Below are 57671 nucleotides of genomic sequence, written 5' to 3' on the forward strand. Positions count from 1 at the left end.
ACCAGACAATTTGTTTCCGTGTTACTCGCTTGTGCCCACGTTTCGCGCTCGGCGGTAACACCATCCCCTCACTGTGCGCTACGAGCCTTGGCCACGCGCGAACCGGTTGGGCGACCCAGCACGGCACTGATCTGTTGGCCGGCAGCAATCAAGGCGTCGAGGTCGATACCGGTCTCGATGCCCAGGCCGTTGAGCAGGTACACCACGTCCTCAGTGGCGACGTTACCGCTGGCGCCTTTGGCGTACGGGCAGCCGCCGAGGCCGGCGATCGAGCTGTCGAACACCGTGATGCCTTCCAGCAGGCTGGCGTAGATATTGGCCATGGCCTGGCCATAGGTGTCGTGGAAGTGGCCGGCGAGTTTCTCGCGAGGCACATGCTTCGACACTACTTCGAACAGCCGGCGAGTTGCGCCCGCGGTGCCGGTGCCGATGGTGTCACCCAGCGACACTTCATAGCAGCCCATCGCGTACAGCTCGCGGGCTACCATGGCCACTTGCTCCGGGGCGACCTCGCCTTCATAAGGGCAGCCGAGCACGCAGGACACGTAACCGCGCACGGTAACGCCGTGCTGTTTCGCCGATTCCATGATCGGCGCGAACCGCGCCAGGCTTTCGCTGATCGAGCAATTGATGTTGCGTTGCGAAAATGCTTCGGACGCGGCGGCAAACACCGCGACTTCCTTGACCCCGGCAGCCAGCGCATCTTCAAAACCGCGCAGGTTTGGCGCCAGCGCGCCATAGGTCACGCCGGGCTTGCGCTGGATCTGCGCGAACACGTCGGCGGAACCGGCCATCTGCGGCACCCACTTGGGCGAGACGAAACTGCCGACTTCTATATAGCCAAGGCCGGCGGCGCTCAGCGCGTCGACCAGTTGCACCTTGTCGGCGACGCTGATGGGCTGGGCTTCGTTCTGCAGGCCGTCACGCGGGCCGACTTCGATCAGGCGTACTTGGGAGGGGAGGGACATGGGCTGAACCTGCTCATTATCTGACTGTATCGAGAACCCTGTGGGAGCGAGCTTGCTTGCGATGGCGTCGGGTCAGTCAACATCAATACTGGATGTTCCGGCCTCATCGCGAGCAAGCTCGCTCCCACAGGGGATTGGTGTTGGCTCACTGAACTGATTGCTGACTCTTGAGCGTCTGCTCCAGCGCCTGCACGCAGCGTTCTTCGGCAGTGTCGAGTTCCAGCTTCATCTGTTCGATGTCCAGCAGTTGCTGTTCAAGCTGTTCCCGGCGCTCGCTGATTTTCGCCAGCATGCTGTTGAGTTGTTTGGTGTTACCGCTGGAAGGGTCGTAGAGCTCGATCAGCTCGCGGCACTCGGCCAGCGAAAAACCGATGCGCTTGCCCCGCAGGATCAGCTTCAGGCTGACCTTGTCGCGCGGCGAGTAGATGCGTTCCTGGCCTCGGCGCTCGGGGCTGAGCAGGCCTTGTTCTTCATAGAAGCGGATCGCCCGGGTGGTGATGTCCAGCTCGCGGGCGAGGTCGGAAATGCTGTAGGTCTGGCTGCTCATGAAAGCGCTCGAAGAAGGATCTTGGCGCTAAGCTAATGGCAGGTTGACGTTTACGTCAAGTGGCGGGCGCCTGCAGCTTGTCGAGCTTCTTCTCGTGCGCTGTCACTTGCTGGCACAGCTCGATCATCTGCTCGCGCATCCAGCGGTTGGCCGGGTCCTGATCGGTGCTTTCGTGCCAGTACAAATGGGTTTCCACCGGCGGTACATCGTTGACCGGTAGATTGAACGCATGCAGGTCATGGCGACGGGCGAAACGCTCCGGCACGGTCATCACCATGTCGGTCTGCTGCAACACCTGGGACGCCATCAGATAGTGCTGCGAGCGCAGTGCGATCTTGCGCTGGATGCCCATTTTGCCCAGCGCCAGATCGACGTGGCCCAGACCACTGCGGCGGCTGGAAATATGAATGTGGGTCAGCGACAGGTAATCGTCGAGGGTGAATTTTTCCTTGTTCGCCAGCGGATGACCCTTGCGCATCGCGCAGACGTAACCGTCTTCCATCAGCTTGACGTGGCGCACCTGCGGGTCGGTGTTGAGCGGCGCGTCCACGGCGAAATCGAGACGCCCGGCGGCCAGTTCCTTGGTGGTTTCCCGGCGTTTGGACAGGAAGCTCTCGATGATCACTGTCGGCGCGAGGCGACGCAGGCGCTGGAACAGCGGCGGCAGAATCACCGCTTCAGTCAGGTCGGTCATGCTGATGCGGTAAGTCTTGACCGCTTGCGAAGGGTTGAAAATCCGGCTTTCCTGAACCGACACCCGCAGCAGCGACAATGCGTTGCGCACCGGGCCGATGATGTTCTGCGCCATGGGCGTCGGCACCATGCCCTGGGCGGTGCGTACGAAGAGCGGGTCGTTGAAGGTCTCGCGCAACCGCGCCAAGGCGTTGGACACCGCAGGCTGGGTAATGCCGACAATCTGCCCGGCACGGGTCAGGTTGGCTTCGGTGTAGATCGCGTCGAAGACGATGAAAAGGTTGAGGTCGACCTTGCTCAGATTCATTACGCGGCTCTCTTTTTATAGGTGGATGGCGCGGGTCAGGGCGGCCAGGAAAATCAACCAATCATATATCGGTGATGAATGTTTATACACGCCGAGAATAGGCTAGGTAAATTATCAACGCTGTTCTAGCATCGATTGCATGACTTAAACAACCTGCCGAAAAAAGGTAATTGCTCATGGATTTCGCTTATTCGCCCAAGGTGCAAGAACTGCGTGAGCGCGTGACCGCGTTCATGGACACTTACGTTTACCCGGCCGAAGCCGTGTTCGAACGGCAGGTTGCCGAGGGTGACCGCTGGCAGCCGACGGCGATCATGGAAGAACTCAAGGCCAAGGCAAAGGCTGAAGGTCTGTGGAATTTGTTTCTGCCTGAGTCGGAACTCGGCGCCGGCCTGACCAACCTCGAATACGCGCCATTGGCTGAAATCATGGGCCGTTCGCTGCTCGGTCCCGAGCCGTTCAACTGCTCGGCGCCGGACACCGGCAACATGGAAGTTCTGGTGCGTTACGCCAACGAAGAACAGAAACAGCGCTGGCTCGAACCGTTGTTGCGCGGCGAGATCCGCTCGGCGTTCGCCATGACCGAGCCGGACGTCGCGTCCTCCGACGCCACCAACATGGCCGCCCGTGCCGTGCGCGATGGCGACGAGTGGGTGATCAATGGCAAGAAATGGTGGACTTCCGGCGCCTGCGATCCGCGCTGCAAGATCCTGATCTTCATGGGCCTGAGCAACCCGGACGCCCCGCGCCACGCCCAGCACTCGATGATCCTGGTGCCGGTCGATACCCCCGGCGTGAAGATCGTCCGTCCGCTGCCGGTGTTCGGTTACGACGACGCACCCCACGGCCACGCCGAAGTGCTGTTCGACAACGTACGAGTGCCGTACGAAAACGTCCTGCTCGGTGAAGGACGCGGCTTCGAAATTGCTCAAGGTCGCCTTGGCCCAGGCCGGATTCACCACTGCATGCGTTCGATCGGCATGGCCGAGCGAGCACTGGAACTGATGTGCAAACGCTCCGTGAGCCGCACTGCATTCGGCAAACCGCTGGCACGTCTGGGCGGTAACGTCGACAAGATCGCCGACTCGCGGATGGAAATCGACATGGCGCGCCTGCTGACCCTGAAGGCGGCGTACATGATGGACACCGTGGGTAACAAGGTCGCCAAGAGCGAGATTGCGCAGATCAAGGTCGTCGCGCCGAACGTCGCGTTGCGGGTGATCGACCGGGCGATCCAGATCCATGGCGGGGCAGGGGTGTCGAATGATTTCCCGCTGGCCTACATGTACGCCATGCAACGCACCCTGCGCCTGGCCGACGGCCCGGACGAAGTGCACCGCGCGGCCATCGGCAAGTTCGAGATCGGCAAGTATGTGCCGAAGGAAATGCTGCGTAGCGAGCGCTGATTACAGACATTCCGCGTCAGCCCTGATCGTTCCCACGCTCTGCGTGGGAATGCATACCGTGACGCTCCGCGTCACAGTGGACGCGGAGCGTCCATGGCTGCGTTACCACGCAGAGCGTGGGAACGATCAGGACATCAAATTCAGTAAACCCAAACCTCAACCCGCCGATTCTTGATCCGGCCTTCATCCCCGCTGTTGGTCGCCACCGGCATCAGCGCGCCAAACCCGCGCACTTCGCGCAACACCACGCCGTTCTTCACCAGCTCCCGGCGTACCGCCATCGCCCGCAGCTTCGACAGCAAATCCGCCCGGGCCGGGTCGTCCTTGGCATCGCCGAATCCCACCAGTGTTACTGCGCGATCGGTCTTGTCGTGGTGCTTTATATAGTCGAACACCCGGGCCAGATCCTGGCGGGCCTTGTTGTCGAGGCTGGCGCTGCCTTCTTCGAAGCGGAAGTTCACGGTCAGACGCTGGGCGTGACGGCTGAGGGATTGATAACCCTCGGGCATCAGCGCATTCGGCGTGACGGCGATGGCCTGCACGGTCTGGGCGATAAAACCGTTGGCCGCGACAATCGCCTGGCCCCGACGGCTCTGCGCAAACTCCACCAAGGCCTTGGCCCACGGATTGTTGCTGTCGGGCGGCAGATAGAAGAACAACCGCCGTGACAGCGGATAGTCTTCAGTGGCGATCAGGCTGGCGAGCGGCAGCATCGCCTGGGATTGCCCGTCGACAATCGCCACGGCCTTGGCCTGACGCACATAGGGCAGACCGATGAAACCGATGGCTTGCGGATCGGCACTGACGGCGTCGGACAACTGCTCGCTGGATTCGAACCGTTTCGCGGCATTGCTCAGCGATTTCCCACGACGGCTGAGGACAAGTTCCTTGAAGGTGTCGTAGGTCCCGGACTGATCATCCCGCGCATATAAATGAATCGTCCCACCCTTGCCGCCGACGTCTTCCCACGTCTTCGCCTCGCCGCTGAAGATCCGCGCCAGTTGTTCGGTGTTCAGTTGATTCAGCGGATTGTCGGGATGGAGGATGATCGCCAGGCCATCGATGGCGATGACTTGCTCGGCGTCGGGGCTTTTCAGATCGCCCCGGGCTTGCAGGTTCAGCAGTTCGCTGTCCTTGATCGGGCGCGAGGAGGCGGCCAGATCGGCGCTGGCGTTCTTGAGTGCAGTGAAACCGGTGCTCGAACCGTGGGCGGCGATCTCCACCACGACTCTTTGGCCTTGGGCTGTCAGGCCGACGACCCGTTGTTCGTTGGCAGTGTCCGGGGTTTCGCTGTGGACTTTCAACAGTCCCTGGTCTTGCAACAGACCTTCCACCAACGCCGGACCGAGCGCCGCGCCAATGGTGTTGGAACCCTGGATGCGCAAGACCGGGCCGTTCTCGGGAATGGGCAATGCAGCGGCCGAAACCTGCAGCCAGGCACTCAGGAGAAAGACAAACAGAACGCGCAGGGTCATGCCGGCACCGAATGCAGCCAAGGGGATTGCCGGGGAGATTAAGTCAGGGACGTTTCTGAAAGATGACAGCGCTCAAGCTGTGGGAGCGAACTCCCACAGCAATTTGCAGTGATTGAGCTATCAGCTCAATTCAAGCCAGATCGGCGCGTGGTCCGAAGGCTTTTCCATCCCGCGCAGTTCATAGTCGACACCGGCAGCCTTCACCCGTGGCAGCAAGCCGTGGGACGCCAGAATCACATCGATGCGCAGGCCGCGCTTCGGCTCGTCTTCAAACCCGCGGCTGCGGTAGTCGAACCAGCTGAACATGTCGGTCACGTCCGGGTTCAGGTGACGGTAGCTGTCGGTCAGGCCCCAGTTTTTCAGGCGGGCCATCCACTCGCGCTCTTCCGGCAGGAAGCTGCATTTGCCGGTTTTCAGCCAGCGCTTCATGTTGTCCGGGCCGATGCCGATGTCGCTGTCTTCCGGGGAGATGTTGACGTCGCCCATCACCACCAGCGGTTGTTCATTGTGGAACTGGCTTTCCAGCAGCGCTTGCAGATCGCTGTAGAAACGCTGCTTGGCCGGGAACTTGGTCGGATGGTCGCGGCTTTCGCCCTGTGGGAAGTAGCCGTTCATGATCGTCACCGGTACGCCATTGGCGTCGGCGAATGTGCCCCAGATAAAGCGCCGCTGCGCGTCTTCTTCATCGGTGGCGAAGCCTTTGTGCACGGCAATCGGCTCCTGGCGCGAGAGCAGGGCGACACCGTAATGGCCTTTCTGGCCGTGGAAATACACGTGATAACCCAGGGCCCGCACTTCTTCCAGCGGGAACTGGTCGTCGTGGACCTTGGTTTCCTGCAGGCCGATGACGTCCGGCTGATGCTTTTCGATCAGCGCCGCCAGCTGATGCGGACGGGCCCGCAGTCCGTTGATGTTGAAGGAAACGATCTTCATGGTCGGCAGTCCTGGCAAAAGGGCGATGCTAGCTGACATGTAGGATCTGGGCCAGCGTGGCGGTAGTCCATATGCGCTGCTAATGTCTTTCGGGTGTGGGAACGATCCCTTCAGCCCAAGGCTCGTATAACAAGAACGGGGCCTCTTGAGTCCCGTCCAGGGAGAATCACCGTCATGCCTGAAACCCAAACCGCCATCGCCGACATCCACATGCTCGACCGCGGCTATTCTCGGGAAGCGCGATCCCTTCTTTATCAGGCTTACCGCCACGAGCCGACCTTCGCCTACCTGTTCGAAGCCGAGCGTCCGGGTTACGAACAACGGGTGCGTGCCACGGTGCGGGAACTGGTCAAACAGCATTTCCTGCAGGATCTGCCGGCCATCGGCCTGCTGGTCAACGACCGCTTGATCGGCATCGCCCTGATCGCGCCGCCGCAACGGCGCCTGGGCGTTACCGAAAGTTGGGCCTGGCGTCTGCGCATGGTGCTGAGCACCGGTTTCCGCTGCACCCGCCGTTATCTGGAGTATCACGCCGCCGTCGAGGCCTGCGTGCCGACCGACTCGGTGCACATGCTGCCGCTGCTCGGCGTGCATCCACAATTTCAGGGCAAGCATTTCGGCGAACAGCTGCTGCAAGCGGTGCACAACTGGTGCGCAGTGGACGAAAGCTCCCAAGGCGTGATCCTCGACACCGGTAACCCGCGCTATCTGGAGTTCTACAAGCGTCAGGGTTACGAGGAAATCGGCGAAGTCGCTGTCGGCCCGGTGCGCGAGCACGTGTTTTTCCACGCCAACCCGCAGGTGTTACAAACTGCAACGGGATGACCGTCGAACTTTTTGAGATGTTTCCTGTTCTATCACGCTCCCAAGCCCGTGATAGCATCCGCGCCTATGAAGTTTCCAGGAAGATTTACCAGTGGCGTGCTCATGCTGTTAACCAGCTGCGCGGCGCTGGCGCAAAGTGAATTGGATGTGCGGATCAAACCGTCCAACGATGAACTGAAAGCCAATATAGAAGGCTATATCGGCAGCCTCGGCGATCGTGACGAAGAAGCCTTGCAGCGCTTCAGTCGCGGCGCCGAAGAACAGGCGCGCAAGGCCGCCCAGGCCTTGGGTTATTACCAGCCGCAGATCGAAAGTGACGTCAAGGGCGGCGACAAACCGCGTCTGGTGCTGAACATCGATCCCGGCGAGCCGATCCGTCTGCGCAACGTGACCGTGCGCATCGACGGCCCGGCTGCCTCCCTCAAATCCTTTCGAGTCCCGAAAAGTGACGTGCTCAAGCCCGGCGCGGTGCTCAACCATGGGCGTTACGAAGACGCCAAGCGCTTGATCCAGAATCAGGCGTCGCGCTATGGCTTCTTCAGTGGACGTTTCACCAGTCAGAAATTGATGGTCGATCCCCGCGCCGGGGTCGCCGATGTCGAATTGATCTACGAAAGCGGCCCGCGTTATGCGCTGGGCAAAGTCAGTTTTGAAGGCGACACACCGTTCGACGAAGACCTGCTGCAACGCATGGTGCCGTTCAAGGCCGGCGAGCCGTATGACTCCGAACTGATCGCCGAACTCAACCGCGACCTGCAATCGAGCGGCTATTTCGAGGGCGTGCGAGTCGACGCCGCGCCGACCGCCGCGAAAAACGACGTGATCCCGGTGGACGTCAAACTCGACACCCGCAAGCCGCGCACCATGGGCCTGGGTCTCGGTTATTCCACCGACGTCGGCCCGCGAATCAAGGCCAACTGGACCCGCCATTGGGTCAACCCGCAGGGCGACAGTTATGGCTGGGAAGCGGAGTTGTCGGCACCACGGCAAAACGTCGGCCTGTTCTATGACATCCCGCTGGACCCGCCGCTGACCGACAAACTGCGCTGGGCTGGCGGTTATCAATATGAGGACATTGACGGTTCCGACACCTTGAGCAAGCTGCTGACCTTTGGCCCGGAATGGCACAGCAAATTACCCAGCGGCTGGCAGCGGGTGATCTCGCTGAAATGGCAGCGCGAGGAATACCAGCTCGGCGACGACTCCGGTCTGAGCACCTTGCTGATGCCCGGCGTCAGCTATTCCTACCTCAAGAGCGACAACCGCATCGATCCGCACAATGGCTATCGTCTGACCTTCGAAAGCAAGGTGGCGAAAGAAGGCCTGGGTTCGGACAACAATCTGGTTTACGGCACAGCGCTGGTCAAAGGCCTGACCACCGTGTTCGACAAGCACCGTCTGCTCGGTCGGGTACAGGTCGGCGGCAGCGCCACCAACGGCTACAAATCGGTGCCGCCGTCGCTGCGCTTTTTCGCCGGTGGCGATCAGAGCGTGCGCGGCTACGACTATCAGAGCCTGTCCCCGGAGAACTCCGAGGGCGACCGCATCGGTGGGCGCTACATGGTGGCCGGCAGCGTCGAGTACCAATACTCGATTGCCGAGAAGTGGCGCGTGGCGACCTTCGTCGATCAGGGCAACTCCTTCAACAAACTCGAACTGCCGAACCTCAAGACCGGGGTCGGTATCGGTGTGCGCTGGGTTTCGCCGGTGGGGCCGATCCGCCTCGACCTGGCCCATGCGCTGGACGACGATGGCGGCATCCGGCTGCACTTTTCCATGGGGCCTGAGCTGTGAAGCGTGGTTTGAAAATATCGGCGCTGGCGCTGTTGTCGCTGGTGCTGCTGATTGTATTGAGCATTACCGCTGTGCTCGGAACGCAGGCCGGCAGCCGTTGGGTGCTGGGTCTGGTGCCGGGCCTGAGCGTCGACAACTTCCAGGGTCGCCTCGGCGGGCAGTGGAGCGCCGATCACCTGTTGTGGCAGCAGGACACCAGCCGCGTCGAACTGAGCAAACCGATCGTCGAATGGTCGCCGCTGTGCCTGACGCGCATGACGTTGTGCATCCAACAGCTCAAGGCCGATACCGTCAGCCTGCAATTCCCGCCGAGCGAAGAAGTCACCGAAAGCGGTCCGATCAAGCTTCCTGATCTGCAATTGCCCGTGGCCATCGAGCTGGGCGATGTGCAGGTCGGCAGCCTGTTGTTCAACGGCAGCGAAGAGTTGAAAGGCCTGCAACTGGCGGCGCACTGGACCGCCAAGGGCATGCAGATCGACAGCGTGAAACTGCAACGCGACGAGTTGAGCCTGAACCTGTCCGGCCTGTTGCAACCGACCGGCAACTGGCCGCTGAACATCGCCGGTGATCTGACCTTGCCGTCGCCGGCTCCCGAACCGTGGACGCTGGCGCTGAAAATCGACGGTGACCTGCTGAAAACCCTCAACCTGCACGCCGACAGCCGTGGCTACCTCAACGGCCAGTTGAGCGGCGAGCTGCAACCGTTGGTGGAAAACCTGCCGGCCAAGGTGCGGATCACCTCGGAGGCGTTCAAGCCGAGCGCCGATCTGCCGGACACCCTGCAATTCAATCAACTGGTATTGACCGGCGAAGGCGACCTGAAAAACGGCTACCAACTCCTCGGCAATGCGACGCTGCCTGCCGAAAAAGGCCCGGTGGCGCTGTTGCTCAAAGGCAAGGTCGACGCCAAAGGTGCGCAGATTGCTGGCCTCGATCTGACGGCCAGCGACAAGCAAAGCCTCAAGCTGACCGGCAATGTCGACTGGAGCAAAGGCCTCAGCGCCCAGGCCAATATCAACTGGCTGGATTTCCCGTGGCACCGGCTCTATCCGGAGATCGACGAGCCGCAGGTCACGTTGCGTACCTTCACCGGCGAAGTCTCCTACACCGACGGTCAGTACATCGGTAACTTCGCCGCCGCCGCAGATGGGCCGGCGGGGGCGTTCAGCCTGAGCAGTCCGTTCAGCGGCAATCTCAAGCAGATCTTCCTGCCACAACTGAAACTCGAAGCCGGGCAGGGCAAGGCCGAAGGCCATGTGAACGTGCAGTTCGCCGATGGCATCGCCTGGGACACCGCGCTGGAATTGTCGGCGCTCAACCCGGCGTATTGGGTCGCGGAGTTGCCGGGCACCCTGGCCGGTCCGTTGAAGAGCAAAGGCGAAATGAAAAACGAGCGCCTGAGCCTGAATGCCGACCTCGATCTGAAAGGCAAACTGCGCGGGCAACCGGCGATCCTGCAAGCCAAGGCTGATGGCGCGGGCGAACAGTGGAATCTGAATGCCCTGCAAATCCGCCTCGGCGACAACAGCATCAACGGCAAGGGTAGCCTGCAACAGAAACTCACCGGGCAGATCGACATCAAACTGGCGCGACTGGCCCAGCTCTGGCCGCAACTGCGTGGGCAGATCAACGGTCGGGTCGATGTCGCCGGCACGCTCAAGGCGCCGCAGGGCAAGCTCGGCCTGCAAGGTTCGCAACTGGCGTTCCAGGACAATCGCCTGCAAAGCCTCAACCTCGACGCCACCCTCGACAGCGCGCAACGGGCGAAAATCGACCTCAAGGGCAGCGGCATCCAGGCCGGCGACACGTCGCTGGGCACCCTGACCGCCAGCGCTCAGGGCGATATCAAAAGCCAGAAACTCAACCTCGACCTGCTCGGGCCGAAGCTGAAACTGGCGCTGGGTCTGGACGGCAATCTGGACAAGGGCAACTGGCGCGGCCGTCTGGCCAGCGGTGACATTCAGGCCGGCGGCCAGGACTGGAAACTGCAAAACCCGGCCAAGATCGAACGACTGGCCGACGGCAAGATCAACTTCGGCGCCCACTGCTGGATGTCCGGCAATGCCAGCCTGTGCGGTGAAGACCAGCGCCTGATGCCGGAACCGAAGCTGCGTTACCACCTCAAGCAGTTCCCGATCGAAAGCCTGGCGCAGTGGCTGCCCAAGGATTTCGCCTGGCAGGGCAAGCTCAACGCCGACCTGCAACTGGACCTGCCGGCCAGCGGCCCGAACGGCCAGATCAGTGTCGATGCCAGCGGCGGCACTCTGCGCATGAAGGAAAAGGATCAGTGGCTGGACTTCCCGTACCAGACCCTCAAACTCACCAGCAAACTCACGCCCAAGCGCATCGACACCGACCTCAACTTCGTCGGCGGCAAACTTGGCGAACTGATGGTGCAGGCGCAGCTCAACCCGCTGCCGAAGAACAAACCGCTGAATGGCTCGTTCCGCCTCAGCGGGCTGGACCTGTCGGTCGCGCGGCCGTTTGTGCCGATGGTCGAGAAACTCACCGGGCGCCTGAACGGCAGCGGCACGATTTCCGGCGGGCTGCTCGCGCCGCTGGTCAACGGCACGGTGCAGCTCAGCGACGGCGAAGTGTCCGGGCCGGAATTGCCGATCGAACTGCAAGCGTTGCAACTGCAAGCGGTGATCGCCGGTGAAGCCGTGCAACTGAACGGCGGCTGGAAAAGCGGCAAGAGCGGGCAGGGCAGTCTGAACGGCAACATTGCCTGGGGTCAGGCGCTGGTGGTGGATCTGGCGCTCAAGGGCACGCAATTGCCGGTCACTGTCGAACCCTACGCCAAACTGGAAGTGGCGCCGGACCTGAAGATTTCCATGGCCGGCGATGAGCTGGCGATTGCCGGCAAGGTGCTGGTGCCCAGAGGTGAAATCACCGTGCGCGAACTGCCGCCATCGACGGTGAAAGTCTCCGATGACACGATCATCGTCGGCGCGCAGACCGAAGAGGGCAAACCGCCGATGGCCATGAAGATGGACATCGACGTGGTGGTTGGTGAGGACAAGCTGAGCTTCGCCGGATTCGGCCTGACCGCCAACCTGCAAGGCCACGTGCACATCGGCGACAACATGGACACCCGTGGCGAGCTGTGGCTCAACGACGGCAAATACCGCGCCTACGGTCAACGCCTGACGGTGCGTCGCGCGCGTCTGCTGTTTGCCGGGCCGATCGACCAGCCGTATCTGGACATCGAAGCGATTCGCCAGACCGATGATGTAATCGCCGGTATCCGCCTGAGCGGCAGCGCCGAGCAGCCGACCACGCAGATCTTCTCGGAACCGGCCATGAGCCAGGAACAGGCGCTGTCCTATCTGGTGCTGGGGCGTCCGCTGAGCACCACCGGCGAGGACAACAACATGCTTGCGCAAGCGGCGCTCGGTTTGGGTCTGATGGGCAGTTCCGGGGTCACCAGCAGTCTGGCCAGCGACCTGGGCATTCAGGACTTCCAGCTCGACACCCAGGGCAGCGGCAACACCACCAGCGTGGTGGCCAGCGGCAACATCTCCGAAAAACTCAGCCTGCGTTACGGCGTCGGCGTGTTCGAACCGGCCAACACCATCGCCTTGCGCTACAAGCTGAGCAAAAAGGTCTACCTCGAAGCCGCCAGCGGCGTGGCCAGTTCGCTGGACATCTTCTACAAGCGGGATTTCTAGCCCGCGTTCCCCCTCGCCGGGTCGTGTCACCACGATCCGGCTTTTTCTGGATGTATTAGACTGACCGCAGCTTGAAGGGCGCCGTTTGCGGCTGCCCGAAACGCCCCGGGGGCGCCAATGGTTCGTTTGAGTATGGTCTTGCTCGGTCAGGATTTTGTCCGGCGGCGCTGGTCAGCACTGGCATTGACCGGCGTTGTTTGGGGCGCGGCCGGAGTGGCCATCTTCATCGATGCGCTGGACGGCGTGCTGTATTTTCCGCTGCATGTGTTCGGCTATTTACTGTTGCTCGAAGCCCTGATCATTTTGCTGGTGCCGGCCCCGAAAACCGGCACGGCGGCGGCTTTGCGCAAAGCTCGCGGTCTGGCGTTTCTGCTGCTGGGGCTGCTGATCGTCGACCGACAGCATGCCGCCGGCGTGATTCTCGCGGTGCTGTTCGGTGCGGCTTTTCTGCTCGATGGCGGTTTTCGACTGGCGGCTGCGGTGGTGGTGCGCTTTGTCGGTTGGCGAATGTCACTGCTGGTGGCGCTGTTCGAGATCGGTTTTGGCGTGTTCATCCTCGAACCGTATCCGAGCCTCTACAAGGGGACGGTGCCGTTCTGCATCGGCATGAGCATCTTTCTTTCGGGCTGTGCCTTGTTGCAGCAGGCATTGCGGTTCAAGAACAGGCCGTCGCCGGTGACGCCTTCCCCGGTTCATGCCCCTGCGTGCAACGGCGCAATGGTGATCCATGTCTGGACACCGAGCGGCACCGTTGAAGACACCTTGGTGCGCAATCGGTTGCTCAATCGTTACATCGCGGCGGTCGATATCAACGGCGTCATTTCCGCCGGCCACGCGGCGCTGGAATGTGGACCGGACATCTACATCAGCCATTACCCGCTGGACGACATCGATCGCTCGGCGGGGGATTTCGTGCGCTTGCTACGGGCCACGCCGAACAACGATGTGGCTGGGCGGTTTCTGCCGGACTATGCGAGCGAAGTGGCCGACTGGTGCCCGTCGTCGGTTCAGGTCAGCTTCGCGCACTACGACGCCGCGCGGCTTCATGCGTTCTGGGCGGATTATCGGCAGAACACCACCTACAACCTCACCAGCCGCAATTGTTCGAGTGCCGTTGCGCACAGCCTTGAGGCAGCGCTTGAGGGCGCGATGAACCGGGGGCATTCGAGCATGCTGGATTTTGCCCGGGTCATCATCAGCCCGGAATTCTGGGTCGCAGCTCAAGTGCGCAAACGCGCCGAGGCCATGGCCTGGACGCCGGGTCTGGTGCTCGATTATGCGCGGGCGTTGCATGCCGCCATCGAGCCGGCACCGCCAGGCTGGCACGGTATTTACGCAGGAGCCAGGCGCGCCTGTGGTTATGTGGCGACTGCTTTGCGTGGGCGTGAAGTTCATCCCCTTCAGCCACCATCTATGAATCATCCCTCCGACAAATCCTGAACGGCTCTACACCGAGTCGCTGCCTTCGCGAGCAAGCGAGCTTGCTCGCGAAGGCGTCCGTCTGGGCGCCCGAAAACCCAGTCCACTGGTCAACTAATTACAAAGCAACCTAACTATTACGTTGACATTCGCTGCCTAGGCAGTAACATCTCGACATACATTCACTGCCTAGGCAGTTATTAGGTGAGCACATGAAGCATTTCACCCCCGACGAATTCAAGCATTGCCATCTCGGCCTGTTGCTCGGCCGTGCCGCGCTGCTCAAGGACAAGATCATCGACACCCACATGGAACCCCACGGCATTACCGCCGCGCAGTTCAAGGTGTTGATCATCATGGCCCAGTACGGCGTCGACACCCCGGCCGAGCTGTGCCGGCACCTGTCGCTGGACAGCGGTTCGATGACTCGCATGCTCGATCGTCTGGAGCAGAAAGGTTTCCTGGTTCGCCAACGCAGCGAAGGCGATCGCCGTCAGGTGCAACTCAAACTCACCGAGCAGGGCCAGCAACTGGCCGATCGCCTGCCGCACATCGGCGCCGATGCCATGAATGAACTGGCCGGCGCCGTGACCCCGGACGAGTTGAAAACCCTGGAATACATCCTCAAGAAAATTTTGCTGGCAGCCGGTGACCCCATCACCATCCAGCGGTTAGGTGAACACAATGAGCGGTAAAACCTTGCGCAGCAGCCTGACACTGGTGCTGTCGGCGATGATTCTCGCCGGTTGCGCCAACTACAGTGGCCTCGATACCCAGGGCGCCAGCCTCGATGCGAAAAACCTGCAAACCGGGCAATCGCTCAACGGCGTGACCCTGTCTCAGGCCGCGTGGCCGAAGAGCGACTGGTGGACCAGCCTCGGCGATCCGCAGCTCGACGGCCTGATCCGCGAAGCCCTGAAAGACAGCCCGGACATGCAGATCGCTGACGCCCGCGCCCATCAGGCCAGCGCCGCCGCATACGCCGCCGATGCCGAGCGTTATCCGACCCTCGACGCCAGCGCCGGCATCAGCCGTTCGCGTCTGGCCAAGGATCAGGACCCGCGAGGGCAGGGCGATGCCTACGCCACCGTGCGCAACATCAGCGCCGGCTTCAATTACAACTTCGACCTGTGGGGCGGCCAGCGTGATGCCTGGGAAGCCGCACTCGGTCAGGCCCGCGCCGCCGAAGTCGACCGTCAGGCCGCGCAACTGACCCTCGCCGCCGATGTGGCTCGGGCCTACAGCGATCTGGGTCAGGCGCACATCGTTTATGACCTGGCCAACGAAGACCTCAAACGCACCAAACAGATGCTCGACCTGAGCCAGCGTCGCCTGAGCTCCGGGATCGACAGCCAGTACCAGTTCCAGCAGACCCAAAGTCTGGAAGCCAGCTCCGAAGCTAGCCTGATCGACGCCGAAAAACGTCTGAACAGCGCGAAAATCGCTCTGGCCGTACTGCTCGGCAAAGGCCCGGATCGCGGCAACGAAATCGCTCGGCCGAAAGTCCTGCAAGCCAGCGCCGTGGCACTGCCATCGGTGCTGCCGGCCGAACTGCTGGGCCGTCGCCCGGATCTGGTCGCCGCGCGCTGGCGTGTCGAGGCGGCGAGCAAGGACATCGACTCGGCCAAGACCCGCTTCTATCCGAACTTGAACCTGTCGGCCTCCGCCGGTGCCGAATCCTTGTTGGGGGACGCGATGTTCGGTTCCGCCAGTCGCTTCTTCAATATTGCCCCGACGATTTCGGTGCCGATCTTCGATGGCGGACGCCTGCGCGCCAACCTCGATGCCCGCGACGCCGATTACGACCTCGCCGTGGCGCAGTACAACAAAAGCCTGGTGAAAGCCCTGGGCGATGTCAGCGACACGATCAACCAGTTGCGCGACATCGGCCGGCAGATCGGCGCCCAGCAGCACGCGACCGAGATTGCCCAGGACTCTTACAACACCGTCGTCCAGCGTTACGGTTCCGGCATCGGCAACTACCTGGACGTGCTCAGCATCGAGCAGCAATTGCTGCAGGCCCAGCGTCAGCTGGCCAACCTGAATGCCGAGCAGATCGACCTGTCGATTCAACTGATGCAAGCGCTGGGCGGCGGCTTCCAGGGGCAAACCCTGACCGCAGCCAACGCCACCCCAGCCACGCCGCACAACTAATTCAAGGTATTTGTCATGGCCACTGCCGAAAACACACAAGCTCAAGACAACGCCCAGGACACTGGCAATCCGCGCAAACGCAAAGTAATGCTGCTGGTGCTGGCCGTTGTGGTTGCCCTCGCCGGTGCCGGCGTCTGGGCGTATCACGAATTCATCGGGCGCTGGAGCGAAAGCACCGACGACGCCTACGTCAACGGTAACGTGGTGGAAATCACCCCGCTGGTGACCGGCACCGTGGTCAGCATCGGCGCCGACGATGGCGATCTGGTGCATGAAGGCCAGGTGCTGATCAACTTCGACCCGAACGACGCCGAAGTCGGCCTGCAAAGTGCCAAGGCCAATCTGGCCCGCACCGTGCGTCAGGTGCGCGGCTTGTACAGCAACGTCGACGGCATGAAGGCTCAGGTCAATGCGCAACAGGCCGAAGTGCAGAAAGCCCAGGACAACTTCAACCGCCGGAAAAATCTCGCGGCCGGCGGGGCGATTTCCCAGGAAGAACTGTCCCACGCCCGCGATGACCTGACCTCGGCGCAGAACGCCCTGGCCAACGCCAAACAGCAGCTGAAAACCACCAGCGCGCTGGTTGATGACACCGTGGTGTCCTCGCACCCCGACGTGATGGCCGCCGCCGCACAACTGCGTCAGGCCTACCTGACCAACGCTCGCAGCACGCTGATTGCACCGGTCACCGGTTACGTCGCCAAACGCACCGTGCAACTCGGCCAGCGTGTGCAGCCGGGCACCGCGCTGATGGCGGTGATTCCGCTGGATCAGCTGTGGATCGACGCCAACTTCAAGGAAACCCAGCTGCGTGACATGCGCATCGGCCAACCGGTGGAGATCGAGTCGGACATCTACGGCAGCGACGTGAAGTTCAGCGGCACCATCGACAGCCTCGGCGCGGGCACCGGCAGCGCGTTCGCCCTGTTGCCGGCGCAGAACGCCACCGGCAACTGGATCAAGATCGTGCAGCGTGTGCCGGTACGGATTCACGTCAACGCCGAAGAACTGGCCAAACACCCGCTGCGCGTCGGTCTGTCGACCAATGTCGAGGTCAATCTGCACGACCAGAGCGGCCCGGTACTGGCCCAGCAACCGCCGCAAAAGGCCTCGTTCAGCACCAACGTCTACGACCGCCAACTGGCCGAAGCCGACGCGATGATCACCCAGTTGATCCACGACAACAGCGCGGCGGTCAGCAAGACCGCGCAACGCTGATTCCTTCCCCCTGTGGGAGCGGGCTTGCTCGCGAAAGCGGTGTGTCATTCAGTATTAATTTATCTGACAGACCGCCATCGCGAGCAAGCTCGCTCCCACAAGGGTGACTGCGTCTGTAACAAGCGCGGCGCCCGCCGAGTTCCAAAGGATTCGCGATGAGCAATAACGCCTCTTTTACGCCGCCCAGCCTGTTGCTCAGCACCATCGGCCTGTCGCTGGCGACCTTCATGCAGGTGCTCGACACCACCATCGCCAACGTGGCGTTGCCGACCATTTCCGGCAACCTCGGCGTGAGTTCGGAGCAGGGCACCTGGGTCATCACCTCGTTCGCCGTGAGCAACGCCATTGCGCTGCCGCTCACCGGCTGGCTGAGCCGTCGCTTCGGCGAGGTGAAGCTGTTTCTGTGGGCGACCATCCTGTTCGTGCTGGCATCGTTCCTCTGTGGTATTTCCACGTCGATGCCGGAACTGATCGGCTTTCGCGTGCTGCAAGGCCTGGTGGCCGGGCCGTTGTACCCGATGACCCAGACGCTGCTGATTGCGGTCTATCCGCCGGCGAGGCGGGGCATGGCTCTGGCGTTGCTGGCGATGGTCACGGTGGTGGCGCCGATTGCCGGGCCGATCCTCGGCGGCTGGATCACCGACAGTTACAGCTGGCCGTGGATCTTCTTCATCAACGTGCCTATCGGGATTTTCGCGGTGATGGTGGTGCGCCAGCAGCTGGCCAAGCGCCCGGTGGTCACCAGCCATCAGCCGATGGATTACGTCGGGCTGATCACGCTGATCATCGGCGTGGGTGCGTTGCAGGTGATCCTCGACAAGGGCAATGACCTGGACTGGTTCGAGTCGAACTTCATCATCATCGGCGCGGCAATTTCGGTGATTGCGCTGGCGGTGTTCGTGATCTGGGAAATGACCGACCAGCATCCGGTGGTCAACCTGCGGTTGTTCGCCCACCGCAACTTCCGCATCGGCACACTGGTGCTGGTGTTGGGTTATGCCGGATTCTTCGGCATCAACCTGATACTGCCGCAGTGGTTGCAGACCCAGATGGGTTACACCGCGACCTGGGCCGGGCTGGCGGTGGCACCGATCGGCATTCTGCCGGTGCTGCTGTCACCGTTTGTCGGCAAGTACGCGCACAAGTTCGACCTGCGCTTGCTGGCCGGGCTGGCGTTCCTGGCGATCGGCCTGAGCTGCTTCATGCGTGCTGAATTCACCAACGAAGTGGACTTCCAGCACATCGCGCTGGTGCAGTTGTTCATGGGGATTGGTGTGGCGCTGTTCTTTATGCCGACCTTGAGCATTCTGATGTCGGACTTGCCGCCGAGCCAGATTGCCGATGGCGCTGGTCTCGCGACGTTCCTGCGGACACTGGGCGGCAGCTTTGCGGCGTCGTTGACCACCTGGATCTGGATTCGCCGGGCGGATCAGCATCATGCCTATATGAGCGAGAGCATCAGCACTTATGAGCCGGCGACCCGTGAGGCGTTGAATCAGTTGGGCGGGGCGAGCAATCCGGCGTATGCGCAGCTGGATCATGTGTTGACCAGTCAGGCGTATATGCTTTCGACCGTGGATTACTTCACGTTGTTGGGGTGGGGGTTTATGGGGTTGATCCTGATTGTTTGGCTGGCCAAGCCGCCGTTTGCTGCGAAGGCAGGCCCGGCGGCCAGCGGTCACTAAGGGCGACACAGTACCGGTGGGAGCGAGCTTGCTCGCGAATGCTGACTGACATCCAACATTTATGTTGACTGACACGACGCGTTCGCGAGCAAGCTCGCTCCCACAGTTTTTTATACGGCTTTAGACGGTTGGGGCGGGCAGTGCCGGCGGCGGTGCGAAGTCAAACGGCGCCAACGCAAACCCGTTCTCATCCACCTGCAACGCCCAGCCCTGACGATCCCAGTCCCCCAGCACAATCCGCTTAGCCGCCTGATCGCCGATCTGCAACTTGTGGATCGCCGGGCGATGGGTGTGCCCGTGAACCAGGGTTTTTACCCCGTATTCCTGCATGATCCGCGGAATTTCCTCCGGTGTGACATCGACGATGTCATTGGCCTTCATCCGCGTCTGCGCCCGGCTTTCGCTGCGCAACTTGCGCGCAAGCTTGTGCCGGGTGCGCAAGGGCAGGTTGCGCAGGATGAACAGGCTGAGCGGGTTGCGCAGGTAACGGCGCAGCTTCATATAGGCTTCGTCGCGGGTGCACAGGCTGTCGCCGTGCATCAGCAGCACCGGTTCGCCGTAAAACTGCACGACACTCGGGTCCTTCAACAGCGTGCAGCCGGCCTCTTTGCAAAAGGCCTTGCCGAGCATGAAGTCGCGATTGCCGTGCATCAGAAAAATGGCCGTGCCGCTGTCGCTGAGTTCGCGCAGGGCCTGGCAGATGGAACGCTGGAAGGGGGTCATGGCGTCGTCGCCAATCCACGCCTCGAAAAAGTCGCCCAGAATGTACAACGCACTCGCCGAGCGGGCGCGTCCGGCGAGCAAATCCAGAAACGCCCGGGTAATGTCCGGGCGCTCCTCTTCCAGATGCAAGTCTGAAATCAGCAATATCACGCTTCGATGATCTCGGCTTTCTCGATGATCACGTCGTCTGCTGGTACGTCCTGGTGGCCTGCCTTGGACGTGGTGGAAACGCCTTCGATCTTGTCGACAACGTCGGTGCCAGCAACCACTTTACCGAACACGGCATAACCCCAACCCTGAGCGGTCTTGGAGGTGTGGTTCAGGAAGCTGTTGTCGGTGGCGTTGATGAAAAACTGTGCCGAGGCCGAATGCGGATCCATGGTGCGAGCCATGGCCAGGGTGTATTTCTCGTTCTTCAGGCCGTTGTCGGCTTCGTTCTGGATGCTTGGGCTCTTGTCTTTCTTTTCTTTCATGCCTGGCTCGAAACCGCCGCCCTGGATCATGAAACCTTTGATGACGCGGTGGAACACGACGTTCTCGTAGTGACCCTTTTTCACGTATTCGATGAAGTTCGCCACGGTGATCGGGGCTTTTTCAGCGTTCAGTTCGATGACGATGTCACCGAAGTTGGTGGTCAGTTTTACTTGAGTCATGATCGCTACTCTTTATAAGGAATTCGTGGGCATTGGAGCATTTCGCCCCTTTGCCGGTTCAGCCCGTGAAGGCCAAGGTGCGCAGTTTAGCGTGACAGGCGCGAATTTCGAGGCTGTTTTTCAAAACCCGGCGATTAAATGCATTCCTTTTAAGCCCTGCTCTGTCAGGGGCTTGACAGCATCGGCTATGATAGCGGCTTTGTTTTGTCAGGCCCGTGTCCCGGCGCCGCGCACTGTACGTTCAAGGATCCTATGAGCAAGCCCACTGTCGACCCTACCTCGAATTCCAAGACCGGCCCCGTTACGCCGGTCAATTTCCTGCGCCCGATCATCCAGGCGGACCTGGACTCGGGTAAGCACACGCAGATCGTCACCCGTTTCCCGCCTGAGCCCAACGGCTACCTGCACATCGGCCACGCCAAGTCGATCTGTGTGAACTTCGGCCTGGCCCAGGAGTTCGGCGGCGTTACACACCTGCGTTTCGACGACACCAACCCGGCCAAGGAAGACCAGGAATACATCGACGCGATCGAAAGCGACGTCAAATGGCTGGGCTTCGAGTGGTCCGGCGAAGTGCGCTACGCCTCGCAATACTTCGACCAGTTGCACGACTGGGCCGTTGAACTGATCAAGGCCGGCAAGGCTTACGTCGACGACCTGACGCCCGAGCAAGCCAAGGAATACCGCGGCAGCCTGACCGAGCCTGGCAAGAACAGCCCTTTCCGCGACCGTTCGGTGGAAGAGAACCTGGACTGGTTCGCCCGCATGCGCGCCGGTGAGTTCCCGGACGGTGCCCGTGTGCTGCGCGCCAAGATCGACATGGCCTCGCCGAACATGAACCTGCGCGACCCGATCATGTACCGCATCCGCCACGCCCATCACCATCAGACCGGTGACAAGTGGTGCATCTACCCGAACTACGACTTCACCCACGGTCAGTCGGACGCCATCGAAGGCATCACCCACTCGATCTGCACCCTGGAGTTCGAAAGCCATCGTCCGCTGTACGAGTGGTTCCTCGACGCACTGCCAGTGCCGGCGCACCCGCGTCAGTACGAGTTCAGCCGTCTGAACCTCAACTACACCATCACCAGCAAGCGCAAGCTCAAGCAACTGGTTGACGAGAAACACGTCAACGGCTGGGACGATCCGCGCATGTCGACGCTGTCGGGCTTCCGCCGCCGTGGCTACACCCCGGCGTCGATCCGCAATTTCTGCGACATGATCGGCACCAACCGTTCCGACGGCGTGGTCGACTTCGGCATGCTCGAGTTCAGCATTCGTCAGGACCTCGACGCGAACGCCCCGCGCGCCATGTGCGTGCTGCGTCCTTTGAAAGTCGTGATCACCAACTACCCGGAAGACCAGGTCGACAACCTCGAACTGCCGCGTCATCCGCAGAAAGAAGAACTCGGCGTGCGTCAGCTGCCGTTCGCCCGTGAAATCTACATCGACCGCGATGACTTCATGGAAGAACCGCCAAAAGGCTACAAGCGCCTGGAGCCGTACGGCGAAGTGCGTCTGCGCGGCAGCTACGTGATCCGTGCCGATGAAGCGATCAAGGACGCCGACGGCAACATCGTCGAGCTGCGTTGCTCCTACGATCCGGACACACTGGGCAAGAACCCTGAAGGCCGCAAGGTCAAGGGCGTGATCCACTGGGTGCCGGCCGCTGCCAGCATCGAGTGCGAAGTGCGTCTGTACGATCGCCTGTTCCGTTCTCCGAACCCGGAGAAGGCCGAGGACAGCGCGAGTTTCCTGGACAACATCAACCCTGACTCACTGCAAGTGCTGACCGGTTGTCGTGCCGAGCCTTCGCTGGGCAACGCACAGCCGGAAGACCGTTTCCAGTTCGAGCGCGAAGGCTACTTCGTCGCGGATATCAAGGACTCGAAACCAGGCCAGCCGGTATTCAACCGTACCGTGACCCTGCGCGATTCGTGGGGCCAGTGATCAAGTCTTAAGGAAACACCGTGCTTACGATCTACAACACGCTCACCAAGAGCAAAGAAGTCTTCAAGCCGCTGGATGGCAACAAGGTGCGCATGTACGTCTGCGGGATGACCGTGTACGACTACTGCCACCTGGGCCACGGCCGCAGCATGGTCGCGTTCGACCTGGTGACCCGCTGGTTGCGGTTCAGCGGTTATGACCTGACCTACGTGCGCAACATCACCGACATCGACGACAAGATCATCAACCGGGCCAACGAGAACGGCGAGTCGTTCGAAGCGTTGACCGAGCGCATGATCGCGGCGATGCACGAAGACGAAGCGCGCCTGAACATCAAGAAGCCGGACATGGAGCCGCGCGCCACGGATCACATCCCTGGCATGCACGCGATGATCCAGACCCTGATCGACAAGGGTTACGCCTACGCCCCGGGCAATGGCGACGTGTACTACCGCGTCGGCAAGTTCATGGGCTACGGCAAGCTCTCGCGCAAGAAGATCGAAGACCTGCGCATCGGTGCGCGGATCGAGGTCGACGAAGCCAAGGAAGATCCGCTGGACTTCGTGCTCTGGAAAGGCGTCAAGCCGGGCGAGCCGAGCTGGGAATCGCCGTGGGGCGCCGGGCGTCCGGGCTGGCACATCGAGTGCTCGGTGATGTCCACCTGCTGCCTGGGTGAGACTTTCGACATTCATGGCGGCGGCAGCGATCTTGAGTTCCCGCACCATGAAAACGAAATCGCCCAGAGCGAAGCGGCCACCGGCAAGACCTACGCCAACGCGTGGATGCATTGCGGCATGATTCGTATCAATGGCGAGAAGATGTCCAAGTCCTTGAACAACTTCTTCACCATTCGCGACGTGCTCGACAAGTACCACCCGGAAGTCGTGCGTTACCTGCTGGTGTCGAGTCACTACCGCAGCGCGATCAACTATTCGGAAGACAACCTCAAGGACGCCAAGGGCGCACTGGAGCGTTTCTACCACGCGTTGAAAGGCCTGCCGAACGTGGCGCCGGCTGGAGGCGAAGCGTTCGTCGAGCGTTTCACCACGGTGATGAACGACGACTTCGGCACGCCGGAAGCCTGCGCGGTGCTGTTCGAGATGGTGCGTGAGATCAACCGTCTGCGCGAGAGCGATCTCGATGCAGCGGCCGGTCTGGCGGCGCGTCTGAAAGAACTGGCCAGCGTGCTGGGCGTGTTGCAGCTCGAAGCCGATGACTTCCTGCAGGCCGGTGCCGAAGGGCGTGTCGATGCAGCTGAAGTCGAGGCGCTGATCGCTGCGCGTCTGGCGGCACGCGCCGGCAAGGACTGGGCCGAATCCGACCGCATCCGCGACCAGCTCACCGCCATGGGCGTGGTGCTGGAAGACGGCAAGGGCGGCACGACCTGGCGTCTGGCTGACTGATTGCTGCGCCTGTTACAAACAAAACCCGCCTTGTGCGGGTTTTTGTTTTTCTGTCCGATAGATCGTTCTCACGCAGACAGTTGATCGTTCCCACGCTCCGCGTGGGAATGCAGCCCGGGACGCTCCGCGTCCCATGCCGAAGCGGACGCGGAGCGTCCATTGAGGCATTCCCACGCAGACGGTTCGACGCCTCGACGTGGGAACGATCCAGACAATGTGTGATTGCTTTTGGTATTCGCATAGGTCTTGATAGCGCACGCGGCAGGATGCTCATCAGCGGCGAATCCGGAAGGGAGGAATCATGGCTAATCACTATCGCGAGCTGGTATCGACACCCGGCGCCACCGGGCTGATCCTAGCGAGCTCTATCGCCCGACTGCCCCAGGCAATGATCGGCATCGGCATCATCACCATGCTGGTGCAGCAGACGGGCGTTTACTGGCTGGCCGGCGCAGTCGCCGGCACGTTTACCCTGGCCAACGCGCTGCTCGGCCCGCGCATCTCGAAACAGGTTGATCAGCGTGGCCAGAGCCGCGTGCTGCCCGTTGTCACGGTTTTCAGCATTGTCATGCTGCTGGCGTTGATTCTCGCCGTGCACTTGAAAGCGCCCGCCGCGTTGTTTTTTGTACTGGCGGCACTGGCGGGGACAATGCCGAGCATGCCGTCCATGATCCGCGCACGCTGGACGCAACTGTTTCGTGGCAAGCCGCAGCTGCACACCGCGTTCTCCCTCGACACGGTTCTCACCGAATTGGCCTACATCATCGGCCCGCCCCTGGCGATCGGTTTGAGCGTGAGTTTCTTCGCGGAAGCCGGGCCGCTGGTGGCGGTAGGGCTGCTGGCCGTCGGCGTGACGGCGTTTCTCATGCAACGTCAGACCGAACCGAAAGTGGTGGCAGGCAACCGGAAAAACAGCGGTTCGACACTGCTGATTCCCGGCGTTCGCACCATTGTCCTGGCGCTGCTGGCGATGGGGGCCATCGGCGGGTCGATCGATGTCGCCGTTGTGGCCTTCGCCAACGCGCAAGGCTGGCCATCGGCTGCCACCTTCATCCTCGCCGCCTATGCCTTCGGCTCGCTGGTGGCGGGCCTGACCTTCGGCGCGTTGCGGGTTTCGCTGGCGATTGAAAAACAGTTCTTTATCGGGATATTGGTCACGGCAGTCACCGGCGTATTGCCTGTGTTCTCACCGGATGTTTATGTCCTGTCGGCGATGCTGTTTATCGCCGGCATCTCGTTTGCGCCGACCATGGTGGTGGTCATGAAGCTGGGGACGATCATCATCCCGGCGGCGAGGATGACCGAAGGGCTGACGTGGATGACCACCGGGATCAGCATCGGCGTGGCGCTGGGCGGCATGCTGGCGGGGCTGGTGATTGATGCCTGGGGCGCCCGGGCAGGGTTCGGCGTTGCGATCGCTGCAGGTTTGCTGATGATGGTTGTGGTGTTGATGGGCCTGCGGACGTTGGCGGCCGCATCGGCTGCACCTGTTGAGCCCGCCGTTTCGGCCTGACCCGCTGTGGGAACGCTCAGCTTTCAAGCTGCCGCAATCGCTTGTACAGCGTATTGCGGCTCACCCCCAACCGTCGCGCCAGGTGGGAAATATTCCCGCCGGCCAACTGCAACTCCCGGTTCAACGCCTCGGCATCGTTCAGATCGATGCCCAGCGGCTCGGCCACTTCCACCGGCTCCATCTCCAGATCGACAAAAAAGTCGTCCGGCAAATGCTCGGGCCGAATCGGTTGTTCTTCGGCCATCGCCAGCGCCACCTGCATCACGCTGCTGACCTGACGCAGATTGCCCGGCCACGGGTGCCGTTCAAACAAGTCCAGCACCTCGCGACTCAATCCCGCCCACTGCGACGGCTCGCGATGTTGTTCCCACAACCGTTTGAACAGTGCCTGCTTGTCGCTGCGCTCGCGAAGCGGTGGTAATTCGAGGGTCAAGCCGCCGATGCGGTAGTACAAGTCCTCGCGGAAGCGCCCCAGTTGCACCTGTTCCCTGAGCGAACGGTTGGTGGCGGAGATGATCCGCAGATCCACTGGAAACAGCTCGCTGCTGCCCACCGGTTGCACGCAGCGCTCCTGCAACACGCGTAACAGGCGAGCCTGAGTTGGCAGCGGCATGTCGCCGATTTCATCGAGAAACAGCGTGCCCTTGTCGGCCTTGCGGATCAGGCCGATGCTGCCTTTCTGGTTGGCACCGGTGAACGCGCCTTTCTCGTACCCGAACAGCTCAGACTCCACCAGTTCGGCGGGAATCGCCGCGCAGTTGACGGCGATAAACGCCTGTTTGCTGCGGGAGCTGGCCTGATGCAGGGCTTTGACGAAAACCTCTTTGCCGACCCCGGTTTCCCCGTGAATCAGTAGCGGAATGTCCTTTTCCAGCAGCCGCTCGGCCTGGCGCACGGCTTTTTCCACGCGGCTGTCGCCGAAGTGCAACGTGCTCAGGCTGATGGCCGTAGGGACGACGACTTTCGGTTCAGCGGTTCTGGTTTCAGCAAAGACCCGCGCCTGAACTGGCGCCTGTTTAGGCCGTTTCAACAAACACTGGAAACGATTGCGCCCGGAGGTCTGCAAGGCGAACGGCAAACCGTCCGGTTGATTGATCAACTCCAGCAACGACACCTTGAACAGACTCTCAACGCTGACCCGCGACAACCGCACCCCCAACAGATTGTCGGCCCGACGGTTGGCCGACAGCACCTGGCCGCTCTCATCAAAGATCAGCAGCCCGGCCCACTGGCTGTCGAGGTTGTTCAACCCGGTGTTGAAGGTCAGTTGAAAGTGCTGGCCGTGGAACAGGTTGAGGATCAGCCGATTCTCCACGGTCTGGCTCATCATCTTGACCATGCCGAGGGTGTGCGAGGGCGGCAGATAGCTGTCGCTGGACACGTCGAGTACGGCGATGACCTTGCGCTCGGCATCGAAAATAGGCGCGGCGGAACCGGTCATGAAGCGGTTGGCCTTGAGAAAGTGTTCATCGTGTTCGATGTGCACCGCCTGCTCGCAGGCCAAAGCAGTCCCGATGGCGTTGGTGCCGCTGGCGCGCTCGACCCAACTGGCGCCGGCCTGAAAACCGCGCGCCAGGTTCGGCTCGATAAAGCGCTGAGTACCCCAGGACGTCAGCACCTGGCCCTGATTGTCGGCCAGCATGATCAGGCAGTTGGAGTTGCTCAGGATGTTCTCGTAATACGGCAGCACTTCCTGGTGGGTGGTCTGCACCAGCGAATGATGACGGTCGAGCAACTGCGCGATGCCGGCAGAGGGCAACTGATCGAAGGCCGGGGCGCTTTGATGATTGAGACCGAAGGCGCGGCAACGGGACCAGGAGTCCTGGACGATGGCGTCGTGGGAAAGCGGCGGGGCAGGTGCGGCCATGATTGGCAGTCTCTGAAGGGTGCTTTGTTGTTTTTGTTATGGCTCGTTCGACGAGCAAAAAGCATCCATAGAGTGTTGTTCACTATTGTTCATTGTCAATCGCCCGACTGTTCAATTGTTCAGTCGCGACTGTTCACTTGTGTTCAGCTACGAACCACGGTTTGCGTGGCTTTCAGCGAATTCGACGGCAAATCAACAGCTTGCCGTTTCTGGCACGAATGTCGCTCTACAGGACAGGTCGCTTGACTCCAATAATAAAAAGGCCGAGCCATGTCACTCACCCTGGAGCACGTCAGCCGTACCGTCGAGGGCCAGACCTGGATCGACGATGCGAGCCTGAAATTCGAACCTGGATCCTTCAACGTTTTGCTCGGGCGCACGCTGTCCGGCAAGACCAGTCTGATGCGCCTGATGGCCGGTCTGGACAAGCCCGACAGCGGCCGCATCCTGATGAACGGCGTCGACGTCACCCAGCGCCCGGTGCGTTTGCGCAACGTGTCGATGGTCTATCAGCAGTTCATCAATTACCCGACCATGACGGTGTTCGAGAACATCGCCTCGCCGCTGCGCCAGGCCGGGATCTCCAACGAGCAGATCCAGAGCAAGGTGCAGGAAACCGCGAAGATGCTGCGCATCGAGAAGTTTCTGAAGCGCTATCCGCTGGAACTGTCCGGCGGCCAGCAACAGCGCACGGCCATGGCGCGGGCGCTGGTCAAGGATGCCGAACTGATCCTGTTCGACGAGCCGCTGGTCAACCTCGACTACAAACTGCGCGAAGAACTGCGCCAGGAAATGCGCGAGCTGTTCAAGGCGCGCCACACCATCGCCATCTACGCCACCACCGAACCCAACGAAGCGCTGGCGCTGGGCGGCACCACCACCATTCTGCACGAGGGCCGGGTGATCCAGAGCGGCCCGTCGACCGAGGTCTACCACCAGCCGCAAACGGTGCTGGCCGCCGAATTGTTCTCCGAACCGCCGATCAACCTGATGCCGGGGCGCATCGCCGGTAACGAAGTGAGCTTCGCCAACTTCGTACACTTTCCGTTGAACGTCGACCTGCGGCCGGTGGGCGAGGGCGAGTTTCGCTTTGGCGTGCGCCCGAGCCACATCTCGCTGGTGCCGAGCAACGATGACGACCTGGAACTGGCGGTGACCGTCGAGGTGGCGGAAATCAGCGGTTCGGAAACCTTCCTGCACGTGCGCAACGAGCATTTCCTGCTGGTGCTGCATTTGCCGGGGGTTCACGAATACGACGTCGATGCGCCGATCCGCATCTATATCCCGACCCATAAACTGTTTGTGTTCGATGCGCAGGGCCGTCTGGTGCAGGCACCGGGCCGGCGTGTCGCGAGGGTTGCCTGATGGCCGAAATCCGTTTGCAGCACCTCGCCCACAGCTACAGCAAAACCCCGAGCGGGCCCGAGGATTACGCGATCCGCGAGATGGATCATATCTGGGAGCAGGGCGGCGCCTATGCCTTGCTCGGCCCTTCGGGTTGCGGCAAATCGACGTTGCTCAACATCATTTCCGGTCTGCTCAGCCCGTCCCAAGGGCATGTGCTGTTCGACGGCAAAGCGGTCAACGACCTGACCCCGGAGAAGCGCAACATCGCTCAGGTGTTCCAGTTCCCGGTGGTGTACGACACCATGACCGTGTTCGACAACCTGGCTTTTCCCCTGCGCAATCAGGGCCTGGCCGAGGCGAAAGTGCACAGCAAGGTGCAGGAAATCGCCGAAGTCCTCGACCTGCAGAACCTGCTGAGTAAAAAGGCGCGTAACCTCACCGCCGACGAAAAACAGAAAGTCTCCATGGGCCGTGGCCTGGTGCGCGATGACGTCTCGGCGATTCTGTTCGACGAGCCGCTGACGGTGATCGACCCGCACCTGAAATGGAAATTGCGGCGCAAGCTCAAGCAGATCCACGAGCAGTTCAACATCACCATGGTCTACGTCACCCACGATCAGCTGGAGGCTTCGACCTTCGCCGACAAGATCGCGGTGATGTATGGCGGCCAGATCGTCCAGTTCGGCACGCCGCGGGAATTGTTCGAGCGGCCGAGCCACACTTTTGTCGGCTATTTCATCGGCAGCCCGGGGATGAACCTGATCGAAGTGCAACCGCAACCGGGCGGGGTCGGTTTCAATTCGACCCACCTGCCGCTGTCCGACGGCTTGCAGCGCCATATCGAACACGGTCAGTGGAAAAATCTGAAGGTCGGCATTCGTCCCGAGTTCATCCACGTGTGGGACGAGCCGTTCGATGACGCGATGCAGGCGCGGGTCGTACACGTCGAAGACCTCGGTACCTACAAGATCATGACTCTGGATCTGGACGGTGCACCGCTGAAAGTGCGTCTGGCCGAGGACAAACCGGTGCCGCAGGGCACGGCGTACATCAGTTTCCCGGCGCAGTGGCTGATGGTGTATGCCGACGAGTTTCTGCTGGATGCCACGGATAGCGAGGTACAGCCATGAACAAGGTGCAGAACAACAAGGCCTGGTGGCTGGTGTTGCCGGTGTTCCTGCTGGTGGCGTTCAGTGCGGTGATCCCGATGATGACTGTGGTCAACTATTCGGTGCAGGACATCTTCGACCAGTCCAGCCGCTATTTCGTCGGCGCCGACTGGTACAAGCAGGTACTGCTCGATCCGCGTCTGCATGATTCGTTGCTGCGCCAGTTCATCTACTCGGCGTGTGTGCTGCTGATCGAAATCCCGCTCGGCATCGCCATCGCGTTGACCATGCCGACCAAGGGTCGCTGGTCGTCGGTGGTGCTGATCGTGCTGGCGATCCCGCTGCTGATTCCGTGGAACGTGGTCGGCACCATCTGGCAGATTTTCGGCCGCGCCGACATCGGCCTGCTGGGTTCGAGCCTCAACGCCATGGGCATCAGCTACAACTACGCGGCCAACACCATGGACGCCTGGGTCACCGTGTTGGTGATGGACGTCTGGCACTGGACTTCACTGGTGGCACTGTTGTGTTTCTCCGGGCTGCGGGCGATTCCCGACGTGTATTACCAGGCCGCGCGCATTGACCGGGCCTCGGCCTGGGCCGTGTTCCGCCACATTCAATTGCCCAAGTTGAAGAGCGTGCTGCTGATCGCGGTGATGCTGCGCTTCATGGACAGCTTCATGATCTACACCGAGCCGTTCGTGCTCACCGGCGGCGGGCCGGGTAACTCGACGACCTTCCTGAGTCAGACCCTGACCCAGATGGCCGTAGGCCAATTCGACCTGGGGCCGGCGGCGGCATTCTCGCTGGTGTACTTCCTGATCATCCTGCTGGTGTCCTGGCTGTTCTACACCGCCATGACCCACAACGATGCCAACCGCTGAGGCCCGGCCATGAGCAAAAGAAAGCTTATTCCCCTGCTGCTCTACATCCTGTTCCTGCTGGTGCCGATCTACTGGCTGCTGAACATGTCGTTCAAGAGCAACACCGAAATTCTCGGCGGACTGACCCTTTTCCCACAGGATTTCACGCTGGCGAACTACAAGGTGATCTTCACCGACCCGAGCTGGTACACCGGTTATATCAACTCGCTGTACTACGTCAGTCTGAACACGATCATTTCCCTGAGCGTGGCGCTGCCGGCGGCGTATGCCTTTTCGCGTTACCGCTTTCTCGGTGACAAACACCTGTTCTTCTGGCTGCTGACCAACCGCATGGCGCCGCCTGCAGTCTTCCTGCTGCCGTTCTTCCAGCTGTATTCGTCGATTGGCCTGTTCGACACCCATATCGCCGTGGCGCTGGCGCACTGCCTGTTCAACGTGCCGCTGGCGGTGTGGATCCTCGAAGGTTTCATGTCCGGGGTGCCGAAGGAAATCGACGAAACCGCCTACATCGACGGCTACAGCTTTCCCAAGTTCTTCGTGAAGATCTTCATTCCGCTGATCGGCTCCGGCATCGGTGTGACGGCGTTTTTCTGCTTCATGTTCTCTTGGGTCGAACTGCTGCTGGCGCGCACGCTGACCTCGGTGAACGCCAAACCGATCGCCGCGGTGATGACGCGCACGGTGTCGGCGTCCGGTATTGATTGGGGTGTACTGGCGGCGGCGGGGGTGTTGACTATCCTCCCCGGCATGCTGGTGATCTGGTTCGTTCGCAACCACGTGGCCAAGGGCTTTGCCCTGGGCCGGGTCTGAGGAACTGATGATGGAATGGATGAGCTGGACCGTCCCGACGGCGGCGTTTTTCATCGTGATCGGGTTGATCCTGGTGGGCATGACCACCTGGGAATTGCGCTCGCCGAGCATCTTGCGGCGAGGGTTTCTGCCGATTGCCACCACCCGTGGCGATCGCTTGTTCATCGGTCTTCTCGGCAGCGCCTACCTGCATCTGCTGGTAATCGGCGTGACCGACTGGAGCATCTGGGTAGCGTCCGCGTTGTCCCTGGTGTGGCTGTTGGCTGTGATGCGTTGGGGCTAGTCGAATCGCTCGGCAATCTTGCTCCGAAAACCTAACAGGAGGTCTCTATGTTCGATAAGAAAAATAAGCTGCGACATAGCATTTCATTGGCAGCCATGCTGGCACTCAGCGGTTTGAGCGCGTCCGCCTGGGCCGACGCCTACGAAGATGCCGCAAAAAAATGGATCGGCAGCGAGTTCAAGCCGTCGACCCTGACGGCCGAACAGCAACTCGAAGAACTGAAGTGGTTCATCAAGGCGGCCGAACCGTTTCGCGGGATGGACATCAAGGTCGTCTCGGAAACCCTGACCACCCACGAATATGAATCCAAAGTGCTGGCCAAGGCCTTCAGCGAAATCACCGGGATCAAGCTGACCCACGACCTGTTGCAGGAAGGCGACGTCGTGGAAAAAATGCAGACCGTGATGCAGTCGGACAAGAACATCTACGACGGCTGGGTCAACGACTCGGACCTGATCGGTACGCACTTTCGCTATGGCAAGACCGAATCGATCACCGACCTGATGGCCAATGAAGGCAAGAACTTCACCTCGCCGACCCTCGACATCAAGGACTTCATCGGCATCTCCTTCACCACCGCGCCGGACGGCAAGATCTATCAATTGCCCGACCAGCAGTTCGCCAACCTGTACTGGTTCCGCGCCGACTGGTTCGAACGCGCCGACCTGAAAGCCAAGTTCAAGGAAAAGTACGGCTATGAACTGGGCGTGCCGGTGAACTGGTCGGCCTATGAAGACATCGCCAAATTCTTCAGCGAAGACGTCAAGGAAATCGACGGCAAACGCATTTACGGGCACATGGATTACGGCAAGAAAGACCCGTCGCTGGGCTGGCGCTTCACCGATGCCTGGTTCTCCATGGCCGGTGGTGGCGACAAGGGCATTCCCAACGGCTTGCCGGTGGACGAGTGGGGGATTCGCGTCGAGGATTGCCACCCGGTCGGCTCCAGCGTGACCCGCGGCGGCGACACCAACGGCCCGGCGGCGGTGTTCGCCACCACCAAATACGTCGACTGGCTGAAGAAGTACGCGCCACCGGAAGCGGCGGGCATGACCTTCTCCGAATCCGGCCCGGTGCCGTCTCAGGGCAACATCGCCCAGCAGATCTTCTGGTACACCGCCTTCACCGCCGACATGACCAAACCGGGCCTGCCGGTGGTCAACGCCGACGGCACGCCGAAATGGCGCATGGCGCCGTCGCCACGCGGGCCGTACTGGGAAGAGGGCATGAAACTCGGTTATCAGGACGTGGGCTCGTGGACCTTCATGAAATCCACGCCTGAGAAACAGAAACTCGCGGCCTGGCTGTACGCGCAGTTCGTGACCTCGAAAACCGTGTCGCTGAAGAAAACCATCGTCGGTCTGACGCCGATTCGCGAGTCGGACATCAACTCGCAGGCGATGACCGATCTGGCGCCGAAACTCGGTGGTCTGGTCGAGTTCTACCGCAGCCCGGCTCGCGTGCAATGGACCCCGACCGGCACCAACGTGCCGGACTATCCACGTCTGGCGCAATTGTGGTGGAGCCACATCGCCGAAGCCGCCAGCGGCGAGAAGACCCCGCAACAGGCCCTCGACGGTCTGGCCAAGGATCAGGACGCGATCATGACCCGTCTGGAACGCTCCAAGGCCCAGGCCACTTGCGCCCCGAAAATGAACCCCGAGCTCGACGCGCAATACTGGTTCGACCAGCCGGGCGCACCAAAACCGAAACTGGCGAACGAGAAGCCGAAAGGCGAAACCGTGAGCTACAACGAACTGCTCAAGTCGTGGGAGGCGGCACGCAAGTAAGCGCTTTTGCGGGACGGGACGGCACCTTCGGGTGCCGTTTTTTTTAGCCCTCGATTTCACGTTTCACCGCCCGACGCACCGCTTTGAGGAGGGCGTTTTCAAAGGCGTTGTGCCCGGCGTGCAGCAGCCGGCAGTGGATGTTCATGCGTTGCCTGAGCCAGCGCACGCTGGCCATGCCATGGGTGTCGCGGATGCCCTGGATCAGCAGGGTGTTGTCGTCGAGGGTCAGGTCTTCTTCCTTTGGCGTGAAGCAGTAGTTCTGCAGGTGGTAATGCAATTCCAGACGGATCGCGAGCACGGCTTCCTGATCGACGAAGCGCTCCAGAGTGTCGGGGCAAATCGTCTGCCCTGTGCGACGTAGAACAGCGTTCAACCATTCGATGGCGGCGCGGTGCTGCTGCGATGGACAGCCTTCGCGGAGAATCCGGTAGATGTCCCTGGCGCGTTGGCCGGGCGACATTTGCGGCGATTGCACCAGCCCGTCATTGAGCGCCTGATCGTAGGATCGGACATTGTCGGCAAACGGCACGAATACCGAGACCAACGTGGTTTTCAGCAGGTGCTGCGGGTAGCGCTGCTGGTACTGGATCGCCAGCCAACTACCCCATGACACGCCCAGAACGCTGATTTTTTCGAAGCCGAAATGCTGGCGCAGGGCATCGATGTCTTCGACACACAGCCCGGTGGAGTTGTCCCGCAGTTCGCCGTAGGGCGTCGACCGCCCGCAGCCCCGTTGGTCAAACAGGATGATGTCGAACCTATCCGGTTCGAAGAACTGCAGATGGTGGCGGCTGATACGCCCGCCGGGGCCACCATGGAGGAAAAACACCGGTTCGTGTCCCGGAACACCATGGCGTTCCCAATAGAGTTGATGACCGTCGCCGGTCGGGTAATAACCTCGGCTGTGCAGGGAGAAGCTCATGACGCCTGAACCGTCAGACGGTAGAACTGGAACAGCTCGACCTGCCCAGGCCGCGCCGCGACGCTGGATTCAAGTTTCAGGTGGTGGAGGGAGGCGAGCCAGGTGACCGGGATCAGCACCGGCGTGTGACCGAAAACGAGGATCGTGCCGCCGGGATTGACGCAGCGGATCAGCGATTCGAACGCTGCGTGGGCCTCGCGGCGGGTCAAGACTTCGGCGTTGAGGAACCGCAGGATCAAGACATCGCAGCGAATCCCGGCATCGAAAGCTTCACTCGCCTCCAGCACGTCGAATTCGACGGAGATCCCACTGTGATATCGCCTGGCGTGTTCGATCATCGAGGCCGAACGGTCATTGCCCAGGCACAGACAGTCGGGCAGGGCGCGGGCGAGATGAGCGATGAACGCGCCGGTCGAACAGGCCGGGTCGTAAATCAGTGCGCCTTTTTCAGTGATGGCCTGGAGCAGCCCGGCGCAGTATTCGCGCAAGTGGTGTTCGTCGTTATTCAGCTGTTCGGCCAGTGATTCGTTGCATTGCCAAAAGTCTGCCGGGCAGACCGCTTCCCGGCCCGCCTCATCCAGCAGCGGAAAGGGAAACAGGATCTCGCTGTCAGCCTGACGCAAGGCGTGCTCGAAGAACTGCGCTTTGTCTGCGGGGGAGACCGTCCGATAGCCGATCGACAACCCGTCATCACCCCACAGTGAATGGAGATGCGGGCCAAACAACATGCCGGCTTTGAGCGCGCTGCCGGCCTGCCACCGAAAATGCCGGTCACGCTGCAGGAGCTTGCGGCCGACCCAGAGCTCATCGTTCACCCGCAGGAAAAAAACGTGATGCAATCCGCTGCCTCGCGGTTCGAGGTAGTGGCCAACAGCGTCGTTTTCGTTGAGGTAAAGGCGCATGGATCGGGCCAATGTCAGTTCCCGGGTGCGATCAAGTCGGTTCATGGGGCTGGCCTCTCCAAAGTCCGGCCCCGGGCTTGCGGGATAACGACATTGCCGCTGGAGACCACGAAGAAGCGTTCCAGTCCGGGGATCACCACGTTGAGCAGGGTGGTGCCGAGCTCGGTTCGCTGCAGGATGGCTGCACCCATCGTACGGCCGTGAATCCGCAGGTCTTGAGTCAGCAAGTGCAGTTGATTGTCCACCGACAGGTCTTTAGCGGAACCCGGCAGTCTCACCTCGTGTTGAGCGCAGCGATTCAGCAGCGTCTGCGGATCGAACTGCGCACAGCGCAGCAGGCGCGGGAAGGGCTGCAGATTGCGCAGCGCATTGTTCAGCGTCTGTCGGTATTCGGGTTCGGCGGCGCTGAGTTGCAATTGCACCAGTTCAGTGAGCGCCCGCCACGCAGCATGGCGCGGGTCGAGAGAGCTGCCGCTGCCGAATACCTGTGGGTGAGCGCCCGGCTTCGTGGTGAAGGCCAGAAAAGTCCGGGTCATGAACTCGGTGCTGATGTCCACCAGCACGATTTCGCCGTCGATTTCCTGTTCGGCATCGGCCCATAGACGACCGAGTTCGTCGCTTTCAGTGAGGCGCGCCACCCGTCGCAGTGGTGGATGGTTCTGGTAATAAAAATGATCAAGCAGAAACAACGACACGGCGTCGCGCTCGATGCATTCGTTGGCGGCGTGCAGCATCGCTTCGTTGTAAGTGGCGCCAATCGCGGTGCCGCTGTTGCTGGCGTAACGCCGCACGGCGCGGTAGTCCGCCATGCCCGGTGACGAGGGTAAACGTGAGCCGTTCGGTGAGGTCAGCGCCACCGGATAGGAAAACCGGTCATGCCATGGCGGACAGACATAGGTCCGGCAGGTGATGCGCACGTTTTGCTGGCCGGTGAGCCTGCGCAGAAGCGAGTCATCGGCAAACAACGGCGTGTCTTTGAAATAGCGTTCCGTTTCGTGGTGAACATCGTAGGTACAGAGCTCATCCGTCCAATAGTGCTCGAGCGCTTCATAAAGCGCGCCCAGGTGCGCCTGATCCGTATAGCCCTTGCCGGAGCCACGAGCATGACGGTTGTCGCCGCCATGAAGACTCGCCTGAACGGCAATCACTTTGCTGCCGAGGGTGCGGGTGTGCGGTGTGAGGCCCAGGCGTGAAAGTTCGGTGTGAATACGCCGTTCTGCCTGATCGGCCGTGAGCTCACGCTCGGCCAACGTTGTCTTGTCCATGATTCCCTTCCTGGAAAGCCCGCGAGGGCGCAAGGCCCCCGCGGGTTCTGTTACTCGGCGTTGAGTTCCGCCTGTTCTTCCTCGGTCAGTTGCAGCGCTTCGATCTGCTCTGGCGAGGGTGCTTCCTGCTCTTCCAGTTCATCGATAGGGTTTGCGTTCAAGCTGCCCATGTAGCCCATGATGTTGCTCCTTGGTTGTTGTTTGGGAGTGCTGTTGCAAGCACGAGCCGAATCTAAAAGGGCGGTGAGGGCGGGGTCAAAAATGTCCAGACGTTTCCAATCGCGGGTTTCAGCGGTGTCGAAATACGTACTGATGAAACGTGAATTGACGCCGCGAGGACGTGTTTCTGGGGGAGCAGCACTGCGTGGCAACGGGCGAACCACGCGAAAGGAATCAGCGGTTTGAGGCGTTCTGTTTGTTGTCGTTGTCAGACGTTTCAGCGCGGGGACGACGCAAATTCGTACTGAAGGTTTTACGGGGATGGATGCAGCACTTGTGCGGTGATTTTTCCTATGAGGTTTCAGAAAACACCGCACAAATCGGCTTGAAGGTTTAGTGCCGTTCCCGGTGCATTGCGGGAAACACCAGACTGAACACCGTCATCGCCCCCGGACGGCTTTGAACCTGCGCGCTGCCCTGATGCAGGGTCATGATCGAATGCACGATGGCCAGCCCCAGACCGGTACTGCCCTGTGAACGGGTGCGGCTGCTGTCGACCCGGTAAAAACGGTCGAACAGATACGGCAGGTGCTGCGCTTCGATGCCTGCGCCGGGATTGCTCACCCGCAGCGACACTTCGGTCGGCGCCTGCTCGATGAACAGCGAAACGGTCTTGCCGGACGGGCAGTGGCGCAGGGCATTGGACAGCAGATTGGAAATCGCTCGCTGAATCATCAACCGGTCGCCCGACACCTGAGCGCTGCCGATGACCTTCAGATCGATCTGTTTGTCTTGCGCCGTCAGAGAAAACAGATCCGCCACCTTGGACGCCTCTTCTTCCAGTGCAATCGGTTCGAACGAGGCGTGCGCCGCAGGCTGGCTGGCCTGGGCCAGGAACAGCATGTCCGAGACAATCCGCGCGACCCGCTCCAGCTCTTCGGTGCAAGACACCAGAACGTTGGTGTATTCCTCGACCGAGCGCTCCCGCGACAGCGTCACCTGGGCCTTGCCCATCAGGTTGTTGATCGGCGTGCGCAGTTCGTGGGCCAGGTCATCGGAGAATTGCGACAACTGCTGCACGCCGCTGTCCAGGCGATCGAGCATGACGTTAATGCCCTGCGCCAGCTCGCTGAGTTCCTGGGGCATGTTCAGCACCGACAGGCGATGGTCGAGATCCTGCGTCGTCACTCGCGCTGCCACTTTGCGGAATTCCCGCAACGGTGCCAACCCTCGCTGCACGGCGCCCCATGCGGTCAGGCCGATGAACACCAGCAGCAACGGCAAGGCCATCAACGTCGAGCGCAAATAAGCACTGAGCAAGGCCTGATCGTGGGCGTTATCCATCGACAGCAGCACCGGTACGTTGCTGCCGTCCTTGAGGCGAATCAGCTTGGAGACGGTGAGAAACTTCGCACCTTCAGCATCGACGCTGTCGGTGTGGGTCAACTGATCGGTCGTCGCCCGTACCGCCTTCAACTCGACCCGTGGATCGGTCAGGCCCGAACCGGACTTGAGCAGCGGAGTACGCAGGTTGTTCAGGTCATAAATGGTCAGGGTCAGGTTGTCGTGCCCCATGACCTGATCGAGCAGAATGTGCGGCTTTGCACTGATCTCACCGGTGTCGAAGTACAGCGTCAGGCTGTGCTCGACCTGTTCCATCTTCTTTTCCAGGCTGTCGCGCGATAGCGCGTTCAGCTCATGGGTCAGGGCGAAATACGCAAGGATGGCCAGGAACACCACCAGCAATGCGCCCAGAATGCTGACCGTCAGACCCAGCCGCAGCGACAGGCTCGCCGGCTTCATTCCCGGGCCTCCAGCACATAACCGACACCGCGCAGGGTGTGGATCAGTTTGCTGTCGAACGGGTCGTCGATCTTCGCTCGCAAGCGGCGGATCGAGACTTCGACCACGTTGGTGTCGCAGTCGAAATTCATGTCCCACACCAGCGAGATGATCTGGGTGCGGGTCAGCACTTCGCCAGACTGGCGCATCAGCAGGTGCAGCAGGGCGAACTCCTTGGTGGTCAGGTCGATGCGCTGCGTGCCACGAAACGCCCGGTGACGGCCCGGATCGAGTTCCAGATCGGCGACCTTGAGCACCTGCGGCACCGGAATGTTCTCGCTGCGCCGCATCAGCGTGCGAACCCGCGCCAGCAGTTCCGGAAACTCGAACGGCTTGACCAGATAATCATCGGCGCCCAGATCCAGACCCCGGATCTTGTCCGCCAGCCGCCCCCGTGCGGTGAGCATCATCACCCGGGTGGAGTGGGTGCGACGCAGTTGTTCCAGTACGCTCCAGCCGTCGAGTTCCGGCAGGTTCACATCGAGAATGATCAGGTCATAAACCTGTTGTTGCGCGAGGTGCAAACCATCTGCGCCATTGACCGCGTGATCCACGATATAACCACTTTCGGTCAGGCCCTGATGCAAGTATTCGGCAGCTTTAAGCTCGTCCTCGACGACAAGGATTCGCATGATGTTTCACCACTTTTAATGAATGGGTATTTAAATAAGTGAGTCTGGAAGTTGCAGTTTTTGCAGGGACTTCCTGACGGACTTTGGAACTGAGTGGCGTGCACGGTAAAGGCTATAGTGGCTACAGAGTCAACGCCTGAGGCCTTTAAATTGGCCATCCGCGACAGCCTGTCGCAGCGAAATGGTTGGTTTTTCATGACTTCCATTTCGGCAAGTACTGTTCGGCGGATAACTAACGCGCATTTGTTTCTATCTATTGCAGCAAAGCCATTCGAACTTCGAATCCTAGAGCAAAACAACTTCGATAAACCGTGGATAACGGATTTGTAATGTTCACGTCACCTTGTCGATAAGTTCAAAACCCTACCGTGGCGCCATCAACGATTCTTGATTGAAGGAAGCCTTCCATTGCCCGGTTTAATTGAACTGACGGCGCGATCACGCCTGAAAAAAACCGCCAGCGGCCTCTTGTTGCTGGCTTGTACCAGTCTTGCCAGCGCATCGACCCTGACGCTGGATCAGGCGCTGCAAACCGCGTTCGCCGGCAACCCGGAGCTGGCTGCCGCGCAGTGGGAAATCGGCATTGCCGAAGGCGACCGCAAACAGGCCGGGCTGATTCCCAACCCCGAGGTGTCGTGGGAGGCCGAAGACACCCGGCGCGAATCGCGCACCACCACGGTGATGCTCAGCCAGCCGATCGAGCTGGGCGGCAAGCGTGGCGCGCGGATTGATGTGGCGAGTCGTGCGCAGGATGCCGCCGGCATCGAGCTGGAGCGCAAGCGCAACGCACTGCGCGCCGACGTGCTTCAAGCGTTCAACGGGGCGCAGACCGCGCAGCAACGCTTGCAACTGGCCCGGCAGTCGCTGCAACTCGCCGAGCACGGTTTGCGTGTGGCGCAGGGACGGATCGAGGCGGGCAAGTCGTCGCCGGTGGAAGGCACGCGGGCGCAAGTGCAGCTTTCGGAAGTGCGCCTGGAATTGAGCCGCGCCGAGCGCGATCAGGCCAATGCGTACCAGCAATTGGCTCAGGTCATGGGCGCACCGTTGCCGACGTCGACCACAGTGCAGACCGCGACTCAAAGTCTGCCCAGCGTACCGCCGCCCACCCGTTTGCTTGAGCGCCTGAACGAAACAACGGAGCTGCGCCTGGCCAGGTTGCAGATCGACCAGCGCGAAGCGTCGCTGGGGCTGGAAAAGTCCCAGCGGATTCCCGATCTCACCGTCAGCATCGGCAGCCAGTACAGCGAAACCGAGCGCGAGCGGGTCAACGTGGTCGGGCTGTCGATGCCGATTCCGCTGTTCAACCGCAATCAGGGCAATGTGCTGGCAGCGGCGCGGCGAACCGATCAGGCGCGGGACCTGCGCAACGCCACCGAGCTGCGTTTGCGCACGGAAATCCAGACCACGCTGGCGCAATGGCAGACCGCCAACGGCGAAATCCAGGCGTTCGACCGGACCATCCTGCCCGCCGCGCAAAGTGCGGTCGACAGCGCCACTCGCGGTTTTGAAATGGGCAAGTTCGGTTTTCTCGACGTGCTCGACGCCCAACGCACATTGATCGCCGCTCGCAGCCAATACATCCAGGCGGTGAGCGAGGCGACCGACGCCCGGGTCCGCATCGAACGCATCTTCGGCGACCTCAGCGCCAACCCTTGAATTTCAACTTTCTGATCACTGCGCGATGGCTTGGCGCAGAGGAGTTTCCATGGATAAAAAACTGATCGTGGTCGCTGCGGCGACGTTGGCGCTGGGCATTGGCATCGGCTCGATGTGGAGCGGCAATGCGTCCATCGATGCGCATGCCGATGAAGCGGCGGAACACGCCGATCACGCCGAAGAAGGCGCCGCCGCTGACGGCGAGCACGCCGAAGAAGGGCACATCGAATTGACTGCCGAGCAGATCGCGGCGGCGGGGATTCAACTGGCCGCCGCCCAGGCGCAGAACTTCAGCCTCGGTCTGTCGTTTCCCGGCGAAGTGCGTTTCGACGAGGACCGCACCGCGCATGTGGTGCCGCGCGTGCCGGGCGTGGTCGAGTCGGTGTCGGTCAATCTCGGGCAGTCGGTTAAGAAGGGCCAGTTGCTGGCGGTGATCGCCAGTCAGCAGATTTCCGATCAGCGCAGTGAGCAGGCAGCCGCGCAACGCCGTCTGGTTTTGGCCCGCACGACGTTCGAGCGCGAGAAGAAACTGTGGCAGGACAAGATCTCCGCCGAACAGGATTTCCTCCAGGCACGTCAGGCCTTGGAAGAAGCCGAAATCGCCGTGAGCAACGCCCGACAAAAGATCAGCGTGCTCAGCGGCAGCGTGGTCGCCACCGGCGGCAATCGCTATGAACTGCGGGCGCCTTTTGACGGTGTGGTGGTGGAAAAGCACCTGACGCCGGGGGAGGTGGTCGATGAAACCACGGCGGCGTTCACGCTCTCGGATCTGTCGCGGGTGTGGGTCACGTTCGGCGTTTCGCCGAAGGACCTGAACAAGGTGCAAGTGGGCAAATCCGTCACCGTCAGCGCGGCGGAATTGAACGCCGAAGTCAGCGGCACCGTGGCCTACGTCGGCAGCCTGCTCGGCGAACAGACCCGCACCGCGACCGTGCGCGTCACCCTGGAAAACCCGCAAGGTTCGTGGCGCCCGGGCCTGTTTGTCACCGCGCTGGTCGCCACCGACAGCCGCCAGGCCAAAGTTGCCGTACCGGAAACCGCAATCCAGACCGTCGAGGACAAACCCACGGTATTCGTGCGCACCGACGACGGCTTCAAGGCGCAAGCGGTGGAGCTGGGCAGTCGCGCGGCAGGGCAGGTGGAAGTCACCGCCGGACTGGAGCCGGGCGTGCAAGTCGCCAGCGCCGGCAGCTTCGTCCTCAAATCGGAGCTGGGCAAAGCCTCGGCCGAGCACAGTCATTAATCGCGGAAGACTCCCATGTTCGAACGCCTGATCCAGTTTGCCATCGAGCAGCGCATCATCGTGCTGCTCGCCGTTCTGCTCATGGCCGGCCTCGGCATCGCCAGTTATCAGAAACTGCCGATCGATGCCGTGCCCGATATCACCAACGTCCAGGTGCAGATCAACACCGGCGCGGCCGGGTTCTCGCCGCTGGAAACCGAGCAGCGCATCACTTTCCCTATTGAAACCGCGATGGCTGGCCTGCCGGCGCTGGAACAAACGCGCTCGCTGTCGCGCTCGGGGTTGTCGCAGGTCACGGTGATCTTCAAGGACGGCACCGATCTGTTCTTTGCCCGGCAATTGGTCAACGAACGGCTGCAGTCCGCCAAGGAGCAGTTGCCCGAAGGTGTGGAAGCGGTGATGGGGCCGATTTCCACCGGGCTCGGCGAGATCTTTTTGTGGACGGTCGAGACCAAGGAGGGCGCGCTGAAAGAGGACGGCACGTCCTACACGCCGACCGATCTGCGGGTGATTCAGGACTGGATCATCAAGCCGCAACTGCGCAACGTCCCCGGCGTGGCGGAGATCAACACCATCGGCGGTTTTGCCAAGGAGTACCAGATTGCGCCCGATCCGAAAAAACTCGCGGCCTACAAGCTGACCCTCACCGATCTGGTGACGGCGCTGGAGCGCAACAACGCCAACGTCGGCGCCGGGTACATCGAGCGCAGTGGCGAACAATTGCTGATTCGCGCGCCGGGCCAGGTAGCGAGCACCGAGGACATCGCCAACATCGTCATGGCCAATGTCGACGGCACGCCGATCCGGATCAAGAACGTCGCCACCGTGGATATCGGCCGCGAACTGCGCAGCGGCGCCGCGACGGAAAATGGCCGTGAAGTGGTGCTCGGCACGGTGTTCATGCTGATCGGTGAAAACAGTCGCACGGTTTCCCAGGCCGTCGCCGCCAAGCTCGATCAGATCAACAAATCCTTGCCCGACGGCGTGATCGCGGTGCCGGTGTATGACCGTACGCATCTGGTCGACAAGGCCATCGCCACGGTGAAGAAGAACCTCGTCGAAGGCGCGATTCTGGTGATCGCGATCCTCTTCCTGTTCCTCGGCAATATCCGCGCCGCGCTGATCACGGCGATGGTGATTCCGCTGTCGATGCTGTTTACATTCACCGGGATGTTCAGCAACAAGGTCAGCGCCAACCTGATGAGCCTCGGCGCGCTGGACTTCGGCATCATCGTCGATGGCGCGGTGGTGATCGTCGAAAACACCCTGCGCCGGTTGGCCCACGCGCAGCAGCATCACGGGCGTCTGCTGACGCGATCCGAGCGTTTCCATGAAGTGTTTGCAGCGGCGAAAGAAGCGCGGCGCCCGCTGATTTTCGGTCAGTTGATCATCATGGTCGTGTACCTGCCGATCTTCGCCCTGAGCGGCGTCGAAGGGAAAATGTTCCACCCGATGGCGTTCACCGTGGTCATCGCGTTGCTGGGCGCCATGCTCTTGTCCGTGACCTTTGTGCCGGCGGCAATCGCATTGTTCGTGACTGGCAAGGTCAAGGAAGAAGAGGGCGTGGTGATGCGCGGCGCACGTCGCGTTTATGCGCCGGCGCTGGACTGGGTCATGTCTCACCGGACGATGGCGGTCGGCGCGGCGTTGGGTGTGATTGTGCTGAGTGGCGTGGTCACCAGCCGAATGGGCAGCGAGTTCGTGCCGAGTCTCAGCGAAGGTGATTTTGCCTTGCAGGCGTTGCGCGTGCCGGGCACCAGCCTGACGCAATCGGTGGACATGCAGCAGCGGCTGGAAACGTTGATCCTGGCCAAAGTGCCCGAGGTTGAGCGCGTCTTCGCCCGTACCGGCACTGCGGAAATCGCTTCCGACCCGATGCCGCCGAACATCTCCGACAGCTACGTGATGCTCAAGCCGAAAGAGCAATGGCCGGACCCGGGCAAGTCCCGCGAAACCCTGATGGCCGAACTGCAGCAAGCCGCGGCAACGCTGCCGGGCAGCAACTATGAACTGTCGCAGCCGATCCAGTTGCGCTTCAACGAGCTGATCTCCGGCGTGCGCAGCGACGTGGCGGTCAAGGTGTTCGGCGATGACATGGACGTGCTCAACGCCACGGCGGCGAAGATTGCCGCCGCGATGCAGAAGGTCAACGGTGCGTCTGAGGTCAAGGTTGAGCAAACCACCGGTCTGCCGGTGCTGACCATCAACATTGATCGCGACAAGGCCGCGCGTTACGGGCTCAACGTTGGCGATGTGCAGGACACCATTGCGGTGGCCGTCGGCGGGCAAAAGGCCGGGACCTTGTATGAAGGTGACCGTCGCTTCGACATGGTCGTGCGTTTGTCCGACGCCATGCGCAAGGACATCGACGGGTTGTCGGCGCTGCTGATTCCGGTGCCGGCAGCGGGTGGTGATGCTTCCCGTCAGATCGGCTTCATTGCGCTGAAGGATGTTGCCAGCCTCGATCTGGTGCTGGGGCCGAATCAGGTCAGCCGCGAAAACGGCAAGCGCCTGGTGATCGTCAGCGCCAACGTGCGTGGGCGCGACATCGGTTCTTTTGTCGCCGAGGCGGGCGAAGTGATCGAGCGCGACGTGCAGGTGCCGGCGGGTTACTGGACCACCTGGGGCGGGCAGTTCGAGCAACTGCAATCGGCGGCCAAGCGCTTGCAGATTGTGGTGCCGGTGGCGTTGCTGCTGGTGTTTGGATTGCTGTTCATGATGTTCAACAACCTCAAGGACGGCTTGCTGGTGTTCACCGGGATTCCGTTTGCGCTGACCGGCGGGGTCATGGCGTTGTGGCTGCGGGACATTCCCCTGTCGATCTCGGCGGGCGTCGGTTTTATCGCGCTGTCCGGCGTGGCGGTGCTCAACGGGCTGGTGATGATCGCGTTCATTCGCAACTTGCGGGAGGAGGGGCGTTCGCTCTCCGAGGCGATTCACGAAGGTGCGCTGACGCGATTGCGCCCGGTACTGATGACGGCGCTGGTGGCGTCTCTGGGCTTCATTCCGATGGCTCTTGCGACGGGCACCGGAGCCGAGGTGCAGCGACCGCTGGCGACGGTGGTGATTGGCGGGATTCTGTCCTCGACCATTCTCACGCTGCTGATCCTGCCGGCGTTGTATCAGCTGGCGCATCGTCGGGACGAGGACACTGGCCAACTGAATAGATGATCTACCTGTGGGAGCGAGCTTGCTCCGGGCGGCGATCCGACGAAAGCGGTCTGTCATTCAACTCATTAGTCGACTGACACGGCCTCTTCGCGAGCAAGCTCGCTCCCACAGTTTTTTGTATTGATCCAATGGGGCGGTGGCACATAACGGATATGTAATTTCGGCGCCACCGTCACGAAAGGTTCGGATTGTTACCTTGATCCCGTCAGTTACTTGAATGAGGAATCAACGATGAAACTTGCACAGATTGGCGCGTTTGCCGTGGCCCTGATGATGTCTTCCCTGGTGTTGGCCGAAGGTGGCGGCGACCGCACTTTCGACCGAATGATGGCCGCCAATGAGCGCTCGATGGAGGTATTTGCTGCGAAGGAAAAGGCCCGTGATCCGGTTGTCGTGAACGACAAGAAGGACGACAAGACTCAAGACCTGTAAGCGTGCTGCCAGTGAATGAGCCCGTCATCGCGCATCGATGGTGGGCTTTTTTATGAGTCGTGTTTTGAAGGAAACGAATATGAAAACTCTAAAGCTGTTGGCGTTCAGCGCTGTCATGGCGATGTCCCTGAATGTGTTGGCCGAAGGCGGTGGCGACAGAACGTTCGACCGGGCGCTCAGCGCCAACACCAAAGCCATGGAGCAGTACGCGGCCAGTCAGGGCAAAGCGGCGCCGGTGGTCAAGGAATACGAGTACGGAATGAAGCTGGATGTGAAGAAGGTGGTGAGCGTTGTCCGGCCAAAGAATGAATGCGCGGTCGTGCCGGCTGCGATGACTTACGAGGACTCCAAGGGGCAGCTCAATACGGTCACTTACAACGTGATGGGGAATTGTCGTCAGCAGGGTGGTTAACGTTAATTCCCGCTGAAACGCCCGGTTCATGTGCAGTGAGTCGGGCTTTTTTTCGGGCATAAAAAAGGCGCCCCGAAGGACGCCAAAGGATTCACCTCTTACCAAAGGAGCAAGGAGCTTCTAAAGGTGAATGGGCATTGCTCGTGAAACTCAGAGAATCGCCAGCGGGTATTCGACGATCACCCGCACTTCATCCAGATCTGATTCGAACGCGGTGGCGCGGGTAGTGGCCTGGCGCAGGCGCAGCGACAGATCCTTCATCGAACCGCTCTGCACCACGTATTTGACTTCGATATCACGCTCCCAGCGTTTCTGGTCGATCAGCGGATTGCCCTCGGCATCGCGGCGCATGTACACGGCGTTGGCGTTGGAGTAATCAGCGTCGGTGCCACGTGCGTAACGGGTCATGAACGACAGGCCCGGCACGCCATAGGTGGTCATGTCGAGGTCATAGCGCACCATCCACGAACGCTCTTTCGGTGAGTTGAAGTCGCTGTACTGAATGGAGTTGTCGAGGAAGATCGAGTCGGACTGACGCAGGTAATCGAAGTCGTCATTGCCGTTGTTGCGTTGGTGGGAGAGGGCGACAGAATGTGCGCCGAGCTTCACGCCGACGCGGCCGCTCCAGATGTTGTTGTCGAACTCGCCGAGCAGCTGTTTGCCTTCGTCAACCGCCTTGTAATAGTTCAGGCCGCCGAACAGCGACAGGTCATCCGACAGTGGATACGTCCAGGCGGTGCCGGCGTAGTACTGGTTCCAGGCATCTTTGAGGCGGCTGGAATACAGGCTGAAACTCAGGTTTTTGTTCAGCGCGTAATCGCCGCCGCCGTAAGCGATCCACGGCGAATTGACCGGGCCGGCATAGAAGGTCGCGAAGTTTTCGCGCAGGTCGCTGGACACCGGTTGGCTCATCGCATGCAGCCGACCGCCCTGGATCGACAGGCCTTCGATGCTGGTGTTGGTGGCCGTCACACCGCGAAAGCTTTCTGGCAGCAATCTCGAATCGCCCGCCGCGACCACCGGGTTGGCGGGGAACACATCGCCGACTTTTACCACCGTATCGAAGGCCCGCACTTTGGCGGCGCCACCAACCTTGGTGTATTCGTCCCGCGCTTCACCGTCGCTGTTGACCGGCAATACATCGAACGAACTGCGGCCACCGTTGCGGCCGTCGCCGGTGTCGAGCTTCAGACCGATCATCGCAAACGCATCCACCCCGACCCCGACGGTGCCCTGGGTGAAACCGGATTCGAATTTGCCGATGATGCCGTGGGCCCAGGCTTCGGAATAACCATTGCCCGTGGGACTGGACTGGTTGTTGCGGTGGTCACGGTTGAAATAGAGGTTACGGTTGAGCACCGTCAGGCTGCTGCCTTCGATAAACCCTTCGGGTTTTTCTTCTGCAAACACCGTGGACGGCCCGGCGCCGACAACCACTGCCAGAGCGGCCATCGATATTTTTGTGTTGTTAACCATCAATCACTCCTTGGGTTCGGCAGAACGGGAACGAGCTTCGGCGTGGGTTTTATTGTTCGACAGGCAAGGGGCCCGCCGGGAGAGTCGCCGGGTGACATCGTTGCAGGCTGCGGATAACGGGGAGGTGATTGGGGAATTACAATTTTGTTAGGTGGCCTGCGATTGACGTGACCGAACAATCCGCAGCACTATCCAGTCATGACTGCCCAACACCGAATGACCATGATGTGCCCCTCCATGACCGCTTCCGGCGGGCCATAAGGTCATGCATGTCTGGTCAATGACGTGTCACCCAAAGCCCCGCCAGAAATGGACGGGGCTTTTTCATTGCCCGTCCGCACATGGCTCAAGGAGAGAGAAATGTTCGAAATGAAAAGAGCCGACCCGGACGATGCCGAGATAGCGTTCGAGATACGGCGACTGGCGATCCGGCATCAATGCATCGGTGCCTACAGCGAGCAGCAAATGCTCGACTGGACAAAGGGCTCGGCAGCAGACGGTTATGACACGCTCATGCAAAAGCATTTTTATCTGGGTTGCGTTGAGGGGGAGCCCGTGGCAACCGGAATGCTCGATCTGGAGCACCGCGAAATCGGCGCAATCTTCATCCATCCGGATTTCATGCAGCGCGGGCTGGGTAAACGTGTGCTGCAGTTTCTGGAAGCGCTGGCACAGGATCTGGGACTGGCAGAGGTTTGTCTGGATGCGACGTTGAATGCCGCTGATTTTTATCGGCGCTGCGGTTACGTCGGGGAGGGGAGTGCGATCTATCAATCGCCTTCAGGTCTGCAACTGGCCTGCGTGCCAATGGTGAAGAAACTGTGATGGCATGAACGCAAAAACGGCACCCAAAGGTGCCGTTTCTGTTTGTAGCCAGCTATCGCTGAGCGATCAGCCCGCCAGGCCCGATTGCTGAACCAGGGTCAGCAGCGGTTGTGGGTAGACGCCGAGGAAGAATGCAACCAGGGCGATCGCCAGCAGCATCACGCCGCCTGCTTTCTGTTCCCAGTGCAGTTGGGCGTCGTGGCGGCGCAGGTTCGGTTCGATCAGGTACAGGGTGACCATCACGCGCAGGTAGTAGAACACGCCGATGGCGCTGCCCAGTACCAGCGAGCCGACCAGCCACCATTGGTGCGACTCGACACCGGTGGCGATGATGTAGAACTTGCCGATGAAGCCTGCAGTCAGCGGGATACCGGCCAGGGACAGCATCATCACGGTCAGTACGGCGGTCAGGTACGGACGGCGCCAGAACAGGCCGCGGTATTCGTACAGCGCGTCTGCGTCACGGCCGTTGTACGGCGAGGACATCAGGGTGATCACGCCGAACGCACCGAGGCTGGTGATCACGTAGGTGACCAGGTACACGCCGATGGCTTCCACCGCCAGACCCTTGCTCGCCACCAGTGCGATCAGCAGGTAGCCGAAGTGCGCGATGGACGAGTAACCGAGCAGACGCTTGAGGTTGCTCTGGGTCAGGGCCAGCAGGTTACCGAACAGGATCGAGGCGATGGCGATGATGGTCAGCACGTTGCTCAGCACGCCACTGCTGGCGGCAGGGGAGATCTGGAACAGACGAACCATTACCGCGAACACGGCCACTTTCGACGCGGTGGCGAGGAACGCGGCCACCGGTGCCGGAGCACCTTCGTACACGTCCGGCGTCCACAGGTGGAACGGTACCAGCGACAGTTTGAACGCCAGGCCGATCAGCATCATGCCCAGGCCCAGTTGCGCCAGCGAACTTGGCAGGCCGGTCGCGGCCAGTGCCTGACCGATGCCGACGAAGCTCAGCGAACCCGAGTCTGCGTACAGCAGCGCCATACCGAACAGCAGGAACGCGGAACCGGCGGCCGACAGCACCATGTACTTGATGCCGGCTTCCAGCGAACGCTTGTTGAAGAAGGCGTAGGCCACCAGACCGTAGACCGGCACCGACAGCAGTTCCAGACCGATGAACAAGCCGGCCAGGTGCTGCGCGCTGACCAGAACCAGACCACCGGCGGCGGCCATCAGGATCAGCAGGTACAGTTCTTCACGGTTGCCCGGGTAACCCGAACCGCCATCGCCGAGGTAGGCGTGGGCGAGGGTGACGCAGGCAAGGGTGGCGACCAGGATCAGCGCCATGTACAGGCAGGCAAAGGTGTCGATCTGCAGCAATGGAGTCACGGCCAAAGGCGCGACTTTCAGGGCTGGCAGGATCGACAGCAAGGCCAGGTTCAGACCTGCCACCGAAATCAGGAAGGTCTGCGAGTGGTTGCGGCGCCAGGCGATTGCCAGCATCACCACGATAATGGTGAGGCTGGTGATCAACAGTGGCGCAAGCGCAATAAAGTGTTGAATCGTGAATTCCATAGCGCTCTTACCGGGCCGAAGCGAGTTGAGTGAAGGCGGTGCCGAGCCACTGCTGCACGCCATGCATCGTGGCGGCGGAAGTGTCGAGGAACGGTTGCGGGTAGACGCCGAGGTAAATCAGCAGTACCGCAAGGCCCAGCACCATGATCAGTTCGCGACCGTCCATGCCGTGCAGGATCGAATCCGATTTGGACGGACCGAAGTAAGCGCGGTGGATCATGATCAGCGAGTAGACCGAACCGAACACCAGACCGGAGGTGGCAATCGCGGTGATCCATGGAGCACTGGCGAACGTACCGATCAGGATCAGGAACTCGCCGACGAAGTTACCGGTACCCGGCAGACCCAGAGAGGCGGCTGCGAAGAACAGGCTGATCGCCGGCAGGTAGGCGATACGCGACCACAGACCGCCCATCTCACGCATGTCACGAGTATGCAGACGCTCGTACAGCTGACCGCTGAGGATAAACAGTGCCGCCGCCGACAGACCGTGCGCCAGCATCTGGATCACGGCACCTTGCAGTGCCAGTTGGCTGCCGGAGTAGATGCCGATCAGTACGAAGCCCATGTGGGAAACGGACGAGAAGGCGATCAGACGCTTGATGTCGGTTTGTGCGAAAGCGAGGAACGCACCGTAGAAGATCCCGATCAGACCGAGGGTCATGGCGATCGGCGCGAATTCGGCCGAGGCGTTCGGGAACAGCGGCAGGGCGAAACGCAGCAGACCGTAGGCCGCGGTTTTCAGCAAGATACCGGCGAGGTCGACGGAACCTGCGGTCGGTGCCTGGGCGTGAGCGTCAGGCAGCCAGGAGTGGAACGGAACCACTGGCAGCTTGACCGCGAAGGCGATGAAGAAGCCGAGCATCAGAATGTACTCGGTGGTCATCGACATCTTGGTCTTCAACAGGTCGGCGTAGTTGAAGGTGATCACGCCGGTGCTGTTGTAGTTGACCAGTACCAGACCCAGGATCGCCACCAGCATGATCAGGCCGGAAGCCTGAGTGAAGATGAAGAACTTGGTCGCTGCGTAGATCCGGGTTTTCTTGCCGTCCGAAGAACTGTGACCCCAGAGCGCGATGAGGAAGTACATCGGCACCAGCATCATTTCCCAGAAGAAGAAGAACATGAACAGGTCGAGGGCGAGGAATACGCCGACAACGCCGCCCAGGATCCACATCAGGTTCAGGTGGAAGAAGCCAACGTGACGCTGGATCTCTTTCCACGAGCAGAGTACCGACAGGATACCCAGCAGACCGGTCAGCAGGATCATCAGCAGCGACAGGCCGTCGAGGGCCAGGTGCACGTTGATGCCGAAGCGCTGGATCCAGACGTGCTTGAACTCAAGCGCCCAGGTCGGATCGGCGCCAGGCGCCGGAGCAAATGAATAGTCACCGTGGGCCCACAGCCAGAGGCCGAGGGCGAGTTCCAGGGTCATGGTCAACAGCGCAATCCAGCGGGGGAGGGTAGCGCCGAAGCGCTCACCCATCCAGCACAGCAGGCCGCCGATGAAGGGGATCAGGATTAGCCAAGGCAGAATCATGACGGGCTCGTTTCCTTTCGCAAATTCGCAAGGTTCATATCAGACCGCTACCAGCACGACAGCGCCGATGACCAACACGGCACCAGCAGCCATCGAAGCAGCGTACCAACGCAGTTGACCGGTTTCGGTACGGCTCAGGGCAGTGTGACCACCCTTGGCCATACGCGGGATCAGACCGATGGTCTGGTCGAGCGGGTCTTTGCGCAGCATGTGGCTGATCGCAAGGTACGGCTTCACGAACAGTTTGTCGTAGATCCAGTCGAAGCCCCAGGCAGCGAACCACCAGGCCGAAAGGAGACGGCCGATGCCGCTGTTGGCAATCGCGGTCACGAAGCGACGCTTGCCGAGGAACAGCAGGGCCGCCAGCAGGATACCGGCCAGAGCGATGGCGCCCGAGGCGATTTCCAGACTGTGCTTGGCTTCGCCACCGGCATGGCCAACGCTCTCGGGCAGTACGCCGTGCAGCGGTGGAACGATCATGGCGCCGACGAAGGTCGACAGCACGATCAGCACCGACAGCGGCAGCCAGTGAGCGATGCCGTGACCGGCGTGGGCTTCGGTCTTGGCTTCACCGTGGAACGCGATGAAGATCAGGCGGAAGGTGTACAGCGACGTCATGAATGCGCCGACCAGACCTGCGTAGAGCAGACCGTGGTTGCCGCTGGCGAACGCTTCCCAGAGGATTTCGTCCTTGGAGTAGAAACCTGCGGTCACCAGCGGCAGGGCGGCCAGAGCGGCACCACCGACGATGAAGCTGGCGTAGGCCAGCGGCAGTTTCTTCCACAGGCCGCCCATCTTGAAGATGTTCTGCTCGTGGTGGCAGGCAACGATCACCGCACCGGAGGCAAGGAACAGCAGGGCCTTGAAGAAGGCGTGGGTCATCAGGTGGAAGATCGCGCCTTCCCAGGCGCCAACGCCCAGCGCCAGGAACATGTAGCCGATCTGGCTCATGGTCGAGTAGGCGAGGATACGTTTGATGTCGGTTTGTACCAGTGCGGCAAAACCTGCCAGAACCAGGGTCACACCACCGACGATGCCGACCAGGTGCAGGATGTCCGGCGCCAGGGCGAACAGACCGTGGGTACGGGCGATCAGGTAGACACCGGCAGTCACCATGGTTGCGGCGTGGATCAGTGCCGAAACCGGGGTAGGGCCGGCCATCGCGTCCGCAAGCCAGGTTTGCAGCGGCAGTTGAGCCGATTTACCGACCGCACCGCCCAGCAGCATCAGGGTGGCCAGCACGATCCAGAAATCGCCGACCTTGAAGTGCTCGGGCGCCTTCACCAGCAGTTCCTGGACGTTCAGCGTGCCCAGTTGCTGGAACAGGATGAACAGGCCGATCGCCATGAACACGTCGCCGATACGGGTGACGATGAAGGCTTTCAGTGCGGCGTTACCGTTGTTGCGGTTGCTGTAATAGAAACCGATCAACAGGTACGAGCACAGGCCCACGCCTTCCCAACCGAAGTAGATGAACAGCAGGTTATCGCCGAGGATCAGGAACAGCATGCTGGCGATAAACAGGTTGGTGTACGAGAAGAAGCGCGAGTAACCGTCTTCGCCACGCATGTACCACGATGCAAACAGGTGGATCAGGAAGCCGACGCCGACGACCACACCGAGCATGGTCACGGACAGACCATCCAGGTACAGCGCGAAGTTAGGCTGGAAGCCTTCCACCGACATCCAGCGCCACAGCACCTGGGTGTAGACGCCACCTTCCGGTGGAGCGACGTTGAATTGCCAGATCACGTAAGCCGCGACGATGGCAGACAGGCCGATGGAGCCGACACCGATCAGCGCCGACAGGTTTTCCGAGAAGCGGCCGCGCGAGAACGACAGCAACAGGAACCCGATCAGAGGGAATACGAAAGTCAGAAAGAGTAGGTTCATCCGCGCATCTCACTGGCAGCGTCGATATCGAGCGTGTGGAAGCGGCGATACAGTTGCAGCAGGATCGCCAGGCCAATACTGGCTTCGGCGGCTGCAAGGCTGATCACCAGGATGAACATGATCTGTCCATCCGGTTGCGCCCAGCGGGCGCCCGCGACGATGAAGGCCAGTGCAGAGGCGTTCATCATCACTTCCAGACTCATCAACACGAACAAAATGTTGCGGCGGACCATCAGGCCGACCAGACCAAGGCAGAACAGGATGCCGGCGACGGCCAGACCATGTTCGAGAGGGATAGCAGGCATGTCTTACTCCTTCGCCTCGTTACGGCCCAAATGGAACGCCGTGACGGCTGCAGCGAGCAGCAGCATCGAGGCGAGTTCGACCACCAGCAGATACGGGCCGAACAGGCTGATGCCCACGGCTTTTGCATCGACGGTGGTGTGGCCGATGGCCTGACCGCTCTGGTGAGCGAACAGCACATACAGCAGTTCGGCCAGCAGCAGGGCGGCGAGAATCACCGGCCCCGCCCAGATCCCGGGCTTGAGCCAGGTGCGTTCCTGCTGAACCGAGGCGGGACCGAGGTTCAGCATCATCACCACAAACACGAACAGCACCATGATGGCGCCAGCGTAGGCGATCACTTCCAGCACGCCGGCGAACGGAGCGCCGAGTGCGAAGAAGGTCATGGCCACGGCGATCAACGAAATGATCAGGTAGAGCAGGGCGTGCACAGGATTGGTGTTGGTGACCACACGCAGTGTGGACACAACAGCGATACCCGATGCGAAATAGAAAGCGAATTCCATCGTTCTTCCTTAAGGCAGCAAGCTCTTCACGTTGATCGGCTCGGCTTCGTTTTGTGCGGCACCTTTCGGCTTGCCCGCAACGGCCATACCTGCAACACGATAGAAGTTGTAATCAGGGTTTTTGCCGGGGCCGGAGATCAGCAGATCTTCTTTCTCGTACACCAGGTCCTGACGTTTGAACTCGGCCATCTCGAAATCCGGGGTCAACTGGATCGCGGTGGTCGGGCAGGCTTCCTCGCAGAGACCGCAGAAAATGCAGCGCGAGAAGTTGATACGGAAGAAGTCCGGGTACCAGCGACCGTCTTCGGTTTCAGCTTTCTGCAGCGAGATGCAACCCACCGGGCAGGCCACGGCGCACAGGTTGCAGGCTACGCAGCGTTCTTCGCCATCGGGGTCGCGGGTCAGGACTATGCGGCCACGGTAGCGTGGTGGCAGGTAGACCGGCTCTTCCGGGTATTGCAGGGTGTCGCGCTTGCGAAAGCCATGGCCGAAGACCATGACCAGGCTGCGCAACTGGGTACCGGTACCCTTAACGATGTCGCCAATATATTTGAACATGGGTCAAATCCTCACTGAACCGCAACCGCAGGCGTGTTCCACAACACGATTGCAGCGGTCACCAGCAAATTGATCAGGGTCAGTGGCAGGCAGAATTTCCAGCTGAAATCCATCACCTGGTCATAACGCGGACGCGGGATGGAAGCGCGCAGCAGGATGAACAGCATGATGAAGAACGCGGTCTTCAATGCGAACCAGACGAAGGACAGTTGCGGCAGGATGCCGAACGGACCGTGCCAGCCACCGAAGAACAGGGTGACCAGCAGCGCCGAGATCAGGATGATGCCGATGTATTCACCGACGAAGAACATGCCCCATTTCATACCGGCGTATTCAATGTGGTAACCGTCGGCCAGTTCCTGTTCCGCTTCCGGCTGGTCGAACGGGTGACGGTGAGTCACGGCCACGCCAGCGATGAAGAAGGTACAGAAGCCGAAGAACTGCGGAATGATGAACCACAGGTTCTGCGCCTGGTACTCGACGATGTCGCGCATGTTGAACGAGCCGACTTGCACCACGATGCCCATCAGGGCCAGGCCCATGAACACTTCGTAGGACACGGTCTGCGCCGAGGCACGCAAGCTGCCCAACAGGGCGAACTTGTTGTTACTCGACCAGCCGGCGAACAGCACCGCGTAGACCGACAGACCGGCCATGGCGAAGAAGAACAGCAGGCCGATGTTCAGATCCGCCACGCCCCAGGTCGGGGTGATCGGGATGATCGCGAAGGCGATCAGCAGGGCGGACATGGCCACCACCGGTGCCAGGGTGAAGATCACCTTGTCGGCAAACGGCGGGGTCCAGTCTTCCTTGAAGAACATCTTCAGCATGTCGGCCGCGATCTGGAACATGCCGAACGGGCCAACGCGGTTCGGACCGTAACGGTCCTGCCACCAGCCCAGCAGGCGACGCTCGACAAAGCTGAGCAACGCGCCTGCGACCACCACGGCCAGCAGGATCACGATGGCCTTGATGACCGTCAGGATCACATCGATCACTTCAGGGGTGAACCAGGTCATTGCGCTGCCTCCTGCAGACCATCAACGGTTTGGCCGAAAATCGCCGGCGGAATGCCTGCCAGACCGGCCGGCAGTGCAACCAGGCCAGCGCCCAGCTCTTCATTGATGCGCAGCGGCAGACGCAGGGTCTGGCCGGCAACATTGAGGCTCAGCAGTGCGCCGTCGTTGACGCCCAGGCGATCCGCTTCGGACTTGGCCAGTGAAACGTAGGCGGCCGGGATGCGTTCCTGGACCGGAGCGGCTTTCGACGAGTTCTCGTCGCTGCCGAACAGGTGGTAGAACGGCACGGCTTGCCAGGTGCCCTGGGCCGGGTTGAACGCGCGCGGAACACTGGCGAACCAGTTCAGCGAATCACCGGTGCTTTCGATCAGGCGGGTGCCCGGATCGCCAGCGCGCAGGTGACCACCGACTTCGTCCTGGAACTTGTTCCAGGCTTGCGGCGAGTTCCAGCCCGGCGACCATGCAAAAGGAACCTGCTGACGCGGTTCGGCGGAGCCCGAGTAACCTTCCATCGAGAAGGCGAACGCGGTGTCCTTGTCTTGCGGGGTACGTGGTTCGTGAACGCTGATGTCGGCGCGCATCGCGGTGCGACCGGAGTAACGCAGCGGCTCACGCGCCAGTTTCAGACCCTTGATGCGGAACGAGGCGGACGGCGCGGCGTCGACGATGCGGGCCAGCTGCGTGGTGCTCGAAGCAACGGCGGCAGTCACATGGTCCAGTTGCGTCCAGTCGATCGGCTGGTTCAGCAGGGTGGCGCGCAGGGCGTGCAGCCAGCGCCAGCCTTCGTGGACCAGAATGCTCGCGTCCATGTATTGCGGGTCGAAAACCTGGAAGAAGCGCTGGGCGCGACCTTCCTGGCTGACCAGCGTACCGTCGCCTTCAGCAAAGCTGGCGGCTGGCAGAACCAGATGCGCGCGGTCGCTGGTGGCGGTCTTCTGATGGTCGGCAACGATCACCACTTTCGCAGCGTTCAGTGCCGCATCGACCTTGGCCTTGGCGGTACGGGTGTACAGATCGTTTTCCAGCACGACGATGGCGTCAGCCTTGCCGTCGATGACCGCTTGCAGCGCGGCATCGACCGACTCGCCACCGAGCATGGCCAGGCCGAGGCTGTTGGCTTCCGGCACGATCAGGCTGATCGAGCCGTTCTTCTCGCGCAGCTTCAGGGCTTTGGCGATATTCGCAGCCGCTTCGATCAAGGCTTTGGAGCCCAGCGAAGTACCGGCAATGATCAGCGGACGTTTGGCCGCGAGCAGGGCGTCGGCGATGCGCTTGGCCAGTTCCAGGGCTTCGGCGTCCAGACCTTCAACGGCCGGTGCGCTGGCGTCCAGGGCGTGAGCCACGGCGAAACCGATGCGGGCCAGATCGTCTGGAGCGGCGTGTACGCATTCTTCGGCGATGTCGTCGAGCTTGGTTTCAGCCAGGCTGGCGATGAACAGCGGGTTCAGCTCGTGCTGACCGATGTTCTTCACCGCGGCGTCGAGCCAAGGCTGGACGCGCATGGCTTCGGCCATGTCTTCGGCCTTGCCTTTGACCGACTGACGCAGGGCCAGGGCCATACGGGCGGCGGTCTGGGTCAGGTCTTCACCGAGGACGAACACAGCGTCGTGGTCTTCGATGTCGCGCATGTTCGGCACTGGCAACGGGCTGTCTTTCAGCACTTGCAGGACCAGACGGATGCGTTCCAGTTCGGAGGCTTCGATACCGGAGTAGAAGTGCTCGGCGCCGACCAGTTCACGCAACGCGTAGTTGCTTTCGAGGCTGGCACGCGGCGAACCGATACCGACGATGTTGCGACCGCGCAGCAGGTCGGCGGCTTTATCCAGCGCGTCGTCCAGGCTCAGCTTGGTGCCGTCGGCCAGCAGTGGCTGACGTGGACGGTCGGTGCGGTTGACGTAGCCATAACCGAAACGGCCACGGTCGCACAGGAAGTACTGGTTCACCGAACCGTTGTA

47 protein-coding genes (1 of these 47 running past the window's edge) are annotated in these 57671 nt (G+C 61.0%); 24 read left to right on the forward strand and 23 right to left on the reverse strand.

The genetic code is table 11. The features are described 5' to 3' along the window. Positions 1-68: 68 nt before the first annotated feature. The 3 genes from AC1Q9F_RS19305 to AC1Q9F_RS19315 all read right to left on the reverse strand — a co-directional run bounded on the left by AC1Q9F_RS19305 (position 69) and on the right by AC1Q9F_RS19315 (position 2515). Positions 69-968, reverse strand: coding sequence for a hydroxymethylglutaryl-CoA lyase (locus tag AC1Q9F_RS19305; protein WP_492620673.1), 900 nt, complete (start codon positions 966-968; stop codon positions 69-71). Positions 969-1113: 145 nt separating this feature from the next. Further along, the gene (locus AC1Q9F_RS19310; protein ID WP_085690041.1) at positions 1114-1515 is read right to left on the reverse strand and encodes a MerR family transcriptional regulator; all 402 of its coding nucleotides are present in this window, start codon (positions 1513-1515) and stop codon (positions 1114-1116) included. A 55-nt stretch (positions 1516-1570) separates the two neighbouring features. Continuing rightward, on the reverse strand, positions 1571-2515 hold the full coding sequence (locus AC1Q9F_RS19315; protein WP_492620674.1) for a LysR family transcriptional regulator: 945 nt from the start codon (positions 2513-2515) through the stop codon (positions 1571-1573). Positions 2516-2691: 176 nt separating this feature from the next. Between AC1Q9F_RS19315 and AC1Q9F_RS19320 the strand changes: the two genes are divergently transcribed. After that, positions 2692-3921 (forward strand): acyl-CoA dehydrogenase, encoded by a 1230-nt coding sequence (locus tag AC1Q9F_RS19320; RefSeq protein WP_041075051.1) that lies wholly within the window; start codon positions 2692-2694, stop codon positions 3919-3921. A gap of 140 nt (positions 3922-4061) precedes the next feature. Here the strand turns inward: AC1Q9F_RS19320 and AC1Q9F_RS19325 are convergent, their stop codons facing one another. Together AC1Q9F_RS19325 and xthA are read right to left on the reverse strand one after the other, a co-directional pair. Further along, positions 4062-5396 (reverse strand): substrate-binding domain-containing protein, encoded by a 1335-nt coding sequence (locus tag AC1Q9F_RS19325; RefSeq protein ID WP_492620700.1) that lies wholly within the window; start codon positions 5394-5396, stop codon positions 4062-4064. Positions 5397-5516: 120 nt separating this feature from the next. Continuing rightward, positions 5517-6329 carry an exodeoxyribonuclease III gene (gene xthA, locus AC1Q9F_RS19330; RefSeq protein WP_273899025.1) on the reverse strand — a complete coding sequence of 271 codons (813 nt, stop codon included), beginning with the start codon at positions 6327-6329 and terminating at the stop codon, positions 5517-5519. 174 nt (positions 6330-6503) lie between these two features. Between xthA and AC1Q9F_RS19335 the strand changes: the two genes are divergently transcribed. The 8 genes from AC1Q9F_RS19335 (at position 6504) to AC1Q9F_RS19370 (ending at position 19095) form a co-directional block, all read left to right on the forward strand. Further along, positions 6504-7154, forward strand: a complete 651-nt coding sequence (locus AC1Q9F_RS19335) for a GNAT family N-acetyltransferase (RefSeq protein WP_007951503.1) — start codon at positions 6504-6506, stop codon at positions 7152-7154. A gap of 66 nt (positions 7155-7220) precedes the next feature. Beyond that, positions 7221-8948, forward strand: coding sequence for an autotransporter assembly complex protein TamA (locus tag AC1Q9F_RS19340; protein ID WP_492620675.1), 1728 nt, complete (start codon positions 7221-7223; stop codon positions 8946-8948). Then, positions 8945-12619, forward strand: coding sequence for a translocation/assembly module TamB domain-containing protein (locus AC1Q9F_RS19345; RefSeq protein WP_492620676.1), 3675 nt, complete (start codon positions 8945-8947; stop codon positions 12617-12619). Before AC1Q9F_RS19340 ends, AC1Q9F_RS19345 begins: the two co-directional genes overlap by 4 nt. A gap of 117 nt (positions 12620-12736) precedes the next feature. Further along, positions 12737-14059, forward strand: a complete 1323-nt coding sequence (locus AC1Q9F_RS19350; RefSeq protein ID WP_492620677.1) for a hypothetical protein — start codon at positions 12737-12739, stop codon at positions 14057-14059. 191 nt (positions 14060-14250) lie between these two features. Next, complete coding sequence (locus AC1Q9F_RS19355; protein WP_007951499.1) at positions 14251-14733, forward strand: MarR family winged helix-turn-helix transcriptional regulator; 483 nt, start codon at positions 14251-14253, stop codon at positions 14731-14733. Further along, a complete protein-coding gene (locus AC1Q9F_RS19360; RefSeq protein ID WP_492620678.1) occupies positions 14723-16192 on the forward strand; it encodes an efflux transporter outer membrane subunit in 1470 nt (489 codons plus the stop codon). Before AC1Q9F_RS19355 ends, AC1Q9F_RS19360 begins: the two co-directional genes overlap by 11 nt. A 15-nt stretch (positions 16193-16207) precedes the next feature. Further along, positions 16208-17410, forward strand: coding sequence for an HlyD family secretion protein (locus tag AC1Q9F_RS19365; protein ID WP_007951497.1), 1203 nt, complete (start codon positions 16208-16210; stop codon positions 17408-17410). A gap of 155 nt (positions 17411-17565) precedes the next feature. Beyond that, positions 17566-19095 (forward strand): DHA2 family efflux MFS transporter permease subunit, encoded by a 1530-nt coding sequence (locus AC1Q9F_RS19370; protein ID WP_192561624.1) that lies wholly within the window; start codon positions 17566-17568, stop codon positions 19093-19095. A gap of 120 nt (positions 19096-19215) precedes the next feature. On the opposite strand, the gene lpxH is transcribed toward AC1Q9F_RS19370, so the two are convergent. Continuing rightward, on the reverse strand, positions 19216-19968 hold the full coding sequence (gene lpxH / locus AC1Q9F_RS19375; RefSeq protein ID WP_273900834.1) for a UDP-2,3-diacylglucosamine diphosphatase: 753 nt from the start codon (positions 19966-19968) through the stop codon (positions 19216-19218). After that, positions 19965-20471, reverse strand: coding sequence for a peptidylprolyl isomerase (locus AC1Q9F_RS19380; protein ID WP_007951494.1), 507 nt, complete (start codon positions 20469-20471; stop codon positions 19965-19967). The genes lpxH and AC1Q9F_RS19380 overlap by 4 nt, the downstream gene beginning before the upstream one ends. 252 nt (positions 20472-20723) lie before the next feature. On the opposite strand from AC1Q9F_RS19380, the gene AC1Q9F_RS19385 reads away from it, so the two are divergent. The 3 genes from AC1Q9F_RS19385 to AC1Q9F_RS19395 all read left to right on the forward strand — a co-directional run bounded on the left by AC1Q9F_RS19385 (position 20724) and on the right by AC1Q9F_RS19395 (position 25340). Continuing rightward, complete coding sequence (locus tag AC1Q9F_RS19385) at positions 20724-22424, forward strand: glutamine--tRNA ligase/YqeY domain fusion protein (RefSeq protein WP_492620679.1); 1701 nt, start codon at positions 20724-20726, stop codon at positions 22422-22424. Between the two features lie 20 nt (positions 22425-22444). Further along, entirely contained in the window at positions 22445-23827 is a 1383-nt protein-coding gene (gene cysS, locus AC1Q9F_RS19390) for a cysteine--tRNA ligase (protein ID WP_085690018.1), read from the forward strand. A 301-nt stretch (positions 23828-24128) separates the two neighbouring features. Continuing rightward, positions 24129-25340, forward strand: a complete 1212-nt coding sequence (locus AC1Q9F_RS19395) for an MFS transporter (protein ID WP_492620680.1) — start codon at positions 24129-24131, stop codon at positions 25338-25340. 16 nt (positions 25341-25356) lie between these two features. Here AC1Q9F_RS19395 and AC1Q9F_RS19400 read toward each other — a convergent pair whose 3' ends face one another. Further along, entirely contained in the window at positions 25357-27207 is a 1851-nt protein-coding gene (locus tag AC1Q9F_RS19400; protein ID WP_492620681.1) for a sigma-54-dependent Fis family transcriptional regulator, read from the reverse strand. A 270-nt stretch (positions 27208-27477) separates the two neighbouring features. Between AC1Q9F_RS19400 and AC1Q9F_RS19405 the strand changes: the two genes are divergently transcribed. From AC1Q9F_RS19405 to AC1Q9F_RS19430, 6 genes are read left to right on the forward strand one after another with little or no spacing between them, the layout of a single operon-like run. Further along, a complete protein-coding gene (locus AC1Q9F_RS19405) occupies positions 27478-28572 on the forward strand; it encodes an ABC transporter ATP-binding protein (RefSeq protein WP_007951489.1) in 1095 nt (364 codons plus the stop codon). Further along, entirely contained in the window at positions 28572-29684 is a 1113-nt protein-coding gene (locus tag AC1Q9F_RS19410) for an ABC transporter ATP-binding protein (RefSeq protein WP_007951488.1), read from the forward strand. The genes AC1Q9F_RS19405 and AC1Q9F_RS19410 overlap by 1 nt, the downstream gene beginning before the upstream one ends. Continuing rightward, a complete protein-coding gene (locus AC1Q9F_RS19415) occupies positions 29681-30547 on the forward strand; it encodes a carbohydrate ABC transporter permease (protein ID WP_007951487.1) in 867 nt (288 codons plus the stop codon). The genes AC1Q9F_RS19410 and AC1Q9F_RS19415 overlap by 4 nt, the downstream gene beginning before the upstream one ends. 9 nt (positions 30548-30556) lie before the next feature. Then, positions 30557-31357 (forward strand): carbohydrate ABC transporter permease, encoded by an 801-nt coding sequence (locus AC1Q9F_RS19420; RefSeq protein ID WP_127798748.1) that lies wholly within the window; start codon positions 30557-30559, stop codon positions 31355-31357. Between the two features lie 10 nt (positions 31358-31367). Further along, the gene (locus tag AC1Q9F_RS19425) at positions 31368-31640 is read left to right on the forward strand and encodes a DUF2160 domain-containing protein (protein ID WP_039767461.1); all 273 of its coding nucleotides are present in this window, start codon (positions 31368-31370) and stop codon (positions 31638-31640) included. Between the two features lie 47 nt (positions 31641-31687). Further along, on the forward strand, positions 31688-33430 hold the full coding sequence (locus tag AC1Q9F_RS19430; RefSeq protein ID WP_492620682.1) for an ABC transporter substrate-binding protein: 1743 nt from the start codon (positions 31688-31690) through the stop codon (positions 33428-33430). A 43-nt stretch (positions 33431-33473) separates the two neighbouring features. Here the strand turns inward: AC1Q9F_RS19430 and AC1Q9F_RS19435 are convergent, their stop codons facing one another. The 6 genes from AC1Q9F_RS19435 to AC1Q9F_RS19460 form a co-directional block, all read right to left on the reverse strand. Continuing rightward, entirely contained in the window at positions 33474-34352 is an 879-nt protein-coding gene (locus AC1Q9F_RS19435; protein ID WP_492620683.1) for an alpha/beta fold hydrolase, read from the reverse strand. Continuing rightward, positions 34349-35299: a class I SAM-dependent methyltransferase gene (locus AC1Q9F_RS19440; protein WP_492620684.1), complete on the reverse strand. Its 951-nt coding sequence runs from the start codon at positions 35297-35299 to the stop codon at positions 34349-34351. The genes AC1Q9F_RS19435 and AC1Q9F_RS19440 overlap by 4 nt, the downstream gene beginning before the upstream one ends. Then, positions 35296-36519, reverse strand: coding sequence for a YcaO-like family protein (locus AC1Q9F_RS19445; protein WP_492620685.1), 1224 nt, complete (start codon positions 36517-36519; stop codon positions 35296-35298). Before AC1Q9F_RS19445 ends, AC1Q9F_RS19440 begins: the two co-directional genes overlap by 4 nt. Before the next feature lie 50 nt (positions 36520-36569). Continuing rightward, the gene (locus AC1Q9F_RS19450) at positions 36570-36698 is read right to left on the reverse strand and encodes a hypothetical protein (RefSeq protein WP_007951477.1); all 129 of its coding nucleotides are present in this window, start codon (positions 36696-36698) and stop codon (positions 36570-36572) included. A 373-nt stretch (positions 36699-37071) separates the two neighbouring features. Next, positions 37072-38481 (reverse strand): heavy metal sensor histidine kinase, encoded by a 1410-nt coding sequence (locus AC1Q9F_RS19455; RefSeq protein ID WP_492620686.1) that lies wholly within the window; start codon positions 38479-38481, stop codon positions 37072-37074. Next, positions 38478-39152: a heavy metal response regulator transcription factor gene (locus AC1Q9F_RS19460; RefSeq protein ID WP_007951475.1), complete on the reverse strand. Its 675-nt coding sequence runs from the start codon at positions 39150-39152 to the stop codon at positions 38478-38480. The genes AC1Q9F_RS19455 and AC1Q9F_RS19460 overlap by 4 nt, the downstream gene beginning before the upstream one ends. A gap of 408 nt (positions 39153-39560) precedes the next feature. On the opposite strand from AC1Q9F_RS19460, the gene AC1Q9F_RS19465 reads away from it, so the two are divergent. The 5 genes from AC1Q9F_RS19465 (at position 39561) to AC1Q9F_RS19485 (ending at position 46066) form a co-directional block, all read left to right on the forward strand. After that, positions 39561-40808, forward strand: coding sequence for a TolC family protein (locus tag AC1Q9F_RS19465; RefSeq protein ID WP_492620687.1), 1248 nt, complete (start codon positions 39561-39563; stop codon positions 40806-40808). A 49-nt stretch (positions 40809-40857) separates the two neighbouring features. Beyond that, the gene (locus AC1Q9F_RS19470; RefSeq protein WP_492620688.1) at positions 40858-42051 is read left to right on the forward strand and encodes an efflux RND transporter periplasmic adaptor subunit; all 1194 of its coding nucleotides are present in this window, start codon (positions 40858-40860) and stop codon (positions 42049-42051) included. 15 nt (positions 42052-42066) lie between these two features. Beyond that, on the forward strand, positions 42067-45222 hold the full coding sequence (locus AC1Q9F_RS19475; RefSeq protein WP_492620689.1) for a CusA/CzcA family heavy metal efflux RND transporter: 3156 nt from the start codon (positions 42067-42069) through the stop codon (positions 45220-45222). Between the two features lie 231 nt (positions 45223-45453). Then, positions 45454-45654 (forward strand): co-regulatory protein PtrA N-terminal domain-containing protein, encoded by a 201-nt coding sequence (locus tag AC1Q9F_RS19480; protein ID WP_273899060.1) that lies wholly within the window; start codon positions 45454-45456, stop codon positions 45652-45654. Between the two features lie 79 nt (positions 45655-45733). Further along, positions 45734-46066: a DUF2790 domain-containing protein gene (locus tag AC1Q9F_RS19485; RefSeq protein ID WP_492620690.1), complete on the forward strand. Its 333-nt coding sequence runs from the start codon at positions 45734-45736 to the stop codon at positions 46064-46066. Positions 46067-46216: 150 nt separating this feature from the next. Here the strand turns inward: AC1Q9F_RS19485 and AC1Q9F_RS19490 are convergent, their stop codons facing one another. Then, positions 46217-47542 carry an OprD family porin gene (locus tag AC1Q9F_RS19490; protein WP_492620691.1) on the reverse strand — a complete coding sequence of 442 codons (1326 nt, stop codon included), beginning with the start codon at positions 47540-47542 and terminating at the stop codon, positions 46217-46219. 360 nt (positions 47543-47902) lie between these two features. Between AC1Q9F_RS19490 and AC1Q9F_RS19495 the strand changes: the two genes are divergently transcribed. Further along, complete coding sequence (locus tag AC1Q9F_RS19495; RefSeq protein WP_492620692.1) at positions 47903-48367, forward strand: GNAT family N-acetyltransferase; 465 nt, start codon at positions 47903-47905, stop codon at positions 48365-48367. Positions 48368-48433: 66 nt separating this feature from the next. Here AC1Q9F_RS19495 and nuoN read toward each other — a convergent pair whose 3' ends face one another. The 8 genes in view from nuoN to nuoG are tightly spaced (at most 39 nt apart) and all read right to left on the reverse strand, a layout consistent with a single transcriptional unit that may run on beyond the window. Further along, a complete protein-coding gene (gene nuoN, locus AC1Q9F_RS19500; RefSeq protein WP_007951465.1) occupies positions 48434-49897 on the reverse strand; it encodes an NADH-quinone oxidoreductase subunit NuoN in 1464 nt (487 codons plus the stop codon). A 7-nt stretch (positions 49898-49904) separates the two neighbouring features. Next, positions 49905-51437: an NADH-quinone oxidoreductase subunit M gene (gene nuoM, locus AC1Q9F_RS19505; RefSeq protein WP_007951464.1), complete on the reverse strand. Its 1533-nt coding sequence runs from the start codon at positions 51435-51437 to the stop codon at positions 49905-49907. A 39-nt stretch (positions 51438-51476) separates the two neighbouring features. Beyond that, positions 51477-53330 carry an NADH-quinone oxidoreductase subunit L gene (gene nuoL, locus AC1Q9F_RS19510; RefSeq protein ID WP_007951463.1) on the reverse strand — a complete coding sequence of 618 codons (1854 nt, stop codon included), beginning with the start codon at positions 53328-53330 and terminating at the stop codon, positions 51477-51479. Further along, positions 53327-53635: an NADH-quinone oxidoreductase subunit NuoK gene (gene nuoK, locus AC1Q9F_RS19515; RefSeq protein ID WP_003180046.1), complete on the reverse strand. Its 309-nt coding sequence runs from the start codon at positions 53633-53635 to the stop codon at positions 53327-53329. Before nuoK ends, nuoL begins: the two co-directional genes overlap by 4 nt. Positions 53636-53638: 3 nt before the next feature. Continuing rightward, positions 53639-54139, reverse strand: coding sequence for an NADH-quinone oxidoreductase subunit J (gene nuoJ, locus AC1Q9F_RS19520; protein ID WP_007951462.1), 501 nt, complete (start codon positions 54137-54139; stop codon positions 53639-53641). Positions 54140-54148: 9 nt separating this feature from the next. Further along, a complete protein-coding gene (nuoI, locus tag AC1Q9F_RS19525) occupies positions 54149-54697 on the reverse strand; it encodes an NADH-quinone oxidoreductase subunit NuoI (protein ID WP_007951461.1) in 549 nt (182 codons plus the stop codon). Between the two features lie 11 nt (positions 54698-54708). Beyond that, the gene (gene nuoH / locus AC1Q9F_RS19530) at positions 54709-55716 is read right to left on the reverse strand and encodes an NADH-quinone oxidoreductase subunit NuoH (protein ID WP_007951460.1); all 1008 of its coding nucleotides are present in this window, start codon (positions 55714-55716) and stop codon (positions 54709-54711) included. Further along, positions 55713-57671, reverse strand: the 3' portion of a protein-coding gene (gene nuoG, locus AC1Q9F_RS19535) for an NADH-quinone oxidoreductase subunit NuoG (RefSeq protein WP_492620693.1). It continues 756 nt past the right edge of the window; only the last 1959 of its 2715 coding nucleotides appear in the window; its start codon lies off the right edge, out of view; the stop codon is at positions 55713-55715. Before nuoG ends, nuoH begins: the two co-directional genes overlap by 4 nt.

Source organism: Pseudomonas sp. GW823-FHT04A03 (assembly GCF_058796615.1).

Bases quoted from the DNA above. Each gene is read 5' to 3' on its own strand.
- AC1Q9F_RS19305 (WP_492620673.1), bottom strand. From the start codon at position 968: ATGTCCCTCCCCTCCCAAGTACGCCTGATCGAAGTCGGCCCGCGTGAC.
- AC1Q9F_RS19310 (WP_085690041.1), bottom strand. From the start codon at position 1,515: ATGAGCAGCCAGACCTACAGCATTTCCGACCTCGCCCGCGAGCTGGAC.
- AC1Q9F_RS19315 (WP_492620674.1), bottom strand. From the start codon at position 2,515: ATGAATCTGAGCAAGGTCGACCTCAACCTTTTCATCGTCTTCGACGCG.
- AC1Q9F_RS19320 (WP_041075051.1), top strand. From the start codon at position 2,692: ATGGATTTCGCTTATTCGCCCAAGGTGCAAGAACTGCGTGAGCGCGTG.
- AC1Q9F_RS19325 (WP_492620700.1), bottom strand. From the start codon at position 5,396: ATGACCCTGCGCGTTCTGTTTGTCTTTCTCCTGAGTGCCTGGCTGCAG.
- xthA (WP_273899025.1), bottom strand. From the start codon at position 6,329: ATGAAGATCGTTTCCTTCAACATCAACGGACTGCGGGCCCGTCCGCAT.
- AC1Q9F_RS19335 (WP_007951503.1), top strand. From the start codon at position 6,504: ATGCCTGAAACCCAAACCGCCATCGCCGACATCCACATGCTCGACCGC.
- AC1Q9F_RS19340 (WP_492620675.1), top strand. From the start codon at position 7,221: ATGAAGTTTCCAGGAAGATTTACCAGTGGCGTGCTCATGCTGTTAACC.
- AC1Q9F_RS19350 (WP_492620677.1), top strand. From the start codon at position 12,737: ATGGTTCGTTTGAGTATGGTCTTGCTCGGTCAGGATTTTGTCCGGCGG.
- AC1Q9F_RS19355 (WP_007951499.1), top strand. From the start codon at position 14,251: ATGAAGCATTTCACCCCCGACGAATTCAAGCATTGCCATCTCGGCCTG.
- AC1Q9F_RS19360 (WP_492620678.1), top strand. From the start codon at position 14,723: ATGAGCGGTAAAACCTTGCGCAGCAGCCTGACACTGGTGCTGTCGGCG.
- AC1Q9F_RS19365 (WP_007951497.1), top strand. From the start codon at position 16,208: ATGGCCACTGCCGAAAACACACAAGCTCAAGACAACGCCCAGGACACT.
- AC1Q9F_RS19370 (WP_192561624.1), top strand. From the start codon at position 17,566: ATGAGCAATAACGCCTCTTTTACGCCGCCCAGCCTGTTGCTCAGCACC.
- AC1Q9F_RS19380 (WP_007951494.1), bottom strand. From the start codon at position 20,471: ATGACTCAAGTAAAACTGACCACCAACTTCGGTGACATCGTCATCGAA.
- AC1Q9F_RS19385 (WP_492620679.1), top strand. From the start codon at position 20,724: ATGAGCAAGCCCACTGTCGACCCTACCTCGAATTCCAAGACCGGCCCC.
- AC1Q9F_RS19395 (WP_492620680.1), top strand. From the start codon at position 24,129: ATGGCTAATCACTATCGCGAGCTGGTATCGACACCCGGCGCCACCGGG.
- AC1Q9F_RS19400 (WP_492620681.1), bottom strand. From the start codon at position 27,207: ATGGCCGCACCTGCCCCGCCGCTTTCCCACGACGCCATCGTCCAGGAC.
- AC1Q9F_RS19405 (WP_007951489.1), top strand. From the start codon at position 27,478: ATGTCACTCACCCTGGAGCACGTCAGCCGTACCGTCGAGGGCCAGACC.
- AC1Q9F_RS19410 (WP_007951488.1), top strand. From the start codon at position 28,572: ATGGCCGAAATCCGTTTGCAGCACCTCGCCCACAGCTACAGCAAAACC.
- AC1Q9F_RS19415 (WP_007951487.1), top strand. From the start codon at position 29,681: ATGAACAAGGTGCAGAACAACAAGGCCTGGTGGCTGGTGTTGCCGGTG.
- AC1Q9F_RS19420 (WP_127798748.1), top strand. From the start codon at position 30,557: ATGAGCAAAAGAAAGCTTATTCCCCTGCTGCTCTACATCCTGTTCCTG.
- AC1Q9F_RS19425 (WP_039767461.1), top strand. From the start codon at position 31,368: ATGGAATGGATGAGCTGGACCGTCCCGACGGCGGCGTTTTTCATCGTG.
- AC1Q9F_RS19430 (WP_492620682.1), top strand. From the start codon at position 31,688: ATGTTCGATAAGAAAAATAAGCTGCGACATAGCATTTCATTGGCAGCC.
- AC1Q9F_RS19435 (WP_492620683.1), bottom strand. From the start codon at position 34,352: ATGAGCTTCTCCCTGCACAGCCGAGGTTATTACCCGACCGGCGACGGT.
- AC1Q9F_RS19440 (WP_492620684.1), bottom strand. From the start codon at position 35,299: ATGAACCGACTTGATCGCACCCGGGAACTGACATTGGCCCGATCCATG.
- AC1Q9F_RS19445 (WP_492620685.1), bottom strand. From the start codon at position 36,519: ATGGACAAGACAACGTTGGCCGAGCGTGAGCTCACGGCCGATCAGGCA.
- AC1Q9F_RS19450 (WP_007951477.1), bottom strand. From the start codon at position 36,698: ATGGGCTACATGGGCAGCTTGAACGCAAACCCTATCGATGAACTGGAA.
- AC1Q9F_RS19455 (WP_492620686.1), bottom strand. From the start codon at position 38,481: ATGAAGCCGGCGAGCCTGTCGCTGCGGCTGGGTCTGACGGTCAGCATT.
- AC1Q9F_RS19460 (WP_007951475.1), bottom strand. From the start codon at position 39,152: ATGCGAATCCTTGTCGTCGAGGACGAGCTTAAAGCTGCCGAATACTTG.
- AC1Q9F_RS19470 (WP_492620688.1), top strand. From the start codon at position 40,858: ATGGATAAAAAACTGATCGTGGTCGCTGCGGCGACGTTGGCGCTGGGC.
- AC1Q9F_RS19475 (WP_492620689.1), top strand. From the start codon at position 42,067: ATGTTCGAACGCCTGATCCAGTTTGCCATCGAGCAGCGCATCATCGTG.
- AC1Q9F_RS19480 (WP_273899060.1), top strand. From the start codon at position 45,454: ATGAAACTTGCACAGATTGGCGCGTTTGCCGTGGCCCTGATGATGTCT.
- AC1Q9F_RS19485 (WP_492620690.1), top strand. From the start codon at position 45,734: ATGAAAACTCTAAAGCTGTTGGCGTTCAGCGCTGTCATGGCGATGTCC.
- AC1Q9F_RS19490 (WP_492620691.1), bottom strand. From the start codon at position 47,542: ATGGTTAACAACACAAAAATATCGATGGCCGCTCTGGCAGTGGTTGTC.
- AC1Q9F_RS19495 (WP_492620692.1), top strand. From the start codon at position 47,903: ATGTTCGAAATGAAAAGAGCCGACCCGGACGATGCCGAGATAGCGTTC.
- nuoN (WP_007951465.1), bottom strand. From the start codon at position 49,897: ATGGAATTCACGATTCAACACTTTATTGCGCTTGCGCCACTGTTGATC.
- nuoM (WP_007951464.1), bottom strand. From the start codon at position 51,437: ATGATTCTGCCTTGGCTAATCCTGATCCCCTTCATCGGCGGCCTGCTG.
- nuoL (WP_007951463.1), bottom strand. From the start codon at position 53,330: ATGAACCTACTCTTTCTGACTTTCGTATTCCCTCTGATCGGGTTCCTG.
- nuoK (WP_003180046.1), bottom strand. From the start codon at position 53,635: ATGCCTGCTATCCCTCTCGAACATGGTCTGGCCGTCGCCGGCATCCTG.
- nuoJ (WP_007951462.1), bottom strand. From the start codon at position 54,139: ATGGAATTCGCTTTCTATTTCGCATCGGGTATCGCTGTTGTGTCCACA.
- nuoI (WP_007951461.1), bottom strand. From the start codon at position 54,697: ATGTTCAAATATATTGGCGACATCGTTAAGGGTACCGGTACCCAGTTG.
- nuoH (WP_007951460.1), bottom strand. From the start codon at position 55,716: ATGACCTGGTTCACCCCTGAAGTGATCGATGTGATCCTGACGGTCATC.